At 67.7% G+C, this 55,516-nt stretch carries 55 protein-coding genes (1 of these 55 cut by a window edge); 10 read left to right on the top strand and 45 right to left on the bottom strand.

Annotated elements, in window-relative coordinates:
* Positions 1-367 precede the first annotated feature (367 nt).
* From hslU to ACW4E8_RS27670, 4 genes are all read right to left on the bottom strand, one after another.
* Positions 368-1,699, bottom strand: a complete 1,332-nt coding sequence (gene hslU / locus ACW4E8_RS27655) for an ATP-dependent protease ATPase subunit HslU (RefSeq protein WP_456807424.1) — start codon at positions 1,697-1,699, stop codon at positions 368-370.
* A 64-nt stretch (positions 1,700-1,763) separates the two neighbouring features.
* A complete protein-coding gene (gene hslV, locus ACW4E8_RS27660; protein ID WP_010813287.1) occupies positions 1,764-2,300 on the bottom strand; it encodes an ATP-dependent protease subunit HslV in 537 nt (178 codons plus the stop codon).
* Between the two features lie 228 nt (positions 2,301-2,528).
* Entirely contained in the window at positions 2,529-3,515 is a 987-nt protein-coding gene (locus tag ACW4E8_RS27665) for a tripartite tricarboxylate transporter substrate-binding protein (RefSeq protein WP_456807425.1), read from the bottom strand.
* A 293-nt stretch (positions 3,516-3,808) separates the two neighbouring features.
* The gene (locus ACW4E8_RS27670; RefSeq protein WP_456807426.1) at positions 3,809-4,708 is read right to left on the bottom strand and encodes an alpha/beta fold hydrolase; all 900 of its coding nucleotides are present in this window, start codon (positions 4,706-4,708) and stop codon (positions 3,809-3,811) included.
* Between the two features lie 327 nt (positions 4,709-5,035).
* On the opposite strand from ACW4E8_RS27670, the gene ACW4E8_RS27675 reads away from it, so the two are divergent.
* The 6 genes from ACW4E8_RS27675 (at position 5,036) to ACW4E8_RS27700 (ending at position 11,982) form a co-directional block, all read left to right on the top strand.
* Positions 5,036-5,572: a Fur family transcriptional regulator gene (locus ACW4E8_RS27675; protein ID WP_456807427.1), complete on the top strand. Its 537-nt coding sequence runs from the start codon at positions 5,036-5,038 to the stop codon at positions 5,570-5,572.
* Between the two features lie 30 nt (positions 5,573-5,602).
* Positions 5,603-6,688 (top strand): CobW family GTP-binding protein, encoded by a 1,086-nt coding sequence (locus ACW4E8_RS27680; protein ID WP_456807428.1) that lies wholly within the window; start codon positions 5,603-5,605, stop codon positions 6,686-6,688.
* Positions 6,689-7,300: 612 nt separating this feature from the next.
* A complete protein-coding gene (gene dksA / locus ACW4E8_RS27685) occupies positions 7,301-7,720 on the top strand; it encodes an RNA polymerase-binding protein DksA (protein ID WP_078194821.1) in 420 nt (139 codons plus the stop codon).
* Between the two features lie 232 nt (positions 7,721-7,952).
* Entirely contained in the window at positions 7,953-9,245 is a 1,293-nt protein-coding gene (locus ACW4E8_RS27690) for a GTP-binding protein (RefSeq protein WP_456807429.1), read from the top strand.
* Entirely contained in the window at positions 9,172-9,636 is a 465-nt protein-coding gene (locus tag ACW4E8_RS27695; RefSeq protein ID WP_456807430.1) for a hypothetical protein, read from the top strand. Before ACW4E8_RS27690 ends, ACW4E8_RS27695 begins: the two co-directional genes overlap by 74 nt.
* 159 nt (positions 9,637-9,795) lie before the next feature.
* On the top strand, positions 9,796-11,982 hold the full coding sequence (locus ACW4E8_RS27700; protein ID WP_456807431.1) for a TonB-dependent receptor: 2,187 nt from the start codon (positions 9,796-9,798) through the stop codon (positions 11,980-11,982).
* A gap of 22 nt (positions 11,983-12,004) precedes the next feature.
* Here the strand turns inward: ACW4E8_RS27700 and ACW4E8_RS27705 are convergent, their stop codons facing one another.
* From ACW4E8_RS27705 to ACW4E8_RS27830, 26 genes are all read right to left on the bottom strand, one after another.
* Positions 12,005-12,961, bottom strand: coding sequence for an MBL fold metallo-hydrolase (locus ACW4E8_RS27705; RefSeq protein WP_456807432.1), 957 nt, complete (start codon positions 12,959-12,961; stop codon positions 12,005-12,007).
* Positions 12,931-13,182: a DUF1289 domain-containing protein gene (locus tag ACW4E8_RS27710; RefSeq protein WP_456807433.1), complete on the bottom strand. Its 252-nt coding sequence runs from the start codon at positions 13,180-13,182 to the stop codon at positions 12,931-12,933. Before ACW4E8_RS27710 ends, ACW4E8_RS27705 begins: the two co-directional genes overlap by 31 nt.
* Before the next feature lie 21 nt (positions 13,183-13,203).
* The gene (locus tag ACW4E8_RS27715; RefSeq protein WP_456807434.1) at positions 13,204-13,632 is read right to left on the bottom strand and encodes a thioesterase family protein; all 429 of its coding nucleotides are present in this window, start codon (positions 13,630-13,632) and stop codon (positions 13,204-13,206) included.
* Positions 13,629-14,129, bottom strand: coding sequence for a YbaK/EbsC family protein (locus ACW4E8_RS27720; RefSeq protein WP_456807435.1), 501 nt, complete (start codon positions 14,127-14,129; stop codon positions 13,629-13,631). The genes ACW4E8_RS27715 and ACW4E8_RS27720 overlap by 4 nt, the downstream gene beginning before the upstream one ends.
* Before the next feature lie 41 nt (positions 14,130-14,170).
* A complete protein-coding gene (locus ACW4E8_RS27725) occupies positions 14,171-15,106 on the bottom strand; it encodes a hydroxymethylglutaryl-CoA lyase (protein WP_316152381.1) in 936 nt (311 codons plus the stop codon).
* Between the two features lie 39 nt (positions 15,107-15,145).
* Positions 15,146-16,087 (bottom strand): 2-hydroxyacid dehydrogenase, encoded by a 942-nt coding sequence (locus ACW4E8_RS27730; protein WP_456807436.1) that lies wholly within the window; start codon positions 16,085-16,087, stop codon positions 15,146-15,148.
* A 109-nt stretch (positions 16,088-16,196) separates the two neighbouring features.
* A complete protein-coding gene (locus tag ACW4E8_RS27735) occupies positions 16,197-18,224 on the bottom strand; it encodes an acetyl-CoA carboxylase biotin carboxylase subunit (protein WP_456807437.1) in 2,028 nt (675 codons plus the stop codon).
* A gap of 64 nt (positions 18,225-18,288) precedes the next feature.
* Complete coding sequence (gene bioB, locus ACW4E8_RS27740; RefSeq protein WP_013955268.1) at positions 18,289-19,320, bottom strand: biotin synthase BioB; 1,032 nt, start codon at positions 19,318-19,320, stop codon at positions 18,289-18,291.
* Positions 19,321-19,339: 19 nt separating this feature from the next.
* On the bottom strand, positions 19,340-20,077 hold the full coding sequence (gene bioD, locus ACW4E8_RS27745) for a dethiobiotin synthase (RefSeq protein ID WP_436220613.1): 738 nt from the start codon (positions 20,075-20,077) through the stop codon (positions 19,340-19,342).
* The gene (gene bioF, locus ACW4E8_RS27750; RefSeq protein ID WP_456807438.1) at positions 20,074-21,288 is read right to left on the bottom strand and encodes an 8-amino-7-oxononanoate synthase; all 1,215 of its coding nucleotides are present in this window, start codon (positions 21,286-21,288) and stop codon (positions 20,074-20,076) included. Before bioF ends, bioD begins: the two co-directional genes overlap by 4 nt.
* Positions 21,278-22,690, bottom strand: coding sequence for an adenosylmethionine--8-amino-7-oxononanoate transaminase (gene bioA, locus ACW4E8_RS27755; protein ID WP_456807439.1), 1,413 nt, complete (start codon positions 22,688-22,690; stop codon positions 21,278-21,280). Before bioA ends, bioF begins: the two co-directional genes overlap by 11 nt.
* A gap of 265 nt (positions 22,691-22,955) precedes the next feature.
* Entirely contained in the window at positions 22,956-23,744 is a 789-nt protein-coding gene (locus tag ACW4E8_RS27760; RefSeq protein ID WP_456807440.1) for an enoyl-CoA hydratase/isomerase family protein, read from the bottom strand.
* 38 nt (positions 23,745-23,782) lie between these two features.
* Entirely contained in the window at positions 23,783-24,679 is an 897-nt protein-coding gene (locus ACW4E8_RS27765) for a dienelactone hydrolase family protein (RefSeq protein ID WP_456807441.1), read from the bottom strand.
* A 42-nt stretch (positions 24,680-24,721) separates the two neighbouring features.
* The gene (locus ACW4E8_RS27770; RefSeq protein ID WP_456807442.1) at positions 24,722-26,329 is read right to left on the bottom strand and encodes a carboxyl transferase domain-containing protein; all 1,608 of its coding nucleotides are present in this window, start codon (positions 26,327-26,329) and stop codon (positions 24,722-24,724) included.
* 53 nt (positions 26,330-26,382) lie between these two features.
* Positions 26,383-27,060 (bottom strand): glutathione S-transferase family protein, encoded by a 678-nt coding sequence (locus ACW4E8_RS27775; RefSeq protein WP_456807443.1) that lies wholly within the window; start codon positions 27,058-27,060, stop codon positions 26,383-26,385.
* Entirely contained in the window at positions 27,057-27,497 is a 441-nt protein-coding gene (locus tag ACW4E8_RS27780) for a YchJ family protein (RefSeq protein ID WP_456807444.1), read from the bottom strand. The genes ACW4E8_RS27775 and ACW4E8_RS27780 overlap by 4 nt, the downstream gene beginning before the upstream one ends.
* Positions 27,494-28,180 carry an HAD family hydrolase gene (locus ACW4E8_RS27785; RefSeq protein WP_456807445.1) on the bottom strand — a complete coding sequence of 229 codons (687 nt, stop codon included), beginning with the start codon at positions 28,178-28,180 and terminating at the stop codon, positions 27,494-27,496. Before ACW4E8_RS27785 ends, ACW4E8_RS27780 begins: the two co-directional genes overlap by 4 nt.
* The gene (locus tag ACW4E8_RS27790) at positions 28,177-28,833 is read right to left on the bottom strand and encodes a DsbA family protein (RefSeq protein WP_456807446.1); all 657 of its coding nucleotides are present in this window, start codon (positions 28,831-28,833) and stop codon (positions 28,177-28,179) included. Before ACW4E8_RS27790 ends, ACW4E8_RS27785 begins: the two co-directional genes overlap by 4 nt.
* 94 nt (positions 28,834-28,927) lie before the next feature.
* Positions 28,928-30,058, bottom strand: coding sequence for an acyl-CoA dehydrogenase family protein (locus ACW4E8_RS27795; protein ID WP_058698937.1), 1,131 nt, complete (start codon positions 30,056-30,058; stop codon positions 28,928-28,930).
* A gap of 31 nt (positions 30,059-30,089) precedes the next feature.
* Positions 30,090-30,770, bottom strand: coding sequence for an SDR family oxidoreductase (locus ACW4E8_RS27800; protein WP_013955256.1), 681 nt, complete (start codon positions 30,768-30,770; stop codon positions 30,090-30,092).
* A 93-nt stretch (positions 30,771-30,863) separates the two neighbouring features.
* Positions 30,864-32,042: an acetyl-CoA C-acetyltransferase gene (locus ACW4E8_RS27805; protein ID WP_456807447.1), complete on the bottom strand. Its 1,179-nt coding sequence runs from the start codon at positions 32,040-32,042 to the stop codon at positions 30,864-30,866.
* Between the two features lie 50 nt (positions 32,043-32,092).
* A complete protein-coding gene (gene can / locus ACW4E8_RS27810) occupies positions 32,093-32,764 on the bottom strand; it encodes a carbonate dehydratase (protein ID WP_035820378.1) in 672 nt (223 codons plus the stop codon).
* A complete protein-coding gene (gene aceK / locus ACW4E8_RS27815) occupies positions 32,761-34,602 on the bottom strand; it encodes a bifunctional isocitrate dehydrogenase kinase/phosphatase (RefSeq protein WP_456807448.1) in 1,842 nt (613 codons plus the stop codon). The genes can and aceK overlap by 4 nt, the downstream gene beginning before the upstream one ends.
* A gap of 108 nt (positions 34,603-34,710) precedes the next feature.
* The gene (locus ACW4E8_RS27820) at positions 34,711-35,892 is read right to left on the bottom strand and encodes an isovaleryl-CoA dehydrogenase (RefSeq protein WP_456807449.1); all 1,182 of its coding nucleotides are present in this window, start codon (positions 35,890-35,892) and stop codon (positions 34,711-34,713) included.
* A gap of 63 nt (positions 35,893-35,955) precedes the next feature.
* Complete coding sequence (locus ACW4E8_RS27825) at positions 35,956-36,432, bottom strand: PaaI family thioesterase (RefSeq protein WP_456807450.1); 477 nt, start codon at positions 36,430-36,432, stop codon at positions 35,956-35,958.
* Positions 36,433-36,560: 128 nt separating this feature from the next.
* Positions 36,561-37,025 carry a MerR family transcriptional regulator gene (locus ACW4E8_RS27830; protein WP_456807451.1) on the bottom strand — a complete coding sequence of 155 codons (465 nt, stop codon included), beginning with the start codon at positions 37,023-37,025 and terminating at the stop codon, positions 36,561-36,563.
* A 208-nt stretch (positions 37,026-37,233) separates the two neighbouring features.
* On the opposite strand from ACW4E8_RS27830, the gene ACW4E8_RS27835 reads away from it, so the two are divergent.
* Complete coding sequence (locus tag ACW4E8_RS27835) at positions 37,234-38,310, top strand: MBL fold metallo-hydrolase (RefSeq protein WP_456807452.1); 1,077 nt, start codon at positions 37,234-37,236, stop codon at positions 38,308-38,310.
* A 16-nt stretch (positions 38,311-38,326) separates the two neighbouring features.
* Here the strand turns inward: ACW4E8_RS27835 and ACW4E8_RS27840 are convergent, their stop codons facing one another.
* The 5 genes from ACW4E8_RS27840 to argS form a co-directional block, all read right to left on the bottom strand.
* Positions 38,327-39,160: a helical backbone metal receptor gene (locus tag ACW4E8_RS27840; protein ID WP_456807453.1), complete on the bottom strand. Its 834-nt coding sequence runs from the start codon at positions 39,158-39,160 to the stop codon at positions 38,327-38,329.
* 2 nt (positions 39,161-39,162) lie between these two features.
* Positions 39,163-39,969: an SDR family oxidoreductase gene (locus ACW4E8_RS27845; RefSeq protein ID WP_456807454.1), complete on the bottom strand. Its 807-nt coding sequence runs from the start codon at positions 39,967-39,969 to the stop codon at positions 39,163-39,165.
* Positions 39,970-40,076: 107 nt separating this feature from the next.
* A complete protein-coding gene (locus tag ACW4E8_RS27850) occupies positions 40,077-40,712 on the bottom strand; it encodes a thiol:disulfide interchange protein DsbA/DsbL (protein ID WP_456807455.1) in 636 nt (211 codons plus the stop codon).
* A 166-nt stretch (positions 40,713-40,878) separates the two neighbouring features.
* Positions 40,879-41,580, bottom strand: coding sequence for an SPOR domain-containing protein (locus tag ACW4E8_RS27855; protein WP_456807456.1), 702 nt, complete (start codon positions 41,578-41,580; stop codon positions 40,879-40,881).
* A 116-nt stretch (positions 41,581-41,696) separates the two neighbouring features.
* The gene (gene argS / locus ACW4E8_RS27860; RefSeq protein WP_456807457.1) at positions 41,697-43,484 is read right to left on the bottom strand and encodes an arginine--tRNA ligase; all 1,788 of its coding nucleotides are present in this window, start codon (positions 43,482-43,484) and stop codon (positions 41,697-41,699) included.
* Between the two features lie 266 nt (positions 43,485-43,750).
* Between argS and ACW4E8_RS27865 the strand changes: the two genes are divergently transcribed.
* Positions 43,751-44,074 (top strand): DUF1840 domain-containing protein, encoded by a 324-nt coding sequence (locus ACW4E8_RS27865; RefSeq protein WP_456807458.1) that lies wholly within the window; start codon positions 43,751-43,753, stop codon positions 44,072-44,074.
* 176 nt (positions 44,075-44,250) lie between these two features.
* Here ACW4E8_RS27865 and ACW4E8_RS27870 read toward each other — a convergent pair whose 3' ends face one another.
* Both ACW4E8_RS27870 and ACW4E8_RS27875 read right to left on the bottom strand, forming a co-directional pair.
* Positions 44,251-44,679, bottom strand: a complete 429-nt coding sequence (locus ACW4E8_RS27870) for a DUF883 family protein (protein ID WP_456807459.1) — start codon at positions 44,677-44,679, stop codon at positions 44,251-44,253.
* Between the two features lie 51 nt (positions 44,680-44,730).
* A complete protein-coding gene (locus tag ACW4E8_RS27875; RefSeq protein WP_456807460.1) occupies positions 44,731-44,898 on the bottom strand; it encodes a DUF1328 domain-containing protein in 168 nt (55 codons plus the stop codon).
* Between the two features lie 283 nt (positions 44,899-45,181).
* Between ACW4E8_RS27875 and ACW4E8_RS27880 the strand changes: the two genes are divergently transcribed.
* Positions 45,182-46,585 carry a sensor histidine kinase gene (locus ACW4E8_RS27880; protein WP_456807461.1) on the top strand — a complete coding sequence of 468 codons (1,404 nt, stop codon included), beginning with the start codon at positions 45,182-45,184 and terminating at the stop codon, positions 46,583-46,585.
* A gap of 49 nt (positions 46,586-46,634) precedes the next feature.
* Here the strand turns inward: ACW4E8_RS27880 and ACW4E8_RS27885 are convergent, their stop codons facing one another.
* The 5 genes from ACW4E8_RS27885 to ACW4E8_RS27905 all read right to left on the bottom strand — a co-directional run bounded on the left by ACW4E8_RS27885 (position 46,635) and on the right by ACW4E8_RS27905 (position 52,581).
* The gene (locus ACW4E8_RS27885) at positions 46,635-47,042 is read right to left on the bottom strand and encodes a response regulator (RefSeq protein ID WP_035820351.1); all 408 of its coding nucleotides are present in this window, start codon (positions 47,040-47,042) and stop codon (positions 46,635-46,637) included.
* Between the two features lie 45 nt (positions 47,043-47,087).
* A complete protein-coding gene (locus ACW4E8_RS27890) occupies positions 47,088-47,720 on the bottom strand; it encodes a response regulator (protein WP_010812886.1) in 633 nt (210 codons plus the stop codon).
* Positions 47,721-48,030: 310 nt separating this feature from the next.
* Positions 48,031-48,492: a hypothetical protein gene (locus tag ACW4E8_RS27895; RefSeq protein WP_456807462.1), complete on the bottom strand. Its 462-nt coding sequence runs from the start codon at positions 48,490-48,492 to the stop codon at positions 48,031-48,033.
* Positions 48,493-48,755: 263 nt separating this feature from the next.
* Entirely contained in the window at positions 48,756-51,503 is a 2,748-nt protein-coding gene (gene metH, locus ACW4E8_RS27900; protein WP_456807463.1) for a methionine synthase, read from the bottom strand.
* A 16-nt stretch (positions 51,504-51,519) separates the two neighbouring features.
* Positions 51,520-52,581, bottom strand: a complete 1,062-nt coding sequence (locus ACW4E8_RS27905; protein WP_456807464.1) for a homocysteine S-methyltransferase family protein — start codon at positions 52,579-52,581, stop codon at positions 51,520-51,522.
* A gap of 229 nt (positions 52,582-52,810) precedes the next feature.
* Here ACW4E8_RS27905 and ACW4E8_RS27910 point away from each other — a divergent pair, with 229 nt between their 5' ends.
* Complete coding sequence (locus ACW4E8_RS27910; protein WP_010812890.1) at positions 52,811-53,203, top strand: rhodanese-like domain-containing protein; 393 nt, start codon at positions 52,811-52,813, stop codon at positions 53,201-53,203.
* A 72-nt stretch (positions 53,204-53,275) separates the two neighbouring features.
* Here ACW4E8_RS27910 and ACW4E8_RS27915 read toward each other — a convergent pair whose 3' ends face one another.
* The 3 genes from ACW4E8_RS27915 to ACW4E8_RS27925 form a co-directional block, all read right to left on the bottom strand.
* Complete coding sequence (locus tag ACW4E8_RS27915) at positions 53,276-53,533, bottom strand: BTH_I0359 family protein (protein ID WP_018314386.1); 258 nt, start codon at positions 53,531-53,533, stop codon at positions 53,276-53,278.
* A 225-nt stretch (positions 53,534-53,758) separates the two neighbouring features.
* Positions 53,759-54,601, bottom strand: a complete 843-nt coding sequence (locus ACW4E8_RS27920; protein WP_456807465.1) for an alpha/beta fold hydrolase — start codon at positions 54,599-54,601, stop codon at positions 53,759-53,761.
* 51 nt (positions 54,602-54,652) lie between these two features.
* Positions 54,653-55,516, bottom strand: partial view of a DUF3108 domain-containing protein gene (locus tag ACW4E8_RS27925; RefSeq protein WP_456807466.1) — the 3' portion only. It continues 123 nt past the right edge of the window; 864 of the gene's 987 nt are visible here — the last part of the coding sequence; its start codon lies beyond the right edge, outside the window — the gene reads right to left on this strand; its stop codon occupies positions 54,653-54,655.

A 55,516-nucleotide genomic window follows, 5' to 3' on the forward strand; every position in this document is an offset into this window, starting at 1 on the left:
CTACTATGACCTCTGCTGAGACCCCGCTCCGGCTCGACGCCGTCACCCTTTCAGGCGCAAGGCGGGGCGTCCCCAGGTAAGAACGCACTCCCGCCGGATTTACGCCGCCTCCCCTTGATCACGAGAACTTCGCGGCTTCTTGCCCGCTGGTCCTGGTTGGCACCGCCTTCTATCCGGTTCGTGTTCCTCGGCTCGCAGCTTCGCTCTACGCTTCCTCCCCACGCTCGGTCACCCTCACGCAGTTGCGCTTCGCTTCGTTCGCTGTGATCAACTTACGGTGGGACTTGCACCCACTAGAGTGCGCCCATGCTGGGCGCACAAGAAAAGGGCGCACCGTAGTGCGCCCTGGCATCGTCGCCGCGCTGATTTACAGCACGTAGCGCGACAGGTCCTCATTGCCGGCCAAGTCACCAAGACGCTCGTCAACATACGCCGCATCGATCGTCACAGTCTCGCCCGACGACCTGGTGGCGTGGAAAGACAGGTCCTCCAGCAGCCGCTCCATCACCGTGTACAGGCGCCGCGCGCCGATGTTCTCGACCTTCTCGTTGACCGAGAAGGCGATCTCGGCCAGCCGGCGGATGCCGTCCGGCGCGAACACCAGGCTGACCTCTTCCGTGCTCAGCAGCGCCTGGTACTGCTTGGTCAGGCTCGCGTCGGTCTGCGTCAGGATGGCCTCGAAGTCCTGCACGGACAGCGAATCCAGCTCCACGCGGATCGGGAAGCGGCCCTGCAGCTCGGGAATCAGGTCGCTCGGCTTGGACAGGTGGAACGCCCCCGAGGCAATGAACAGGATGTGGTCCGTCTTGATCATGCCGTACTTGGTGCTCACCGTGGTGCCTTCCACCAGCGGCAGCAGGTCGCGCTGCACGCCCTGGCGCGACACCTCGCCGCCGCCGATCTCGCTGCGGCTGGCGATCTTGTCGATCTCGTCCAGGAACACGATGCCGTTCTGCTCGACGTTGGCGATGGCCTTGTGCTTGAGCTCCTCGTCATTGACCAGCTTGGCGGCCTCTTCGTCGATCAGCAGCTTGAAGGCTTCCTTGACCTTCATCTTGCGGCGCGCCTTCTTGCCCTGGCCGAGGCCGGCAAACATGGTGCGGATCTGCTCGGTCATGTCTTCCATGCCCGGCGGACCCATGATGTCCATGCTCGGCATGCCGGCAGAAAGTTCCAGCTCGATTTCCTTGTCGTCGAGCGAGCCTTCGCGCAGCTTCTTGCGGAACACCTGGCGTGTGTTGGAATCCTTCTCTTCCGGCTGCGAGAAGCCGATGTCGCGCGGCGGCGGCAGCAGCACGTCGAGCAGGCGGTCCTCGGCCGCGTCCTCGGCCTTGGTGCGCACCTTCTTCATCTCGGACTCGCGCGTCTGCTTGATCGCCATCTCGGCCAGGTCGCGCACGATGGTGTCGACATCGCGGCCGACGTAGCCCACCTCGGTGAACTTGGTGGCTTCGATCTTGATGAAGGGCGCGTCGGCCAGCTTGGCCAGGCGGCGCGCGATCTCGGTCTTGCCCACGCCGGTCGGGCCGATCATCAGGATGTTCTTGGGCGTGATTTCCTGGCGCAGGGGCTCGGCCACCTGCTGGCGGCGCCAGCGGTTGCGCAGCGCCACCGCCACGGCCTTCTTGGCCTTGTTCTGGCCGATGATGTGCTTGTCGAGTTCGGAAACGATTTCCGACGGGGTCATGGTGTGCGACATGGTATCCGTTCAGTAGGGCGCGGCAGGCTGGCAGGCCGGAGGGCCGGCTGGGGCCGGCCTTCGCTTATTCCAGCGTCTCGATGACGAAGTTGGTGTTGGTGTAGATGCAGAGCTCGCCGGCGATGGTCAGCGCCTTCTCGACCACGTCCTTGGGCGCCATTTCGGTGTTCTCGACCAGCGCCTTGGCGGCCGACTGCGCATACGCGCCGCCCGAGCCGATCGCGGCGATGCCACCCTCGGGGTCCAGCACGTCGCCGTTGCCGGTGATGACCAGCGTGGTGTCGCGGTCGGCGGTGATCAGCATGGCTTCCAGCCGGCGCAGGGCGCGGTCCGAACGCCAGTCCTTGGCCAGGTCGACCGCGGCGCGGGTCAGGTTGCCCTGGTACTTTTCCAGCTTGGCCTCGAAGCGGTCCAGCAGCGAGAAGGCGTCGGCGGTGCTGCCGGCAAACCCGACCAGGACCTTGCCGTTGTAGATGCGGCGCACCTTGCGCGCGGTGCCCTTCATCACGATATTGCCGAGCGTGACCTGACCATCACCGCCAAGTGCGACCTGATTGCCGCGGCGGACGCTGACGATGGTAGTGCCGTGATACTGTTCCATGGTGGCTTCCGTGAATATGTCAGGACCGTAGTTGGCGACGGCCCCGGCCGGTTTCAAGGCCTATCGCGTGCTCCGGGAAGCGCCGCCCGGTCTGACCCAATATAGGATGCCTGCCGGCAGGCTGCCGGACGTCCCGCCAGAAAACAAAAAGGGCCATGCGCTGCCGCATGGCCCTTGTCCGGCAACGCGCGGGCATGGCCCGCGCGCCTTATGCATCACGCCACTTGATCAGTCGGCATATACGCCGGCCTTCTTGATCACCGGGGTCCACTTGTTGATCTCGGCGGTCAGGAGGGTGCGCAGCGAATCCGGCGTGGCGCGCTGTGCCGGCGCGGCTTCGGCGCCCAGCTCGGCCATCTTGGAGCGGAAGGTCGGGTCGGCCACGGCCTTCTGCAGCGCCGCCGACAGCTTGTCGATCACCGGCTTGGGCGTGCCCTTGGGCGCGTACATGGCGTGCCAGACCTTCACTTCCACGCCCGGCAGGCCTTGCTCGGCCGCCGTCGGGATATCCTTGAACGCTTCCACGCGGCGTGCCTGCATGGCCGCGTACGGCTTGACCGAATTGGCCTTGAGATGGCCGGCGAGATTGGTGGTCTGGTCGCACAGCAGGTTGACCTGGCCGCCCAGGATATCGGTCAGTGCCGGCGCGGCCCCCTTGTACGGCACGGTGGTCAGCTCGGTCTGGATCGAGCTCTGGAACAGCAGGCCGCACAGGTGCGAGGCCGAGCCGATGCCGGCATTGGCCAGCGTCAGCTTGCCGGCGTTGGCCTTGATGTACGGCAGCAGGTCCTTGAAGGTGTTCGGCGGCAGCTGCTTGTTGCCGACCAGGATCATCGGCACGTCGGCGATTTCGCCGACCATCTCGAAGTCCTTGAGCGGATCGAAGCCCAGGTTGCGGTACAGCGCCGGAGCCGTGGCCATGCCGATATGGTGGATCAGCAGGGTGTGGCCGTCGTTCTTGGCCTGGGCCACCTTCTTGGCGCCGATGGTGCCGCCGGCGCCGCCGAGGTTCTCGATGATCATGGTCGCGCCCAGATGCTTGGACATGATCGCGGTCAGCTCGCGCGAGAGCTTGTCGGTCGGACCACCCGCGGCAAACGGCACCACCGCCGACACCGGCTTGCTGCCGGGATATTCCTGGGCGTACGCGCCCGACACCACACCCATTGCGCTGACTGCCAGCGCGGCCGCGACCATCTTTATTACTCGTTTCATGCTCTCTTCTCCTGATTCCCTTTGATACCCGTCTTGCAATGCGTTGCCGCCGGCCCGGCCCCTGCTTGTGCGGGGCGCATCTGGCGCGGTCTCTGTGGCCGCGCTCTTGGACCATGCCGGCTGGCTCGGCTGCCCCGCCGTAAACGGCAAGGGCGGGCCTTGATGTTAGCAACTCCAGACAATATGCAGGTATAGGGGCTAACCCGCCTGCAATCAGCCGCATATGGCGGGAAACGGGGAAGATCTGGCAGAGATCGGCGGCAAAGGCGTGCGTTTGTGACACCCGCTGCGGCCTAGCGGAAGAAACCGAGCATTTCCTCAAGCAGCGGTTCGGCGGCCTCTTCCGGGATGTAGTGCCCGCACGGCAGCGCCTGGCCGCTGATGTCGGTGGCCACCTCCTGCCACAGCGCCAGCGGCTCGAAGCAGCGCGCCACCACGCCGTGCTCGCCCCACAGCACGCGCAGCGGCAGCGCCAGCCGGCGCCCGGCCTCGCGGTCGGCACGGTCGTGCTCCAGGTCGATGGTGGCGGCGGCGCGGTAGTCCTCGCACATGGCATGCACGCGCGCCGGGTCGCGCATCGCCGCGGTATAGGCAGCCATGGCGTCGGGGGCGAAGGGCGTCAGGCCCGCGTGGCGCAGGCCCATCAGCTTCTCGATGTAGAAATCGGGCTCGGCGTTGATCAGCGTCTCGGGGAACGGCGCCGGCTGGATCAGGAAGAACCAGTGCCAGTAGGCGGCGGCAAAGGCCATGCTGGTGCGCTCGTACATCGCCAGCGTGGGCGCGATGTCCAGCAGCATGGCGCGGCTGACCGCCTCCGGATGGTCCATGCACAGCCGGTGCGCGACGCGGGCACCGCGGTCGTGGCCGCACAGCGCAAAGCGCTCGAAACCAAATGCCGCCATCAGCGACACCTGGTCCTGCGCCATGGTGCGCTTGCTGTAGTGCTCGTGGCCAGCATTGCCGGGCGGGGCCGAACTGCTGCCGTAGCCGCGCAGGTCGGTGGCGATCACCGTGAAGTGATCGGCCAGCGCCGGCGCCACCCGGTGCCAGATCAGGTGGCTCTGCGGGTGCCCGTGCAACAGCAGCAGCGGCGGCCCCGAACCGCCGCGCACGCCGGCGATCTCGACCTCCCCGACACGCTGCCGGAAAAGTTCGAAGTTCGGGAACAGCAGCGCGCTGGCGTCATTCAGCATGGGTCGTCTCCGCTCTGGGGTTAAGAACCTATTTCATAATGAAGAAGGGGACGCGTTCAAGCCAGGCGCGGCGCAGGCTAGGCGCGGGCCGCCGGCCTTGGTCATTCCAAGGTCAAGGCCCGCAACAACGCATGCGCCGCGCCTGGCTTGAACCCGAAGGGAAGGCTGCTGCCGGGCCCCTTCTTCATTATGAAATGGGTTCTAAGGGTCGTCCTGTGCCGATCATAGGCGCAAACCGCCCCATCGGCGTGGCTGCGCCGGCTTCGCCATTCGGCCCGCTGACGCAACTGAATTGCATCAACCGGGGGCCTATGGTTAAATCTGCCCATGACCCGTCCCAGTCCGGACCGGCCGGCTGCTGTGCCGGAGCCGGCGATCCCCACCCCTGCGTCCCTGGAAGCCGCCCACGAGCGCCTGCGCCAGCTGGGCGCGCGCGTGACCCAGCCGCGGCTGTGCATCCTGGCCTGCCTGATCGGCAGCGATGAGGCGCTGACGCACCAGGCCGTGATCGACCGCCTGCCCGAACCGGGCGAGACCATCGACCGCGTCACCGTCTACCGCGTGCTGGACTGGCTGGTGGAACAGGGCGTGGCGCAGAAGCGTGCCGGCAACGACCGGGTGTTCCGCTTCAGCCTGGTCGAGCATGAGGCCGCGCGCGCGCAGGAGCACCGCCAGCACAGCCATTTCCACTGCACCCGCTGCGACCGCACCTTCTGCCTGGACGATGCCAGCGCACCGGTGCAGCCGGCCGCGCCGCGCGTGCCCAGCGGCTTTGCCATCGAACATGTCGAACTGACCGTGAACGGCGTCTGCGCCGAGTGCGGCAAGCGTGCGCCCGCCTTGCCTGGCGGCGCTTCGCACTGAACGGCAATCTCTAATACCCGGAGAACAACAATGTCCAAACTGACCCCGGTCACGATCCTGACCGGCTTTCTCGGCAGCGGCAAGACCACCCTGCTCAAGCGCATCCTGAACGAGCCGCACGGCATGAAGATTGCCGTCATCGAGAACGAGTTCGGCGAAGAGAACATCGACCACGAGATCCTGGTGCAGGACGGCCGCGAGCAGATCGTGCAGATGAGCAACGGCTGCATCTGCTGCACCATCCGCGGCGATCTGGTGCAGGCGCTGTCGACATTGCTGACGCGCCGCGACGCCGGCGAGATCAGCTTCGACCGCGTGGTGATCGAGACCACGGGCGTGGCCAACCCGGGCCCGGTGGCGCAGACTTTCTTCATGGACGAGGAAATTGCCTCGCGCTACCTGCTCGACGCGGTGATCACGCTGGTCGACGCCAAGCACGCCCACCTGCAGCTGGACAAGCAGGAAGAGGCGCAGCGCCAGGTTGGCTTTGCCGACGCCATCTTCATCACCAAGTCCGACCTGGTGACCGAAGCCGACGTGGCCGAGCTGCGCCACCGCCTGCTGCACATGAACCCGCGCGCGCCGATCCGCCTGGTCAACTTCGGCGAGGCGCCGATCGACACCATCTTCGACCTGCGCGGCTTCAACCTGAACGCCAAGCTGGAGATCGACCCGGAATTCCTGCGCGCCGACGACCATGAGCACGATCATGACCATGAGCACGGCGAGCATTGCGGCGACGACTGCGGCCATGATCACGGGCACGACCATGCGCACGGCCATGGCCACGCGCACGACCACCACCATCACCACCACCATACCGACCGCATTGCGTCGTTCGTCTTCCGCAGCGACAAGCCCTTCCACTACGGCAAGCTGGAGGAATTCCTGTCCGGCATCCTGGCCGTGTACGGGGAAAAACTGCTGCGCTACAAGGGCGTACTATATATGGACGGTGTGGACCGCAAAGTGGTGTTCCAGGGGGTCCACCAGCTGATGGGCAGCGACATCGGCGCCAAGTGGGATGAAGAGACCCCGGGCACGCGCATGGTGTTCATCGGCGTGGACCTGCCCCGCGACGCCATCCTCAAGGGCCTGGAGAACTGCCTGGCCTGAGTGCACTAGTCGCCCCATCGGCGACGCCCCCTCCAGACACCGCTCCGCGGCCGCCCCCCGTTCGGGGTACCGGGGAAATACCGAAGCGCCAGCCGGTTTTCCCCGTATCTCGGAAAAATTTGTTCAAGTACAATAGGCCGGATTTGATACCGGTGGCGCACCTTTTTCCCGCTGCCGGCATTTGGTCCATCGGATCTGGTGGACTTGCAGGGCGGCGGTTGTCGTCAGCATGAGGCAGGCCGCCGGCAGGTGCGGTCGCAGTGCTTCGTGCGGAGACCGCCTTTTTTCCGCCTGGGGTGCCCCGACGCGCGCCGTCACTGACTGACGCGAGAGAGAGGTGTCCCCATGACAGCCGCAACGAAGACGAAAGAAAGCCGCAGCAAGACAGGTAGTGCCGCGGCAGAGACGCTCAAGGCGCAGCCTGTGAAGGCCGCGCCCGCTCCCCGCGGCAGTACGGCGAACGCCGAAGCGGGCGCAACGAAGGGAGGCCCGCGAAGCAGCAAGACTGCAGCCAGCCAGAGTGAAACAGCCGTGGCGCGCAAGCGCGCGGACAGCGCACCCGAGCGGACCCAGACGCCGCCGGCCGCATCAACAAGAGAATCAGCAGCAACCATGAGCAGCAACAAACTTCTGACTGAAGCTGAAATCCTGAAGATGAGCGACAAGGATTACATGAACGAAGCGCAGCTCGCCTTCTTCAAGCACCGTCTTGAGCAGCTGCGCGACGACATCCTGAAGAACGCTGACCAGACCACGGAACACCTGCGCGAAACGGTCATCGTGCCGGATCCGGCCGACCGTGCCACCATCGAGGAAGAGCATGCGCTGGAACTGCGCACGCGCGACCGCGAGCGCAAGCTGCTGAAGAAGGTGGAGCAGTCGCTGCAGCGCATCGAGTCCGGCGACTACGGCTGGTGCGAGGAAACCGGCGAGCCGATCGGCGTGCCGCGCCTGCTGGCCCGTCCCACGGCCACGCTGTCGCTGGAAGCGCAGCAACGGCGCGAACTGCGCCAGAAGCTGTTCGGCGACTGATGCGCAGCGCGCCGGCACGGCCGGTGCGGCAGGCGTAACGTGACGGCCCGGTTACCCGGGCCGTTTGCTTTGGCGGGACCGCGTCCGCTTTGTCGTGCCGTCGCCACGGCCTACCATTGAGAATCGTCCGGCTGTTGCGGCCCCGGCCTTTCTGGTAAATTCGCAACCTTGTTGCAACAACGCAGCCAGCGCCTGGGCTGCGTAGTCCGTCGTCACTTCCACCTCTCCTGCCATGGCTGATCGCCTGCCCGTCACCGTGCTGTCCGGCTTCCCCGGCGCCGGCAAGACCACGCTGCTGAACCACCTGCTTGCGCACAGCGCGGGCCGGCGCATGGCCGTGCTGGTCTGCGGGCCGCAGGACGGGCAGGCGCTGGCGCCGCTGCCGCCCGGCTGCGAGGCCGCGGTGCTGCCCGCGGGCGACGCACTGCTCGGCGCAGCCGCCCGGCTTGCCGCCGAGGGCCGCTTTGACGCGCTGCTGCTGGAAGCCGACGGCCTGGACGAGCCGCTCGCGATTGCCGAAGGCTTCCTGTTCGAGGCCGAGCATGGCGCCGGGCCCGACGCGGCGGTGCAACCCGACACGCTGGTGACGGTGATCGATGCCGCCACCTTCCTGCGCGACCTCAACGAGGCCGAGTTCCTGGCCGACCGCGGGCTGGCGCAGGCCACGGACGATGACCGGACCGTGGCCGAAGTGCTGGTGGCGCAGGTCGAATGCTGCGACGTGATCGTGCTGAACAAGGCCGACCTCGCCAGCGCCGCGGAACTGGCGCGGCTGCACGCCGTGCTGCAGGCGCTGAACCCGCGTGCCGACATCGTCGAAGCCAGCTTCGGCAAGGTCCCGCCCGAGCGCGTGCAAGGCGCCGGCCGCTTCGACTTTGAAGCCGCCGCGGACGCCCCGGGCTGGCTCGCCGCGCTGCGCGGCGAGGTGCCGGCTGCCAACGCCAGCGGCGTCTCCACGCTGGTCTACCGCCGCCGCCGCCCGTTCCATCCGCAACGCTTCGCCGACCTGATCCATACCGAATGGCTGCGCGAGCACGGCAGCGTGCTGCGCTCCAGGGGACTGTTCTGGCTGGCCAGCCGCATGGACACCGCGGGCGACTGGAACCAGTCCGGCGGCGTCTGCCGCCATGGCGGCGCCGGCGCCTGGTGGGCCGCGCTGGATCCGGCCGAATGGCCGGCCGACACCGCCGAACGCGCCGAAGTCGAAGCCGACATGCAGGTCGACGGCACCCCGGCAGCCTTCGGCGACCGCCGCCAGGAACTGGTGCTGACCGGCCTGGACCTGGACCATGCGGCGCTGCAGGCCCGGCTCGACGCCTGCCTGCTGACCGATGCCGAGATGGCCGCGGGCGCAGAAGCCTGGGCGGCCTACGCAGATCCCTTCCCCGGCTGGGTCGACGACTTCGACGACGACCACGATCATGCCCATGGCCACGACCATGGCGATAGCCATGGCAACGATTGCGGCTGCGGCGATCCCGACCACCACCACGGCAACCACGCCGGCCATCCGCATGCGCACTGACTGGTTCGCCCGCCTGCGCACGCACGGCCCGGGCCTCTGGTCCGCGCTGTGGCTGGCGCTATGCCTGCTGCTGGCGCAGCACGCCGGGCTGACCCACCGCATCGTGCACGGCGGCCTGCTCGCGCCGTCGGCCTCCGTGACAACGGCCGACGCCGACTCGGCCAACGACCCCGAGCCGCACCCGCTGGCGCAGAAATTCAGCGGCCACTCGTGCGTGCTGTTCGATGGCGCCACGGTTGCCGACACCCTGTGCGGCAAGCTGCCGCTGCCGCAGCTTGCCTTTGGCAAACCGGTCAAGCCGGCCAACCTGGCCTGGCGCTGGCCCGACCTGCCCGCGACCCACCCCTTCCAATCACGCGCGCCGCCGGCGCCGGCCATCGCCCTCGCCTGATCCGGGACGCGGCCCTCGCCGCGTACCCTGCCTGACCAATTCCGAGCTGAACGCCTGCCCATTCCGGCTGCGCGGCCACGCCCATCGCGGGTGGCCGGCGCCGTGCCGGGCAGCTGCCGTGCCAGCCGGGCCGATTGCCATTGCCTCGCTCCGCGCGCCATGTCGAAGAATCGTTACACCGCACCAACCAGCGCACCGCGCCTGACCCCGCTGGCGGCCCTTGCCGCTTCCCTTACCGCCACCATGGCCACCGCCTTCGTGGCGCCCGCCGCGCTGGCACAGGCCGCCACGGCACCTGCCGCCGATAGCGCACCCGCCACGGCCACGGCCACCGCGCCAGCCGGTGCCACGCTGCGCGAAGTCGTCGTCACCGCCAACCCGCTCGGCAGCGACCTCAACGACATGGTGGCACCGGTATCGACGCTCAGCGGCGACGCCCTGGCCGTGCGCCAGGGCAGCACGCTGGGCGACACGCTCGACAAGCTGCCCGGGGTCTCGTCCACCTATTTCGGCCCCAATGCCAGCCGGCCGGTGATCCGCGGCCTGGACGGCGACCGCATCAAGGTGCTGCAGAACGGCGGCACCACGGTCGACGCCTCTACGCTGTCCTACGACCACGCAGTGCCGGTGGATCCGCTCGTGGCCGAGCGCATCGAGGTCGTGCGCGGCCCGGCGGCGCTGATGTACGGCGGCAACGCCATCGGCGGCGTGGTCAACGTGATCGACAACCGGATTCCGAAGGAGCCGATCGAAGGCATCGGCGGTGCGGTCGATGCCAGCGCCACCGCGGGCGGCGACCAGGCGCGCAACGCCAGCGCGCTGATCGAGGCCGGCAACGGCAAGTTCGCCGTCCACGCCGACGCCTTCGCGCGCAAGACCAGCGACCTGCGCATCCCCGGCTACGCCCGCAGCGAGCGCCTGCGCACCGCCGATCCGCTGCCCGAAGGCGAGACCGAAGCCTATGGCCGCCTGCCCAACACCAGTGCGCAGCAGGAAGGCGGCGCGATGGGCGGCTCCTACACCTGGGCCGATGGCTTCGTCGGCGCCAACTACAGCGCCTACCGCAATGAGTACGGCACGCCCGCCGAGGACGACGTGCGGCTGAAGATGCGGCAGGACCGCTTTGCGCTGGAAGGCGAGGCGCGCAACCTGGCCGGCAACACCGCCGGCTGGCTCGAATCGGTCAAGGGCAAGTTCAGCTACACCGACTACGAGCACAAGGAAATCGAGGGCGGCGAGACCGGCACGATCTTCAAGAACCGCGGCTGGGATGCGCGCTTCGAGGCCAGGCACGCGAAGATCGGCAACATGACGGGCGTGATTGGCACGCAGTTCGGCCATACCGACTTCTCGGCGCTGGGCGAAGAGGCATTCGTGCCGAGCACCAATACGGATAACGCGGCGCTGTTCGTGTTCGAGGAACTGCCGCTGACCGCTTCCGGCGACCTCAAGCTGAACCTGGGCGGGCGCCTGGACCACAGCAGCATCAAGGCCAGCGCCAACGGCAACGACCGCTTTACCGATGCCAACCGCAGCTTCAACGCCACCAGCGCCTCGGCCGGCCTGCTCTACAAGGTCAACCCGCTGTGGTCGCTGACCAGCAACCTGTCGTACACCGAGCGCGCGCCGACCTTCTACGAGCTGTATGCCAACGGCCCCCACGTGGCCACCGGCGCCTGGGAGCTGGGCGACCCCAATGCCAACAAGGAACGGGCCACGTCTATCGACCTGGGCGTGCGCTTCAAGTCCGGGGCGCACAGCGCCGGCGTGTCGGGCTACTACAGCCGCTTTGCCAACTACCTGGCGCTGAACGCCACCGGCCGCACGCGTGACGAGGCGGGCGACGTGGTCGCCGCCGGCAGCCCGGGTGCGCTGCCGGAGTTCCAGTACCTGGGTGTGCCGGCCACGCTGTACGGCTTCGAGGCGGAAGGCAAGACGCGGCTGTTGCAGAAGATGCTGACCACCAGCGACACGCTGGACTTCGAGGCGCGCGCCGACTACGTGCGCGGCGAGAACCGCGATACCGGCGAACCGCTGCCGCGCCTGGCACCGCTGCGCCTGGGTGGCGCGCTGGTGTATGGCGCGGGCCCGTGGGGGGCGCGCGTGGATGTGACCTACGCCGCCAAGCAGACCCGCGTGCCAACCAACGACACGCCGACCGATGCCTATACGCTGCTGAGCCTGGCGCTGACCTACAAGTTCAAGGTGTCGGGCACGCAGACGCTGGTGTACCTGCGCGGCGACAACCTGACCAACCAGGATGCGCGCAACTCGGCGTCGATCCTGCGGGACATCGCGCCGCTGGCCGGGCGCAGTGTGAAGGTGGGGTTCAGGACGTCGTTCTGAGGATGCAGGCAGGCGTGGTGAATCAATCCCGATTCACCACCCACTCCCCCTCCACTGCCAGCGCCTTCACCCCCGCCAGCGCGCGCACCGTCTGCGCGCAGATCTCGGCCATCTCCAGCCCCGGCATGAACCGCTGGCGGATGCGCACCATCAGCGGCGCGGCTTCCATCCATGCCGCCAGCGCGTCCTGGGCCATGTGCTGCTGCTCCAGCAGCTTGAACTTCACCAGCACCTTGACCGCATGGCTGGCATTGCGCGCCGGGTCGGCGCTCAGGTAGGCCAGGCGCCCTTGGGCGCGTTCGACCGCCGCCGTCACGTCGGTGAACATCCGGCCGTGGCCCGGGATCACCAGCCGCGCGTCCAGTTGCGCGATGCGTTCAAGCACTGCCGCCTGCTCGGCAAAGCCGCTCTCGCCATCCAGCTCGGGGAAGATCACGCCGAAGCCGTTCTCCCACAGCGCATCGCCGGAAACCAGGATGCGCTCGGCCGGCGCGAACAGCATCACCGCGTGCGGGTCATGGCCGGGGGCGGCCACGACTTGCCAGTCGATGCCGCCCAGGCGCAGCGTGTCGCCGTCGTTCAGCACACTGTCGAAGGTGAAGCGGTCGCACTGCTGGCCGGTGGCGTTGTAGCTGAGCGCTTCCGTATCCCACGCGGCAACGGCTGCGGCCTCGGCCGCAGGGATCGCGGTACGCGGCTGCCAGCGCGCCTGCAGCGCGGCATTGCCGCCGCAGTGGTCGGAGTGGAGATGGGTATTGATCACGCGTGCGAGCGGCTGGCCCTGCAAGGCAGCCGCCACCAGCGCCACCGTCTGCGGCGCGTGGGTGACGTAGCCGGTATCGACCAGCACCGTATCGTCGCCCTCCATGAACAGGATATTGTTGGCCGACAGCCAGCCGCGCTCGAACACGCGCATGGTGGCCGGCAACTGCGGGACCGGGCGTTCGCTCAAGGGGATGTCTCCTCGCCTGCCAGCCATGCGGCGCGCCGCGGCAGTTGCGCCCAGATGCGGCGCTTGTCTTCGTCGCCGGCAGACGACCAGCCGGCAATCTCTTCGATGGTGCGCAGGCAGCCCGCGCAGTAGCCGGTGGCCGGATCCATGCGGCAGACGTTGCGGCATGGCGACGGCACCGGCGAGGCCCGCAGCGCGGCGTCGGCCTGCGCGGCCAGCAAGGCAGGCGTGGGGGGCGTGGAGGCCATGGCGTTGCGCTCGCTCGCCACTCAGCCCGCCGCGCGCGCGGCCTTGGCCGCCACTTTCTGGTTGAAGCGGCCGGCGTCGATCAGGTGGCGCTCATGCACGCCCTCGGAGATCTTGTCCTCGCCGTCCCAGGCGCTCAGCTGGAAGCGCAGGCGGCGCCCGTCCACTGCCACCAGTTCGCCCTTGACCGTCACCGTCATGCCCGGCGGCGTCGGCGCCAGGTGCGAGAAGCTGACCAGCGTGCCGAGCGACTGCTCGCGCGGCCAGTCCAGGTGCTCGCGCAGCATCTGCAGGCAGGCGCATTCCATGATGCCGACCATATAGCCGGTGGCCAGCACGTCGGGCATCTCGGGGCAGCCCGGGATATCGTCGTACAGGCGCGGCACGGTGGCCTTGGGCGGCACCGTGTATTGCCAGCTGAAGGTCAGGCCGGGGCGCAGGTCGGGACTCATGCCACGGAGCCTGCCGCGACGTCGGCCACTTCAGCGCCCGTCATCTGCTGCAGCTGGTGCGGCGTCAGGTTGAATACCGCATGGGGATGCCCCGCCGCGGCCCACAAGCTGTCATAGCGGAACAGGTCCTGGTCCAGCAGCATCACCGGCGCCACCGCATGGCCGATCGGGCAGACGCCGCCGATGGCATAGCCGGTCTTCTCGCGCACGAAGCGCGCGTCGGCCTTGCCCAGCGCGCCCACGCGCGCGGCCACCTTGGCCTCGTCGACGCGGTTGCTGCCGCTGGCGATCACCAGCACCGGCGCATCGTCGGCCACGCGCCGGAAGATGATGGACTTGGCGATCTCCGCCACGCGGCAGCCCAGGCCCGCCGCGGCCTCGGCCGAGGTCTTGCCGGTGGCCGGCAGCATCACCACGGGCCGGTCATGGCCGAGTTCGGCCAGCAGGTCGGCCACGCGCTGCGCGGACTCGGGCAGCGCTTCGTCATTCACCGTCATGCGTTCTTCTCCTTGTTCTGTGGCCCGCGCCTAGTTCTCACTTACGCGCAGGCGGGCGCCGCATCGCTGGCGGCGGCCCATTTGGTCAGCAGGGCCCGGCCCACGCGCGAGCTGTTGGCGCGGCCGATTGCCTGCGAGATATAGTCGCCGGTGCGCACCACCGCTTCCAGGTCGATGCCGGTGTGGATGCCCATGCCGTGCAGCATGTACAGCACGTCCTCGGTCGCCACGTTGCCGGTCGCGCCCTTGGCGTACGGGCAGCCGCCCAGCCCCGCCACCGACGCATGGAAGATCGAGATGCCCACTTCCAGGCTGGCCAGGATATTGGACAGCGCCTGCCCGTAGGTATCGTGGAAATGGCCCGACAGGCGGTCCAGCGCAAACTCCGCCGCCGCGGCGCGCATCACTTCCTGCACGCGCACGGGGGTGCCCACGCCGATGGTGTCAGCAATGTCGATCTCGTCGCAGCCAAGTTCGCGCATGCGCCGCACCACGTCGACCACCGCATGCACCGGCACCTCGCCCTGGTACGGGCAGCCCAGCGCGCACGAGATGCTGCCGCGCAGGCGCACGCCCTTCTCCTTCGCTGCGGCGGCCACCGGCGCAAAGCGCGCGATCGACTCGGCGATCGAGCAGTTGATGTTCTTCTGCGAGAACGCCTCGCTGGCGGCGCCGAAGATCACCACCTCGTCGGCACCGGCTTCGATCGCGCCTTCAAATCCCTTCATGTTCGGCGTCAGCGCCGAATACAGCGTGCCGGGCCGGCGCTGGATGCGCGCCATCACGTCGGCACCGTCGGCCATCTGCGGCACCCACTTGGGCGACACGAACGACGCGGCCTCGATATTGACGAAGCCGGCATCGGTCAGCTGGTTGATCAGCGCGACCTTGACCTCGGTCGGCACCATCGCCTTCTCGTTCTGCAAGCCGTCGCGCGGGCCGACTTCAACGATCTTCACATAGTTCGGCATGGTCATGGCTGTCTCCTGTCTTTGGTTCGTCTTGGTCGGGGCCGCTCAGTAGCCCCGCTGCACGTCGACCACGCCCGCGATCGGCTGGCCCGCGCGCAGCGCGCGGATCTTGCCGGCGATCTGCGCGATGCTGTCTTCGCGCAGCGTCAGCGCCGAGATATGCGGCGTGAGAGTGATGCGCGGCTCCTGCCAGAACGGGTGTTCCGCCGGCAACGGCTCGGTGCGGTACACATCCAGCGTGGCACCTGCAACCTGCCCCGACTGCACCGCGGCAAGCAGGTCTTCCTCAACCAGGTGCTGCCCGCGCGCGACGTTGATCACATATGCGCCCTGCGCCAGCCGCGCGAACAGGCCGGCGTTGAGGATGTTCTCGGTCTGCGGCGTCAGCGGCAGCACATTGACCAGCACGCGCAGGCCATCCAGGAACGGCGCCTGCCCGGCATCGCCATAGAAGCCGCTCACGCCTTCGATGGCGCGCGCGGTACGGCTCCAGCCACGCACCGGGAAGCCGAAGCCCGCCAGCGTGCGGGCGATATGCGTGCCGAGCGTGCCCACCCCCATCACGCCGATAGTGAAGTCCGCGCGGCGATGCGGCTTCAGGAACTTCCAGTTGCCGGCGCGCTGCTGGGCCTCGTAGGCGTCCATCTTGCGGAAATAGCGCAGCACGGCGTGGGTGACGTACTCGGCCATCTGCGCAGCCATGCCGGCATCGTCGAGCCGCACGATCGGCACGCCGGCGGGCAAGGCGTCAGGGGCTTCATCGCGCAGGCGCAGGATGCCGTCGACGCCGGCGCCCAGGTTGAACACCGCCTTCAGGTCGGTACGGCCACGCAGCATCTCCACCGGCGGACGCCAGACCACGGCGTAGTCGGCCGGTTCGCCACGGCTGTCCTCCCACGTCACACATTGCGCTTCGGGCAGTGCCTCGGCGAAGCCTGCGATCCAGGGGTCGTAGCGGCCGTCGGGGACGTACAACTGCAACTTCATTTTGTCTCCAGGGGGATTCTGGTGGGGTTAAAGGCGTATTTTGGCAGAGGAATGGGCGTGGGGTTGGTTGGGGCAACGGTGACCGTGCCCCTGCCACCCCTATCGCGCATCAAGTCCCTGACGTCCCCTCGAACGCCAGAAGCTGCGCCCCCTCCACAACCTGCTCCCCCACCCCGTAAAGCACCTCACTCACCACCCCATCCACCGGTGCGCTGATGGTGTGCTCCATCTTCATGGCCTCCATCACCAGCAACGGCGTGCCGCGCGTGACGGTGCTGCCAGCCTCGACCATCACGGCAATGACCTTCCCGGGCATCGGCGCGGTGAGCTTGCCGCCTTCGCTTTCGGCCTCGCCGGCATGGGCCAATGGATCGAGCCAGGCCAGGCTCACATGCCGCCCGGCATAGAAGACGTGGAAGGTCTCGCCATCCGCATGCACCTGCCCGTGCGCGCGCCGGGTGCCAAGGTTGATGCGGATATCGTCGGCCTGGCAGGTGCAGGCAAAGGGCGCCGCCTGGTCCGCATAGATCAGCGTGCTGCCGCGCTCATTGGTGCTCAGCGTCACCTCCAGCACCTGCTCGCCATAGCCGAAGCGCAGCGTGCGCGACACGCCGCCGTTCAGCCGCCACGCGCCGCCATGGGTCCACGGCGAATGCTGGTCGGCGGCGTCGATGCGGCGCTCGCGGGCCTCGCGGTCGAACAGCGCCGCCACCGCCAGCGCGATCACTTCCAGGCCGACCGGCGCCGGCGGCGGGAACAAGACCTTCTCGTTGCGCTCGATCAGACCGGTGTCGAGATCGGCGGTGCGGAACGCCTGGGACGACACCAACCGCTGCAGGAAAGCCACGTTGGTCGACAGCCCCACCACGTGGTAGGCCGCCAGCGCCTGGCGCATGCGCGCCAGCGCCTCGTCGCGGTCCTTGCCCCAGACGATCAGCTTGGCGATCATCGGGTCGTAGAACGGGCTGATGGTGTCGCCCTCGCGCACGCCGGCATCGATGCGGATACCCGCCGGGCCGTGTGCGTCCTCACCGCGCATGAACTGCACCGCCGGCGGCGTGCGCAGGAAGCGCAGCGTGCCGGTGGAAGGCAGGAACTGCTTGTCGGGGTTCTCGGCGTAGATACGCGCTTCCAGCGCATGGCCGTCGATGCGCAGCTGGTCCTGCGTGAGCGGCAGCGCTTCACCAGCGGCGACGCGCAGCTGCCATTCGACCAGGTCCTGCCCGGTGATCATTTCGGTGACGGGGTGCTCGACCTGCAGGCGCGTGTTCATCTCCATGAAGTAGAAGGAACCGTCCTGGTTGGCGATGAACTCGACCGTGCCGGCGCCGACATAGCCGACCGCCTTGGCCGCGGCGACGGCCGCTTCACCCATGGCGCGGCGGCGCTCCTCGGTCATGCCCGGCGCGGGGGCTTCTTCCAGCACCTTCTGGTGGCGGCGCTGCACCGAGCAGTCGCGCTCGAACAGGTAGACGCAGTTGCCGTGGGTATCGGCAAACACCTGGATCTCGATATGGCGAGGGCGCGTCAGGTACTTCTCCACCAGCACCTTGTCATCGCCAAAGCTGGCGCTGGCCTCGCGCTTGACCGAGGCCAGCGCGGCCTCGAAGCCGTCGCCCGACTCAACCACGCGCATGCCCTTGCCGCCGCCGCCCGCGCTGGCCTTGAGCAGCACCGGGTAGCCGATGCGGTCGGCCTCGCGGCGCAGCAGCGCCGGATCCTGGTCCTCGCCGTGGTAGCCGGGCACCAGCGGCACCGAAGCCCTTTCCATCAGCTGCTTGGCCGCGCTCTTGCTGCCCATCGCGTTGATGGCCGACGCCGGCGGGCCGATAAAGACCAGCCCCGCCGCGGCGCAGGCCTCGGCAAAGGCTTCGTTCTCGGACAGGAAGCCGTAGCCCGGGTGGATGGCCTGGGCGCCGGTCTCCTTCGCCATCTCGATGATGTGGTCGGCGCGCAGGTAGCTGTCGCGCGCGGCCGCGCCGCCGATATGCACGGCCTCGTCGCAGAAGGCGACGTGGCGCGCGTCGGCGTCGGCATCCGAGTACACCGCAACGGTTCGGATGCCGAGCCGGCGGCAGGTGGCGGCCACGCGGCAGGCGATTTCACCGCGGTTGGCGATCAGGATCTTGTTGAACATGGCTCCTCCTAGTTTTTCGACAGGACGGCGAGCCAGCTGATTACCGGTGGGCTTCCTTACCTCGTCATCCTGCGTAGCCCTCTGCGCGGATGTCGAGGCGGGCCAGCAGGGCGCGATCGCGGTCGGCCTGCGGGTTGCCGGTGGTCAGCAGCTTTTCGCCGTAGAAAATGGAATTGGCGCCGGCCATGAAGCACAGCGCCTGCAACGCTTCGTCCATGGCCTCGCGGCCGGCGGACAGGCGCACCATGGCGCGCGGCATGGTGATGCGTGCCACGGCAATGGTGCGGACGAACTCGAACGGGTCCAGCGCCTCGGTGCCCGCCAGCGGCGTGCCCTCGACCTGGACCAGGTTGTTGATGGGCACCGACTCCGGATACGGGTCCATATTGGCCAGCTGCGCGATCAGGCCGGCGCGCGCTTCGCGCGCCTCGCCCATGCCCACGATGCCGCCGCAGCAGACATTGATGCCGGCGTCGCGCACATGGCCGATGGTGTCCAGCCGGTCCTGGTAGGTGCGCGTGGTGATGATCTTGCCGTAGAACTCCGGCGAGGTATCCAGGTTATGGTTGTAGTAGTCCAGCCCCGCGTCCTTGAGCTGCTGCGCCTGCTCGGCCTTGAGCATGCCCAGCGTGACGCAGGTCTCCAGGCCCATCGCCTTCACCTCGCGCACCATGTCCATCACCGGCTCCAGGTGGCGGTCCTTGGGGCTGCGCCAGGCGGCGCCCATGCAGAAGCGGGTGGCGCCATTGGCCTTGGCCGCGCGCGCGGCGTCCAGCACTTCGTCCAGCGCCATCAGCTTCTCGGCCTTCACGCCGGCATCGTGGTGCGCGCTCTGCGGGCAGTAGCCGCAATCCTCTTCGCAGCCGCCGGTCTTGATCGACAGCAGCGTGGACAGCTGCACGGTATTGGCGTCGAAGTGCTCGCGGTGCACTTGCTGGGCGCGGAACAACAGGTCGTTGAACGGCAGCGCGAACAGCGCGGCAACGTCATCGACGCGCCACGCGGCGTCATCGGGCAGTGCGTGCGAGCGCGCGCTCTGGCGCAGGGAATCGACGGAAACGGTAGTAACGGTGGTAGCGGTGTGAGCTTGAGTCATGATCGATGCGAATTCTGGTTCAGGCAGCAAGGCCGGCGGCCTCGGCTTGGTATTGGGTGGCGGCGGCGAACAGCGGCGCAAGGTCGAGCCGGCCAGCGGCAGCGGCGGGCGCCAGTTGCCAGGGCAATTCACCGAGGCAAGGCGCGTCCAGCGACGCGTGCAGCGTGGCGATGTTCTCGTCGGCCAGCAGCATGTCCGGGTCGACCCGGTTGGCGATCCAGCCCGCCAGCGGCAGGCCGCGCGCGCGGATGGCTTCGGCGGTCAGCACGGCGTGGTTCAGGCAGCCGAGCCGGATGCCGACCACCATCACCACCGGTACCGCCAGCATCACCGCCAGGTCGGCGGTGTTCCAGCGCACCGCGCCTGCGTCGAGCGGCACGTTGAAACCGCCCACGCCCTCCACCACCACCGCATCCGCCTGGCGGCGCAGCGCGTCGAAGGCGGTGCGGATCGGCGCGCGCGTGATGCGCACGCCCTCGTGCGCGGCGGCCAGGTGCGGCGAGCACGGGGTGCGCAGCAGGAACGGGCAGGTCTGGCCCAGCGGCACCGCCACCGAGCTGGCGGCGCGCAGTTGCGCCACGTCGTCGTTGTGCCAATGGCCGTCGCGCCACTCACTGCCGCTGGCCACGGGCTTCATGCCCGCGGTGCGGTAGCCGGCGGCATGGAGCGCATGCAGCAGCGTGGCGCTGGCGTGGGTCTTGCCGATGCCGGTATCGGTGCCGGTGACAAAGCAGGCAAAAGGCGCGCGCGTACTCATGCGGCCTCCCGCTGCGCCACGGCGGCGCTCAGGGCATCCAGCAGGCGCCGCACATCGTCTTCGGTGTGCGCAGCTGACAGCGTGATGCGCAGCCGCGCGGTGCCCTCGGGCACGGTCGGCGGCCGGATCGCGCCGACCCGGATGCCATCCGCCTCCAGCGTGGCCGACAGCGCCAGCGCGGCGCCGTTGTCGCCGACGATCAGCGGCTGGATCGCGGTCTCGCTGTCGCCCAGCGTCCAGCCCGCGATGGCAGCCAGCTGGGCCAGCCCCTCGCGCAGCATGCCGATGCAGCGCGTCAGTTGCGCCCGGCGTTGCCTGCCCTCTTCTCCTTCGAGGATCGCCAGGCTGGCCAGCAGCGCATGCGCGACCGCCGGCGGCGCGGCCGTGGTGTAGATATAGGGCCGCGCGGTGTTGACCAGGTGTTCGATGATGGTCTCGTGCGCGGCGACAAAGGCACCCGCCACGCCGGCGGCCTTGCCGAGCGTGCCGACATAGATCAGCCGCTCGGACGACAGTCCCAGCGCTTCCAGCACGCCGTGGCCCTGCTCGCCCAGCACGCCGAAGCCGTGGGCGTCATCGACGATGATCCAGGCGTCATGGCGCTCGGCCAGTTCCAGCAGCTTGCGCAGCGGCGCGACATTGCCGTCCATGCTGAACACGCTGTCGGTCACGATCAGCTTGCGCTCGCTGGTGCTGGCCGCCAGCAGCGCTTCCAGCGCGGCGGTGTCGCAATGCGGGTAGCGCTGCACGTCGGCGCGCGCGAGCCGCGCCCCATCGATCAGCGAGGCATGATTGAGCGACTCACAGAACAGCGTGGCGCCCGCCGTGCCCAGCGCGGTCAGCACCGCCATGTTGGCCATGTAGCCGGTGCAGAAATACAGCGTGCGCGCGTGCGGGATATGCGGGGCGAGCCAGCGCGCCAGTTCCGCTTCCAGCTGCGTGTGCGCCAGCGAATGCCCGCTGACCAGGTGCGAAGCACCGCTGCCCGCGCCATAGCGCTGCGCGCCTTCCACCAGCGCGGCGATCACGTCCGGGTGGTTGGCCAGCCCCATGTAGTCGTTGCTGCAGAAGGTCAGCAGCGATTCCGGCTCGGACCCGTCCTCGCCCACGGCCTGGTGCGGCGCGCAGGCAGTGTGGGCAACGCGGCGGCGGCGCGTCAGGGCCAGCGCGTGGCGCTGTTCGGCGGCCTGCTTCAGTTGTTCAAGCAGCATGGCGCACCTCCCCGCTCGTGGTCACATCGGTGGTCACGTCGTCGAGCGTGGCCAGCATCTGCTCGCCCAGCCAGCGTGCCTGCGCGGCATCGAAGACGTAGGGCGGCATCACGTACAGCGTATTGCCGATCGGTCGCACCAGCAGCTCGCGCTCGCGCGCGGCGTGATGGAAGCGCGCGGCAAAGTCGGCGCCGGCGACGTCATCGCGCACATCGGCGGCCCAGATCAGCCCGCGCTGGCGCTCGTGCCGCAGGCGCGCGTCGGCGGCCAGCGCGGCCATGCCGTCGGCGAGCCAGTGCGCGCGCTCGCGGTTGCGCGCGAGCACGTCGTCCTGCGCGAACAGGTCCAGCGTGGCCAGCGCGGCGCGGCAGGCCAGCGGGTTGCCGGTGTAGGAGTGCGAATGCAGGAAGCTGCGGGCCAGCTCGTCGGCGACGAAGGCGCGCTGGATCTCCGGGCGCGACAGCACCAGCGACAGCGGCAGGTAGCCGCCGCTGATGCCCTTGGACAGGCACAGGAAGTCGGGCCACAGGTGCGCGGGCAGCGGCGCCTCCCCGGCGCGCGACTGTTCCCACGCGAAGAAGGTGCCGGTGCGCCCGCAGCCCACCGCGATCTCGTCGGCGATCAGGTGGATCCGGTAGCGGTCGCACAGTGCGCGCGCGCCATCCAGGTACGACGGGTCGTACATCGCCATGCCGGCGGCGCCCTGCACCAGCGGCTCGACGATCAGCGCGGCGATCTGGCCGGCGCGCTCGCGCAGCAGGGTTTCCAGCTCCGCCAGGGCGCGGGCAGCCACGTCCGCAGCGCTCTCGCCGGGTGCGGCCTGGCGTGCATCGGGCGACATCACCACGTGTGCGCGGCGGATCAGCGGATCGTAGGCATCGCGGAAGACTTCCACGTCGGTCACCGCGAGCGCGCCCACGGTCTCGCCGTGGTAGCCGTGGCGCAGGCAGACGAACTCGCGCTTGGCCGGCAGGCCGGTATTGCGCCAGTAGTGGAAGCTCATCTTCAGCGCGATCTCGACCGCCGAGGCGCCGTCGGAAGCGTAGAAGACATTGCCGAGCGCGCCGCCGGTCAGCGCCGACAGGCGCTCGGCCAGCTCCACCGCCGGGGCGTGGGTGCAGCCGGCGAGCATCACGTGCTCAAGCGTTTCCAGCTGGCTGGCCAGCGCGGCGTTGATGCGCGGGTTGGCGTGGCCGAACAGGTTGACCCACCAGGAGCTGGTGGCGTCGAAATAGCGGCGGCCGTCGGCATCATGCAGCCACGGGCCAACGCCCCGCACGATCGCCAGCGGCACGGCGTCGTCGTCGGGGCGCAGCCGCGTGCACGGATGCCAGACGGCGTTGCGGCTGCGCTGGCCGAGTGCCTGCGCGTCGCTGCCTGGGGAAAGGGACAGGTGATCCAAGGTAGCCCTCCTTTGTTGACCGTCCGCGCGCGCGCAGCTGCCGGCAAGGCCGGGCAGTGCAACGGTGGCGGACAGGTTGGGGAGGGTCATGTTAGGAATGTCTTCTCGGGCTTGGCAACGAAGGCGATATTTTTGCGTTAGCGGTGCTTTGGCCGGATTTGCCGCACGTTATCAGGGTGAAGCGCTGTTCTTGTCGCTAGCGTGCCGCGATCTCCACGCAACCTGCCGGCAGTCTTTTTTTGCTGCGGCAGGCCGGACGTGTGACTCAAGCGGGGCGCCACGACGGCGAGCGCTTCTCCAGGAACGACTTCACCCCTTCACGCCCCTCTTCCGACGCCCGGATCCTTGCAATCCGGTCCGCGGTATCGGCCAGCAAATCGTTGTCGATCACGCGCCCGGCGATGTCCTGCACCAGCCGCTTGCCTTCGCGCACGGCGTTCGGGCTGTTGGCCACCAGCGCGGTCGCCAGTTCGGCGACCTTGGCGTCCAGGGCCTCGGCCGGCACCACCGTATGCACAAAGCCCAGCCGCAGCGCCTCGGCTGCATCGAAACGCTCGGCGGTGATGAAGTAGCGGCGCGCGGCCTGCTCGCCCAGCGCGCGGATCACATACGGGCTGATGGTGGCGGGCAGCAGGCCCAGGCGCGCCTCGGACAGGCAGAAGTGCGCGTGCTCGGCGGCCACCGCGATATCGCACGCGGCCACCAGGCCCATGCCGCCGGCGTAGGTGTCGCCCTGGATGCGCGCGATCACCGGGCGCGGGCACGACCAGATGGTGTGCAGCATCTGCGCCAGGGTCAGCGCATCGGCGCGATTCTGGTCGTCCGAATAGCCCGCCATCTTCTTCATCCAGTTCAGGTCGGCGCCGGCGCAGAAGGCCGGGCCGTTGCCGGCCAGCACGATGGCGCGCACCTCGTCCATGTCGCCCAGCGCGCGGAAGGCGCCGGTCAGCTCGGCGATCACGGTCTCGTTGAAGGCGTTGCGCACATCGGGCCGGTTCAGCGTGACGGTGGCGACGTGGCTGGCGATATTGACGGTCAGGGCGGTGAATTCCATGGTTCGCTCCGTTGGCGGATAGGGTTGTCTGGTGCGGTTCAGGTGCCGGCGTCGAACGGCAGCCCCAGCGAGCGGAAGAAGTTGCCGACTTCAGGCAACCACACCGGGATGCCTTCGCGCGCGCTGAAGACGCGATGCGAGTCGTTGCCGAACTCGCCCACGTCCACCAGCCGTGACCTGGCCGCGGGACCGGTGGCGCGCGCCTTGAAGGCGTTGAACATGCGGCCGGGCAAGGGCACTGGCCAGTAGCTGTCGTTGTCGCCGTACACCCACAGCGACGGGTAGCGCGCCAGGCTGCCGTAGCCGGCAAAGGCATCGACCAGGCGCTCTTCCCAGTCCGGGCAGTTCAGGTTGCGCAGCCCGCCCGCAAAGTTGACCACGCCCAGCACCCCCGGATAGCCGATGGTGCTGAACGCCATCGTGGTCAGGCCCCCATGCGACTGGCCGATCACCACAATGCGCTCCATGTCCACATAGGGCTGCGTGGCCATGAAGTCGAGCGTGGCGACGACATCGTCGGCCTGCATCATGCCGTTGGTCTCGATGTCGCAGCTGCCGCCCACATAGGCGCCCCCCGAGCGCGCAAAACCCTGCCGCATCGGCAGCACCACGGCGTAGCCGCGGCGCAGGAATTCCACGCTCTGCGCCGGAAAGCGCGCGCGCCCCTGCATGGCGGGCCGGCCCGGCGCCTTGCCGTGGTTGATCACCACCAGCGGGAACGGCCCGTCGCCAGCCGGCTTGAATACCGTGGCTTCCAGGTCGATGCGCGACGGGATCGCCGCCTTGGGCAGCATCACCACCTGCTCCTGGAAGCGCATGCGCGGCGCAGGATTGCCGTTGCCGTTCGCGGTCTGCGCATGCCCGGACAGCGGCGCCAGCAAGGCAAACGCCGTGACCAGGGCTAGGCTGCAAAGCAGGCGGGCGACGCTGCGCATGGGGTGGAAGGCGGTAATGGGGCAGTAGTGGCTTGGCCGGAATTACATGCGGAACACGCCGAACTTCATTTCGTCGATCGGTGCATTCAGGCTGGCGGAAAGACCCAGGCCCAGCACGGTGCGGGTCTGCGCCGGGTCGATCACGCCGTCGTCCCACAACCGCGCGCTGGCGTAGTACGGATGGCCCTGGTGCTCGTACTGGTCGCGGATCGGCTGCTTGAAGGCTTCTTCCTCTTCGGCGCTCCACTTGCCGCCCTTGCCCTCGATGCCGTCGCGGCGCACCGTGGCCAGCACGCTGGCGGCCTGCTCGCCGCCCATCACCGAGATGCGCGCGTTCGGCCACATCCACAGGAAGCGCGGCGAATAGGCGCGCCCGCACATGCCGTAGTTGCCGGCGCCGAACGAGCCGCCGATGATCACCGTGAACTTGGGCACCTGCGCGGTGGCCACGGCGGTCACCATCTTGGCGCCGTTGCGGGCGATGCCTTCGTTCTCGTACTTGCGGCCCACCATGAAGCCGGTGATGTTCTGCAGGAACACCAGCGGGATCTTGCGCTGGCAGCACAGCTCGATAAAGTGCGCGCCCTTCAGTGCGGATTCGGAGAACAGGATGCCGTTGTTGGCGACGATGCCGACCGGGTAGCCCCAGATGCGCGCGAAGCCGCACACCAGCGTGGTGCCGTAGCGCGCCTTGAACTCGTCGAACTCGGAACCGTCGACCAGGCGCGCGATCACCTCGCGCACGTCGTAGGGCTTGCGCGTGTCGGTGGGGATCACGCCGTACAGTTCTTCAACCGGATAGAGCGGCTCCACCGGCTCGTGCAGGCGGATCTGGTCCGGCTTGCGGCGGTTCAGGTGCTGCACGATATTGCGCGCCAGCGACAGCGCGTGGTGGTCGTTCTGCGCGAAGTAGTCGGCCACGCCCGAGAGACGCGTGTGCACGTCGGCGCCGCCGAGGTCTTCGGCGCTGACCTCCTCACCGGTGGCCGCCTTCACCAGCGGCGGGCCGCCCAGGAAGATGGTGCCCTGGTTCTTGACGATGATGGACTCGTCGCTCATCGCCGGCACATAGGCGCCGCCGGCTGTGCACGATCCCATCACTACCGCGATCTGCGGGATGCCCTGCTTGGACAGGTTGGCCTGGTTGTAGAAGATGCGGCCGAAGTGGTCGCGGTCGGGGAACACGTCGTCCTGGTTGGGCAGGTTGGCGCCGCCGGAATCCACCAGATAGATGCACGGCAGGTTGTTCTCCTCGGCGATCTCCTGCGCGCGCACATGCTTCTTGACCGTGATCGGGTAGTAGGTGCCGCCCTTGACGGTGGCGTCATTGCAGACGATCACGCACTCCTGCCCGGCCACGCGGCCGATGCCGGTGATGATGCCCGCGCCCGGCGCGGCGTTGTCGTACATGTCGTACGCGGCCAGCTGCGACAGCTCCAGGAACGGCGTGCCCGGATCCAGCAGCTGCTGCACGCGCTCGCGCGGCAGCAGCTTGCCGCGCGACAGGTGCTTGTTGCGCGCGTCTTCGCCGCCGCCTTCGGCCAGCTTCGCGATCCTGGTCTTGAGGTCGGCCACCAGGGCCTGCATCGATTCGGCGTTGGCCTTGAAGGATTCGGAGCGGGCGTTGAGTTTGGTTTCCAGGGTGGGCATCTGTGTCTCTTCCTGCTTGATATTGGTTTTTGCCGTCCTGCCAGTGGCCGGGCTCAGCCTGCGTGCCGGGGCAGCGGGTGCCCCGGCATCAGGTCGTAGGGATGCTTCCAGCCCGGCAGCGCACGGATGCGCTCGGCCCAGGCGTGGATATGCGGATACTCCTTGCGCCAGTGCACGCCGATCTCGTCGTCGAAGAAGACGTAGCCCGCCAGCGAGAAGTCCGCGATGGTGGCGCGCTCGCCCAGCAGGAACGCTCGCCCGGCCAGGTGCGCGTTGAGCACGTTCCACGCGCCTTCGCAGCGCGCACGGAAGAACTCCAGCACGGCCGGGTCCGGCGACCTGGCAAAGTTGCGCATGAAGCGGTAGGTGGCGGTGTAGGAGGTGAACTTGTGGTTGTCGAACAGCAGCCAGCGCAGCACCTCGGCGCGCTCGGCCTCATCGCGCGGGCCGTGGGCATCGAGGCGCGTGGCCAGCGTTTCCAGGATGGCACCGGACTGCGACAGGCGCTGGCCGCCGAACTCCAGCACCGGCACCTCGCCCATCACGTTGATGGCCCGGTATTCCGGCGTACGAGTCTCGCCGTTGAAGAAGTCGACGAAGCGCGGCTGCCACAGCTGCTGGCCGCGCTGCACGCCGACGGTTTCCAGCAGCAGCGCCACCTTGTAGGCATTGCCGGACTGGGCAAAGCAATACAGCAGGTACTCAGGCTCGTTCCGCTTCTCGATGCTCATGGTGCCTCCCCGATCATGTCCCCATCCACATAAAGCCAGCGCGGCGCCTCGCCGGGCGCGCGCGCTTCGCAGACAAAGCGGCTGCGCTCATGCAGCCGCCAGGCGCGCCCGCCTACCTTGTAGCGCGCCACGAATTCCACTTCGGCATGCGTGTCGTCCTGCTGCGCATGCGCCTTCACCGTGAGCCCGAGCCAGCGTGTGGCGGTATCCGGCAACAGGTCGGCCGGGCAGGTCGATGCATGCCAGGTCTGCCGCAGCCATTCCATGTCGTTCAGCACATAGGCGCTGTAGCGCGAGCGCATCAGCGCCTCGGCATTGGGCGGCAGCGCCTCGCCACGATGGAAGCGGCCGCAGCAGGCGGCATAGTCCGCGCTGCCGCACGGGCACGGCACCGGTCCGGCCTTGGGCAGGCGGCCTGCCGTTGTCCGCCCTGTCATCCCACCAGCTCCGGCAGGTCGCGCATATCGGTGAAGATGGTGCCCGCGCCGGCCTCGCGCAGCAGCGCGGCATCGTTGCGCTCGGCGTAGCCGAACACCGTCATGCCGGCGGCCACGCCCGCGGTCACGCCGGTCGGGCTGTCTTCCACCACGGCGCAGCGCGCCGGCTCCACACCCATGGTGCGCGCTGCCAGCAGGTACACATCGGGCGCGGGCTTGCTGCGCGCCACTTCGGTGGCAGAGAAGATGTGCTCGCGCGCATCCTGCTGGAACAGCTCAACCAGGCCGGTCCTGGTCAGTTGCAGCTTGACCTTGACGCGGTCCGCACCCGATGCCACGCACACCGGCATGCCGGTGGCGGCGATCTTGCCAATCGCCTCGCGCACGTGCGCCACCGCGGCGACTTCCGCTTCCAGCACCGCGTTGCGGCGGACCAGCCAGGTCGACAGCCAGTTCTCGGGCAGCGGCGCGCCGCGCATGCGCGCGATCATGTCCAGCTCCTCGCGCACGGCGCGGCCGAGGAACAGGCGCGTGGAGTCTTCCAGAGAGATCTCGATGCCAAGCTCGTTCAGCATCTGGTTGAGCACGCGGTTGACGATGGGCTCGCTGTCGACGAGCACGCCGTCGCAGTCGAAGATTACGCAATCGAATCGGCCGGAATGGCCACGGGTTGCTGCAGTCATGCGGGTTTCTTTTCCTTGGTGTCCAGGCTCGGCACGGCCCTGAGTTCAGTCTGGCGGCGGCTCTTCAGGTGGGCCTCGACCTGGTCGAAGCGGTCGAAGCCCCAGAACGGCTCGCCGTCGATGATGACGAAGGGCGAGCCGAACACGCCCTTGGCCATCGCCACGTCGATCTCCGCCTTGAGCTGGTCCTTGATCTGGTAGCTGGTGGCGCCGGCATCCAGCGCCTGCACGTCCACGCCCAGCGGCTCGGCCAGCTTCATGATCTCGGCCGGCTCGGCGATGTTGATGTCGTCGACGAACAGCGCGCGGTACACCGACTTGGCAAAGGCAGTGGCAATGTCGTCGCCGTGGTGGTTCTGCAGCCACAGCATGGCGCGCGCTGCGTGCGTGGTGGGCAGCGGGAAATGCGTGGGGCGCTTGTATTCGATGCCGTGGAAGCGCGCAGTGCGCTCGAAGTCGCGCCACGAATAGTCGCCCTTGAGCGGCAGCTGCGGCAGCGGCGAGGCGCCGGTGGTCTTGAACACCACGCCCAGCAGGATGGGATTCCAGGCGACAATGCGCCCGTACTTCTGCGCCAGGTCGTCGATGCGGGTACTGGCAAAGTAGCCGTAAGGCGAAGAGAAATCAAAGTAGAAGTCGATCGCTGCGCTCATGTCGGGGCCCTTCTTGTTGTGGTTGCCGGTGCTGGAATCAGGGAGGCGCGCCGCCTTCGCGGCACGCACCCCATCGTACGCGCATAGCTGTGCCCTAGGCCAGCGCGCGCGCGATCAGGATCTTCTGGATATCGCTGGTGCCCTCGTAGATCTGGCATACGCGCACGTCGCGGTAGATGCGCTCCACCGGGAAGTCGCTGACGTAGCCGTAGCCGCCGAACACCTGGATCGCATCCGAGCACACCCGCTCGGCCATCTCGCTGGCAAAGAGCTTGGCCATGGCCGCTTCCTTCAGGCAGGGGCGGCCGGCGTCGCGCAGCGCGGCGGCGTGCCACACCATCTGGCGCGCCACGTCGATGCGGGTGGCCATCTCGGCCAGGCGGAACTGCACCGCCTGGTGCTGGAACAGCGGCTGGCCGAAGCTCTCGCGCTCCTTGGCATAGGCCAGCGCGGCCTCGAACGCGGCGCGCGCCATGCCGATGCTCTGCGAGGCGATGCCGATGCGCCCGCCTTCCAGGCCCGACAGCGCCATCTTGTAGCCGCCACCCTCGTCGCCCAGCAGGTTGGCCGCCGGCACGCGGCAGTCCTCGAACAGGATCTGCGCGGTGTCCGACGAGTGCTGGCCGAGCTTGTCCTCCAGCCGCGCCACCACGTAACCCGGGGTCGAAGTCGGCACGATAAAGGCGCTGATGCCGCGCTTGCCGGCAGCCTTGTCGGTCACGGCCAGCACGATCGCCACGTCGGCGTTCTGGCCGCTGGTGATGAACTGCTTGACGCCGTTGAGCACGTAGTGGTCGCCGTCGCGTACCGCGGTGGTGCGCAGTGCGGACGCATCCGAGCCCACGTGTGGCTCGGTCAGGCAGAACGCGCCCAGCATCTCGCCGCGCGCCAGCGGCACCAGCCACTGCTGCTTCTGCGCCTCGCTGGCGAACGACATCAGCATGCTGCACACCGGGCAGTTGTTGACGCTGATGACGGTAGAGGTGCCGCCATCGCCGGCCGCGATCTCTTCCAGGATCAGCGCCAGCGACAGGTAGTCCAGTCCGGCGCCGCCGTATTCCTCCGGCACCGCCACGCCATAGGCGCCCAGCGCCGCCAGTTCGCGGTGCACGTCCTTGGGGAAGGTCTTGTCGCGGTCCCACTGCGCGGCCTGCGGCGCGATCACTTCCTGCGCGAACTGGCGCACGGCGTCGCGGATCATTTCCTGTTCGGGGGTCAGCAGCATGTCGGTTCGGTGATGAGGTGTGCGGGCGCGCTTACCAGGGGATGGGCGTGCCGTCGTAGTTGTGGAAGGTGCCGTTGTCGCGCCGCTTGACGCCGGCCAGCACCTGGCGCATGCCCTTGACGCTCTGCTGCACGGTCAGGTCGGCTTCCTGGCCGCCCATGTCGGTCTTGACCCAGCCCGGGTGCAGCGCGACGCAGGTGGCGTGGCGCGCATCCAGCGAGACCGCGCGCAGCGCCGCATTGGCGCCGGCCTTGCTGACGCGGTACAGCCAGCTGGTGCTGTGCTCCATCGCTGTAATGCTGCCCATGCGCGAAGACAGCACCGCCAGCACCCCGCCGTGGCCAGACTGGCCGGCTTCGACGTAGGGCAGCAGCAGCGGCAGCGCCATCATCGGGCCGAGCACATTGACATGCATCACCTGGTCGAATTCCTGCGGCGTGACCGGCTGCGCGCCTTCGGTGCGGGGCCCCAGCACGCCGGCGTTGTAGATCGCCACGTCTAGGGCTTCGCCGTCGAGCTTCCAGCCCAGGCCCGCGACCGCGCCGGCATCGGACAGGTCGACCTGGTGGGCTTCGGCACCCAGCGCCTGCAGCGCGCCGACGCCTTCGGGCGTACGCGCCGCCGCAATGACGCGCCAGCCGTCGGCACGGTACTGGCGCACGAATTCAAGGCCGATGCCGCGCGAGGCACCGAGGATCAGGACGGTTGGCAAGGCTGTGCTCCTTTGACTGGCTACTTAGGTTCAGCGAACTGCCTGGGTCTTGCGCCCCTCCCCTTTTATGAGGGAGAGGGGCGCAGAACTACGTCAGAGAATCTCAATACCCACCGCGGTTGCCTCGCCACCGCCAATGCACAGGCTCGCCACACCGCGCTTGCCGCCGGTCTTGCGCAGCGCGCCGATCAGCGTGGTCATGATGCGCGCGCCCGAGGCGCCGATCGGGTGGCCCAGCGCGCAGGCGCCGCCGTGGATATTGACCTTGTCGCGCGGGATCTTGAGGTCGTGCATGGCCGCCATCGGCACCACGGCGAAGGCCTCGTTGATCTCGAACAAGTCGACGCTGTCGGTGGTCCAGTCCAGCTTGCGGTACAGCTTGGCGATGGCCTCGACCGGCGCGGTGGTGAACCAGCCCGGCGCCTGCGCGTGGGTGGTGTGGCCGAGCATGCGTGCGATCGGCTGCAGGCCCAGCTGCTTCGCGGTGGAGGCGCGCATCATCACCAGCGCCGAGGCGCCGTCGTTGATCGACGACGACGAGGCCGCCGTGATGGTGCCGTCCTTGGCAAAGGCGGGCTTGAGCGAGGGAATCTTGTCGAGCTTGATGCGGCGCGGGCCTTCGTCCGTGTCGATCACGGTGTCGCCGCCCTTGCCTGACACGGTCACCGGCGCGATCTCCCAGCGGAAGTCTCCGTTCTCGGTGGCCTGCTGCGCGCGGCGCACGCTTTCCATTGCGAATTCGTCCTGCTGCTCGCGCGTAAAGCCGTACTTGGCGGCGCAGTCCTCGCCGAAGGTGCCCATGGAGCGGCCCTTGTCATACGCGTCTTCCAGGCCGTCCAGCATCATGTGGTCGTAGATCATGCCGTGGCCGATGCGGTAGCCGCCGCGGCCCTTCGGCACCAGGTACGGCGCATTGGTCATGCTCTCCATGCCGCCGGCAATGGCGATATCGAACGAGCCCGCGATCAGCCCGTCGTAAACGGTCATGGCCGCGCGCATGCCCGAGCCGCACATCTTGTTGACGGTGGTGCAGCCCACGCCCAGCGGCAGGCCCGCGCCCAGCGCGGCCTGGCGCGCCGGGGCCTGGCCCTGGCCGGCCGGCAGCACGCAGCCGAACACCACTTCTTCCACCTGCTCGGGCTTCAGGCCGGCGCGCTCGACGGCGGCGCGGATGGCCACGGCGCCCAGCTGCGGCGCGGTGACGCTGGCGAATTCGCCCTGGAACGCAGCCATCGGCGTGCGGGCGGCTGAAACGATGACGATCTCTTCCATGTCGGGTCTCCTGGATCGGTGTATGAAGAAGCGGTTTGGGGTGCGTCCGGTCAGCGGATCGACGCCTGCGGCGGATCGCCGTACTGGCGGTAGGCCGCGGCCAGCTGCTCGTGCAATTCGTCGTTGCTGCTGGCGGCCATGCCCAGGTCGCGCAGCAGGCCGTCGGACACGCCGTAGACCCAGCCATGCACGGTCACGGCCTGGCCGCGGGTCCAGGCGTCCTGGAGCACGGTGGTCTGGCAGACGTTGTTGACCTGCTCGATCACATTGAGTTCGCACAGCCGGGTATGGGCGTCGTCTTCGCGCAGCAGCGTGCCGAGATAGGCCTCGTGCTTGTCGGCCACGTCGCGCACATGGCGCAGCCAGTTGTCGGCCAGGCCGATGCGCTCGCGCTTGAGCGCGACCTTGACGCCGCCGCAGCCGTAGTGACCCACCACGGTGATATGGCGCACCTTGAGCACCTCTACCGCGAACTGGATCACCGCCAGCGCGTTCAGGTCGCTGTGCGCGATCACGTTGGCGATATTGCGGTGGACAAACACCTCGCCCGGGGCCAGGCCCAGAATCTGGTTGGCCGGCACGCGCGAATCGGAGCAGCCGATCCACAGGTACTCGGGCGCCTGCTGGTTGGCCAGGCGCATGAAGAAGGTCGGGTCTTCCGCATTGACGCGGTCGACCCACTCGCGGTTGTTGCGGAACAGCTGGGCAATGGCGTCAGTCATGCGACCCTCCTTGCAGGACCAGGATCGGGAACGGCAGCGGCACCTTGCGCGCTGCCAGCTTCGCCGTAGCGGTGAATGAATCGCTCTGAACTGTGATAGGCAAAGAAGTCATGAACATGTCCGGCCAGCAGCCGGTCCTTGTGGCTCTGCCACATGGCAGGGTCGAAAAAGTCCGCATGGTGGCGCAGGAACGCCGCGCGCACGCGCGTATCGCCCAGCAGGAAGGTGCGGAAGGTCTCGGGAAAGAAATCGTGCGGACGCACCGTGTACCAGACCTCGCCCGACATCTCCTCTTCCTCGTTGCGCGGCTGCGGCACGTGGCGGATGTTGCAGTCGGTCAGGTACTCGATCTCGTCGTAGTCGTAGAACACCACGCGCCCGTGGCGCGTGACGCCGAAGTTCTTGTACAGCATATCGCCCGGGAAGATGTTCGCGGCGATCAGTTCCTTGACGGCGTTGCCGTATTCGATCACGCCGTGTTCGACCTGCGCGTCGGAGCCCTCCTGCAGGTAGATGTTCAGCGGTGTCATGCGGCGCTCGATATAGACGTGGCGCACCACGATCTCTTCGCCGCCGTGCTTGCCGCGCTGGTACTCGATCATCGACGGCGCGTGCTGCTCGAACTCGCGCACCAGCGCATCGTCGAAGCGCGAGCGCGGGAAGGCCACGTCGGAGTACTCCAGCGTATCCGCCATGCGGCCCACGCGGTCGTGCTGCTTGACCAGCTGGTACTTGGACTTGACCAGCTCGCGCGTGGTTTCCTTGGGCGCCGGGAAAAAGTCCTTGATGACCTTGAACACGTACGGGTACGACGGCAGCGTGAACACCAGCATCACCAGCCCGCGGATGCCGGGCGCGACGATGAACTTGTCCGACGAATGCTGCAGGTGGTGCAGGAAGTCACGGTAGAACAGGTTCTTGCCCTGCTTCTGCAGGCCCAGCGAGGTATAGATCTCGGCGCGCGGCTTGCGCGGCATGATGTCGCGCAGGAAGGTCACGTAGGCCGACGGAATCTCCATGTCGACCATGAAGTAAGAGTGCGTGAACGAGAACAGGATCAGCAGCTGTTCCTTCTTCAGCAGCACCGTGTCCAGCATCAGCTGGCCGCCGGGGCCGTGCACGATCGGGATCGCCAGCGGGAAGGTGCGGTCGCCGTTCAGGATGCGGCCGATGATGAAGGCCGACTTGTTGCGGAAGAACAGCGACGACAGCGTATGGATCTGGAAATTCGGCGCGATGCGCAGGTCGCCGAAATGCTCGCTGACCGCGCGCACCACATAGCCGATGTCGCGCTGCAGGTCCTCGAACGGGCGCTCCAGCTGGAAGTTGTGCACGATGCGCTCGAAGCACGCCGCCATGCCGTCGCGGTTGCCGGGGTAGTAGGCGCGGAAGGTCGGGCGCGTGGGCGATTCCTCGTTCTCGATGTACTCGGTCGAGATCGCCGGGCGCACGAAGATGAAATCGTTGTTGAAGTACGAGCGGTGCAGGATGCGCGTGCAGACCGAGTTGAAGAAGGTCTCGGCCAGCTCGGGCTGGTGGTGGTTGGTCAAGAGGCCGATGTAGTGCAGCTTGATCTGCTGCCAGATCTCGTCCTCGATGTTCTCGGCGTCGTACTCGTCTTCCAGGATCACGCTCGATTCGCGCACGCGCTCGTTGTAGAACGCAATGCGGTCGCGCTGGATCTGCTGCAGCCCGTGCCAGTCGCCGGCCTCGAACTTGAGCTTGGCCTGGTGGCTGACCTCGCGGAACAGGCGGTAATGCTTGTCGAACCCGTCGAGCATCGTTCTCGCCACATCGAAGGCAATCTGCGAGGAGAGCAGTTTGGGGAAGTGGGACATGGGTCGACGGGGGCCGGGGGCAGTACTGCGAGAGGTCTTGCGACGGGTACTGAGATTGTAATGGGGTTCGGGCGGGGGCTCCGGGTGATTTCGGCGCCCCCTTGCGCTTTACATGGTCTCCGCGAACAGCTCGCGGCCGATCAGCATGCGGCGGATTTCCGAGGTGCCGGCGCCGATCTCATACAGCTTGGCGTCGCGCCACAGGCGGCCGGCCGGGTATTCATTGATATAGCCGTTGCCGCCCAGGATCTGCACGGTCTCGCCCGCCATCCAGGTGGCCTTCTCGGCGGTGTACAGGATCACCGCGGCGCAGTCCTTGCGCACCTGGCGCACGTGGCCGCTGCCCAGCGCGTCCAGGTTCTTGCCGACCGTGTACAGGTAGCTGCGCGCGGCCTGCAGCGTGGTGTACATATCGGCCACCTTGCCCTGGATCAGCTGGAATTCGCCGATGCTCTGGCCGAATTGCTTGCGGTCGTGGATATACGGGGTGACCACGTCCATGCACGCCTGCATGATGCCGACCGGGCCGCCGGACAGCACCGCGCGCTCATAGTCCAGCCCGCTCATCAGCACCTTGGCGCCGCCGTTCTCGGCGCCCAGGATGTTCTCCGCCGGCACTTCCACGTCCTGGAACACCAGTTCGCCGGTGTGCGAGCCGCGCATGCCCAGCTTGTCCAGCTTCTGCGCCACCGAGAAGCCCTTCATGCCCTTTTCGACGATAAAGGCAGTCATGCCGCGCGCGCCCAGCTCGGGCTCGGTCTTGGCGTAAACCACCAGCACGTCGCAGTCCGGGCCGTTGGTGATCCACATCTTGGTGCCGTTGAGCACGTAGCGGTCGCCCTTGAACTCCGCGCGCAGCTTCATGCTGACCACGTCGGAGCCGGCATTGGGCTCGCTCATCGCCAGCGCGCCGATCCATTCGCCCGAGACCAGCTTGGGCAGGTATTTGGCCTTCTGCGCCGGCGTGCCGTTGCGGTGGATCTGGTTCACGCACAGGTTGGAGTGCGCGCCATACGACAGGCCGACCGAGGCCGAGGCGCGGCTGATTTCCTCCATCGCGATCATGTGCGCCAGGTAGCCCATGTTGGCGCCGCCGTATTCCTCGGCCACGGTGATGCCCAGCACGCCCAGGTCACCCATCTTCTTCCAGGCGTCCATCGGGAACTGGTCGGTGCGGTCGATCTCGGCGGCGCGCGGGGCCAGTTCGGCCTGGGCCCAGTCGCGCACGGCGCTGCGCAGCATCTCGATGTCTTCGCCCAGATCGAATTTCAGGCCTGGCAGTTCGGTCATGATGGTCTCCTGTTGGAATCGGTATGTGTGTCGGGTTCCGGATGGATGGCCGGATCCGTCAGTTCAGACGTGGCCCAGTGTCTTGACCACGCACAGCGTCATCAGCATGGTGGCCACCTGCTTGCGGCGGCCGTCCTGCTCGACATAGACATCGCCCTGCGCCACGATCAGCGTGCGCCCGGGCTTGAGGACCCGCCCCACCGCCACCAGGTGTTCGCCCTGGGCGGGGGACAGCAGGTTGATCTTGTACTCGGCGGTCAGGCCCGCCTCATCTTCGCCCACCATCGTCAGCGCGGCGTAGCCGCAGGCGCTGTCTGCCAGCGCACCCACCGCGCCGCCGTGGAAGAAGCCGTGCTGCTGGGTCACGCCGTCGGACCACGGCATGGCCAGCTCGACCTCGCCGCGGTCCACCCGCCGCAGGGTCGCGCCAAAGGTGGTCATCAGCCCCTGGCGGGAAAAGCTGGTGGCGATGGCGTCGGCGCGCGCGGCGGACAGCGATCCTGGTTCAGCGGGTACGGCACTGGCGTTGGATGACGTCATGGCGGAGTTCCGGTGTGAAAACGTTGGGTCGCCGGGCAGCCACGGGCTGCGCGCGCTGTCCGGGTATTCTATTGACGTTTACGTAAACGTCAATCCCATCCGGCACGGATGCCGGTGGAAGTGGCGCTTCAGGCAGCGGTGGTCCGGGCCGGCGCATCGCCGCCTTCCGTGGCCGACTGCTGCTTGCCGGTCTGCGCGGCCAGCAAGGCCTTGCAGTGCCGCTCATGCTGGTCGATCTCGGCCAGTTGTGCCTGCAGGTCTTCCATCTGCCGCTCCAGCGTGCGCCGGTGCGCCGCCAGCGAGTGCAGGAAGCGCTCCAGTTGCGGGGCGGTGTCGCGCGGTGACTCGTAGAGATCAAGGATCTCGCGGATCTCATTGAGAGTAAGCCCCAACCTCTTGCCGCGCAGCGTCAGCTTCAGCCGGGTCCGCTCACGGCCGTTGTAGACACGCTTGCGCCCGCCCGGCCCTTCGCGCTCCGGCGACAGCAGGCCCTGGTCCTCGTAGAAGCGGATGGCCCGGGGCGTGATGTCGAATTCACGCGCAAGGTCGGTGATGGTGTAGGTGGCGGAAGCCGCCGCTGGCGTCGCTGACATAGCCTGCCCAAAGAAAGTGAACGGTCGTTCGTTGTGAAGTCAAGTTTTCGCTTAAGATGGAAACGAGCCGTATGATTGACGTTTACGTTAGCGTCAACCAGGACGGCTGGCAACCGGTGCTTTCACGCCCCAGGTCTTTCGGGCCGGGCGTGGCGGCAGAACGAGAAAGCCCGCGCCCCGGCGCCAGGCTTCGACCACGAGACTCCTCATGAACGCACTCGAACACCAGCTCCAATACCCGTTCGGCGACACCATGCCCGAGCCCGGCTCCAAGCAGGAAGTCGCCCCCGGCGTCTACTGGCTGCGCATGCCGCTGCCGTTCGCGCTCGACCATATCAACCTGTGGCTGCTGCGCGACCGCCTGGACGGCCGCGACGGCTGGACCATCATCGACTGCGGCATCACCAACGACATCATCAAGGGCCACTGGGAAACCATCTTCGCCAATGAGCTGGAAGGGCTGCCGGTGGTGCGCGTGCTGGTGACGCACAGCCACCCCGACCACGTCGGCCTGGCGCACTGGCTGTGCAAGCGCTTCGGCGTACGGCTGTGGATGAGCCTGGGCGACTACATGAGCGCGCGCGTGATGGGCAGCGGCACCGGTGCCGGCTCCAGCGCGGGCGGCGACGCCGCCGCCGCGCACTTCGCGCTGCACGGCCTGACCGATGCCGACAGCCAGGAAAAGCTGCGCGCGCGCAAGACCTACTACCCGTCGCTGGTGCCGGACCTGCCGGCGCAGTACCGCCGCATGATGGAAGGCGACACGGTGCGGATCGGCACCGATGCGGCGACCTCGGCCTGGCGCGTGATCACCGGCTTCGGCCATTCGCCCGAGCACGTGGCGCTGTACAACGCAGCCACCAATGTGCTGATCTCCGGCGACATGGTGCTGCCGCGCATCTCGACCAATGTCAGCGTGTTCGACATGGAGCCCGAAGGCAATTCGCTGCAGCTCTACCTGGATTCGCTCGGCAAGTACGAACCGCTGCCGCAGGACGTGCTGATCCTGCCCTCGCATGGCCGCCCCTTCCGCAACCTGCATACCCGCGTCAACCAGTTGCGCGAGCACCACGTCGACCGCCTCGCCGAAACGCTCGAAGCCTGCGGCGAGAAGGCCTGCAGCGCGCACGACATCGTCAGCGTGATCTTCAAGCGCCAGTTCGACATCCACCAGATGACCTTCGCCATGGGCGAGTCGCTGGCCCACCTGCACTGCCTGTGGCACCGCGGCGAACTGGTGCGGGAAACCGGCGACGACGGCGTGATCCGCTTCCGCGCGGCCTGACTGCCGTAGTTGGCGCCTAGTTGGCGGCCGCCAGGGCCGCCAGGTAGCGCACCCCGTCGATGGCGCGGCTGCCGTACCAGGACAGCATCTCGCCATCGACCAGCAGCACCGGCTTGCCAAGCTGGCGCTCGAGCGCGTCGGCGTGGTCTTCGGTGAAGCGGTAGGGCTCGGTCGACAGCAGCACCAGGTCGAGCTCGCGCACCAGCGCGTCGCTCCAGCGGAAGGTGGGATAGCGCTCGCCGGGCGCGTTGGGGCGGCTGCAATCGCCGTCGGCGCAGGCCTGCAACGCAGCCCCGCTGTCCGGCCAGGTTTGCCAGTTGGCCAATGCCAGCATGCGGCTGATATAGGTGTCGCGCGACACCGTCATCCACGGGTCCTGCCAGATCGCATACAGCACGCGGCGCGCCGGCCACGGGTGCACGCGGATCGCATCCAGCTGCACCTGCAGCGCCGTGCACAGCGCCTCGGCCTCGGCGTGGCAGCCGAAGATGCCGCCCAGCAGCTGGTACAGCCCGAGGTTGTCTTCCGGCGCGCACGGATGGGTGACGATCACATTGGGCACGAACGCGCGGATCTCGTCCACGGTCTCGCGCCGGTTCTCATCGATATTGACCACCACGTGCGTGGGCGCCAGCTCGCGCAGCCGCGCCACGTTGACGTCCTTGGTGCCGCCCACCTTGGGGAGCGCGCGCACGGCCGGTTCCGGGTGGATGCAGAAGCCGGTGCGCGCCACCATCTGCCGGGCCATCCCGAGCGCGAACAGCAACTCCGTCACCGACGGCACCAGCGACGCGATCCGCACCACCCCGCTGGCGGCGGCATGCTGCTGGCCGATGGCGTCGCGCCACATGGTCAGGGCTCCTGCGGCGGGTCGGCGCGCCGCGGCTTGCGCGGCGCGCCCGCGGCCAGCGCATCGTAGAGCCAGCGCGGCATCACGTGCAGCAGCGCCGCCACCACGCCCATCGGCCACGGGATTACGCGGAACCGCCGGCCTGCCGCGATTACCCGCACGGCCTTGCGCGCGAACACGTCGGCATCGGTCAGGAACGGCATGCGGTACGGGTTGTGCGCGGTCATCGGCGTGCGGATATAGCCGGGCGCGATCGTGACCACGCGGATGCCGTGCGCGCGCTGCTCCAGCCGCAGGCTTTCCAGCAGCTTGATCACCGCCGACTTGGACGCGCTGTAGGCACCCGCGCCCGGCAGGCCGCGCACGCCGGCGACGCTGGCAATGCCGACCAGCGTGCCGCGGCGCCCGAAGTGGCCGGGCTCGCGCGCCTGCATCGCATGCATGAACGGCTGGAAGGTGGTCAGCACGCCGAACCAGTTGGTATCCATCACCTGGCGGAAGGCGTCGAGGTCCTCGCGCTCGCTGGCGACGGTGCCGACCGAGACCCCGGCATTGGCGATCACCACGTCCGGACAGCCGAAATGGCCGAGGAAGTCTTCAGCGGCGCGCGCCATGGCGTCGGCATCGCGCACATCAGCGCCGTAGACGCGCACCGCGCCCGGGTTGGGCAGCGTGGAGACAAACTCGCGCAGCGCATCCTCGCGGCGCGCCACCAGCCCGAGGATGGCGCCCTGCGACGCGTATTCGCGCGCGAGCGCCTGGCCCAGGCCGCTGGAGGCGCCGGTTAGGAAGACTTTGAGGGGACGCATGAGGGCAGGGTTGCAGTCTGAAATAAAAAACGGCTGGTACAGGATACCAGCCGTTTGGCTTGCCACAGGTCTTGGATAACCCTCGGCTTGCGAAGGTCGCCAGCAGATTACATCTTCTTCGCCTTCACCTGCTCCACCAGGTAATCCATGGTCTGGATGGCGCCCTGCTTGTTGCCGGCAATCGACGGCGAGGTCACGTACTTGCCCTGCACTACCACGGTCGGCACGCCGTCGATCTTGTAGGCGTCGGCGATCTTGTTGGCGCGCTGCGAGTTGGTGGTCACCGTGAACGAGTTGTAGGCATCCAGGAAGGCCTTGCGGTCCACGCCGTTCTTGGCCATGAAGTCGGCGATCTCATTGGGGTCCGTCATGCGCTTGCGGTCCACGTGGATGGCGTTGAAGACCTTGGTGTGCATGGCGTCGAACTTGCCGATGGCTTCCAGCGCATAGAAGATCTTGGTGTGCGGCAGCAGGTCGTCACGGAACGCGACCGGCACGCGCTTGAAGACCACGTTGTTGCCCTGCTTCTTGACCCAGGCTTCCAGATCCGGCTCGAAATCGTAGCAGTGCGGGCAGCCGTACCAGAAGAACTCGGTCACCTCGATCTTGCCCGCGGCGACCGGCTGGGCCGCCTTCAGGACCTGGTATTCCTTGCCCTCGGCGGGCGCTGCCCGGGACGGGGCGGACATCAGCAGGCCGCCCACGGCGGCGAACATGGCGAACAGTGCGGCGAGTTTTTTCATCTTGGTGCGGCCTTGCGGTTTGGACGATGAGCGTATGACAGCGGCGGCGGCGTCCGGTTCAGCGGAACGCCGGCCGCTTCTGGTGACAACGTGTTGCGGCGGTTACCGGCGATGACTGCCAGTGCCGCCGGCACGACCGGAATAACGCCTGACCCTGCGGTCCGGCTTACTGCTTGGTGAAGCGGATCACCGAGGACTCGAAGCCGGACGACTGCAGCCGGTCGCGTGCCTTGTTCATGTCTTCGATGCGGTTGAACGGCCCCAGGCGCACCCGGTACATCTTGACGCCGTTGACGTCGCGTTCGGTGATCCGGGCTTCGAAGCCCTGCATCGCCAGGTTGGCCTTCTGGCGGTCGGCGTCGTCCGACGAGCGGAACGCGCCCACCTGCAGCAGGTAGCCCACCTTGTTGGCATCGGCCTGGGCGATCTCGGCGATCGGGTCGGCCACCGGCTTCTCGGCCGGCTTGCTGGCGACGGGCTTGTCAGCCGGCTTCTCCGCGGGCTTTTCCACCGGCTTCTCGGCCGGGCGGGCCGCCGCCGGGGGCTGGCCGTTCTGCTTCGGTTCCGGCTCGGGCGCCTGGCCGACCGGCTTGGCCGGGGTCTTGCTCCACAGCGGCTTGTTGGGGTCGCTCGGGCCCTCGTCGGCGCGCTGGGCCGGCGGCGGCAGCTGGCTGGTGACATTGCCCGGCTCGCTCGGGCGCGGGGCACTCTTCTGCTGGAACGGGGTCGGCGACTTGGTGATGTACAGGGCGACCACCACGGCGATGGCCAGCCCGACGATCAGCCCGAGCACCAGGCCCAGGAACGTACCGCCGCGTTGCTGGTTGCGGCGGACATGGCGCGACTCGCGCTTGCGTTGCTGTTGCATGAAGTCCTCTTCGGTGATGCCGGGATTATAGGGCCAGCGCCGCCAACGGCAGCACTGGCATCGTCCCCGGGGCCGGACGGCCCCGTGCGTCCCGCGCGGGGACGCCGGACGCCTGCTTACATGCGGCGCGGGGCGGACACGCCGATCACCGCCAGGCCGTTGCACAGCACCTGGCGCGTGGCGGCCAGCAGCGCCAGCCGGGCGCGCTTGACGGCCTCGTCGTCCACCAGCACGCGGTCGGCGTTGTAGAAGGCGTGGAAGTCGCCGGCCAGGTCGCGCAGGTAGAAGGCCACCGCATGCGGCGCCAGCTCGGCGGCGGCGGCCGACAGCATGTCCGGGAACTCGGCCAGGCGCTGTCCCAGCGCCTGCGCCTGGGCGCTGGCTTCGGGGCCGGTCACGGCGGACAGGTCGGCGCCGGCCAGCTCGGCCAGGCGGGCTTCCCAGTCCGCGCCGCCCCACGACTCGAAGATCGAGCAGATGCGGGCGTGGGCGTACTGCACGTAGTACACCGGGTTCTCGTCGTTCTGCTTGAGCGCCAGGTCGACGTCGAACACGAACTCGGTATCGGCCTTGCGCGACAGCAGGAAGAAGCGCACCGCGTCGCGCCCGCGCGTGAAGTGCCCGGGCCAGTCGGCCACGCCTGCTTCCAGGCAGCCGCGGATGGTCTCGTCGCCGCCGTTGGACCATTCGATCAGGTCGCGCACGGTGACATACGAGCCGGCGCGCTTGGAGATCTTGACCTCCTCGCCGTTCTTCATCACGGTGACCATCTTGTGCAGCACGTAGTCGGGGTAGCCCTGCGGGATGCCCATGTCCAGGCCCTGCAGGCCGGCGCGCACGCGCGCGATGGTGCCGTGGTGGTCGCTGCCCTGCACGTTGATGACCTTGGTGAAGCCGCGCTCCCACTTGGTGGTGTGGTAGGCCACGTCCGGCACGAAGTACGTATAGGTGCCGTCGCCCTTCTTCATCACGCGGTCCTTGTCGTCACCGTCGTCGGTGGTGCGCAGCCACAGCGCGCCCTCGCTCTCGTAGGTCTTGCCCTTGCCGACCAGCGACTGCACCGCGGCTTCGACGCGGCCGTCGCTGTACAGCGACGACTCCAGGTAATAGCGGTCGAACTTGACGCCGAAGGCCTGCAGGTCGATGTCCTGCTCGTTGCGCAGGTAGGTGACGGCAAACTTGCGGATCGAGTCGATGTCCTCGACGTTGCCCGAGGCGGTCACGGGCTCGCCGTCCGAGGCGCTGACAGTCTTGCCGGCCAGGAAGTCGGCGGCGATGTCGGCGATGTAGTCGCCGTTGTAGGCGGCCTCGGGCCAGCTGGCATCGCCCGGCTTGAGGCCGCGCGCGCGCGCCTGCACCGACAGCGCCAGGGTCTGGATCTGCACGCCGGCGTCGTTGTAGTAGAACTCGCGGTGCACGTGGAAGCCCTGCCACGACAGCAGGTTGGCCAGCGCGTCGCCCAGCGCCGCCTGGCGGCCGTGGCCGACGTGCAGCGGGCCGGTCGGGTTGGCCGAGACGAACTCCACCAGCACCTGGCCGTGCACGCCGCGCTCGCGCGCGCCGTAGTGGTCGCCCTCGGCCAGCACCGCGCGCAGCACGTCGGCCTTGGCGGCCGGGGTCAGGCGCAGGTTGATGAAGCCGGGGCCGGCAATCTCCATGGCCTGGACCAGGCCCTGCGCGCGCGCGTCGGCCTGCACGGCATCGACGATGCGCTGGGCCAGCTCGCGCGGATTGCTCTTGAGCGCGCGTGCGACCTGCATGGCGACGTTGCAGGCAAGGTCGCCGTGGGCGGCCACCTTGGGCCGCTCGAAGGTGACGGCGGGCAGGGTGGCATCGGCCGGGGCGAGCGCGCGCACCGCATCAGTGAACGCGGCGGCAAGATTGGAGGTCTGAACAGGCAGCATGGATGTCGGAAGCCCTGTGGGCTAGGTATTCAGGCACCGCCTTGGGCGGCGCCGTCGCCCGGAAGGCGGCAAGTGACGGCAAAGGAACAGTGAACGCCGCGCCGCGCCGCGTGACAGGCATTGGAATCGGGAACGCCGAATTTTATCAGGTGCTATGCTGACATCATGCGCGAGGATGGCCCCGGGCCACAATCCGGGGCCAAAATCAGCGAGACTTCCCGCCCCCCGGGAACGCCCCCCGCCTCTCCGTGAAAGGAAAACACATCATGCTGATCACCTTCAAATCCCACGCCGCGCAGGACCTGATCATGATGAAGGATCTGGCGATGACGCTGCTGGGCATCATCGGCAAGCGCCTCGGGGAACGAGGGGTGATCACCGTTGAAGAGCTTCCAACCGCGATCCACAAGCTGGAAGCCGCGGTCAATGATGCCCGCAAGACCCATCCCGCCAGCTCGGCCGTCGAAGCGGACACCGGCAAGGACGAAGACGAGGAAGAACCCCTGCACCTGGGCCAGCGCGCCTACCCGTTTCTGGACATGCTGCGCGCCTCGCAGCGTGAGGGGACCAACGTGATGTGGGGCGTGTGACGGGAACAGACACCCGGTTGCGTGCGGCACGGATCGCCGCGCGCCCAAAAAAACGCCCGGCACCGCAGTGGGCTGCCGGGCTTCCGGACGAGGATTCCGGAAAGGGGGAATCCCTTGCAGGACCCGCCCGGCGTGCCAGGCGGATCCCGGTATCGGTCTGGTGGCTGGGGGCGGGCCTAATCCTCCTCTGAATGGCGCCGGCCATTGGCCAGCAGCAGCCCGATCAGCGCCCCCACGGCCGCCGCGATCGCCACCGCCTTCAGCGGCGACTCGGCCACGCGGTGCTGGGCGTGTTCTACCGCACCATCCATGCGCTCGCGGGCGCGCATCATGCCGTCGGTGGTCTGGGCGCGCAGCCGATGCGCCATGTCGGTGGCCCGCTCGCGCAGGCGCTGCCCGGCGCGCACGCTCTCGGCAGAGCCCTCGCGCGCCAGCACTTCGATGGTGTGCTCCAGCTGGGCGATCAGCGCCTTGACCTCGCCGGATACCGGCGCTGCCGCATCGCGCGTGTCGCGCGCGGCATGCCTGATATGGCGGATGGCACTGTCGGCACTGTCGGACAGGTGGTTCAGTTCCTTCCGGACTTTCGGGTTCTGCGTCAGCATACGGTCTCCTCAGTTTCGGTCGGCGGTGGGAAAAACGGCTCGCGGCCGGTGTCATCGCCCCCTGCGGACCAGGCCCATCACCGCGGCGACCAGCGCCACGACCAGGAAGATGAAGAACAGGATCTTGGCGATTTCCACGGCGCCGGCGGCAATCCCGCCGAAGCCGAAGATCGCGGCGATCAGGGCGATGACGAAAAATGCGAGTGCATATTGCAGCATGGCTAGGCTCCCGAAGCAATCGGGCCACGCCAGGCGCACTGGCTGGGCCCATGTGAGGGCTTGCGCCAAGCGGTGCAAGCTCATAGCCTCATCGTAGAAAGCCAGCCCGCGCACCAATACTGACAGCGAGCCGATTCCGCTGTCAGCCGAGTCCTACAAGCACCCGGACAACGCCCGCGCGGGCGCAGCTTCAAGGTTGACCCATGGCGATCGATGTGATTCCATGGGCGCTCCCTGGCGCTGCGGCGGGCGAGCGGCGCGCCTTCACTACAGGAAATGCCCCATGTTCAAGCAGTCCTTCCTACCCCACACGCTGCTGCTGGCGGGCGGCATCCTGCTGACGCTGGCGGTGCTGGTGGCGTCGGAAACCGGCAATATCCGCCTGCGCGAAAGCTATACCGACGTGATCCGCTCGCAGCGCGTGCAGACCGAGCTGGCCGCGCTCAACGGCGAGCTGGTCAATGCCGAGGCCGGCCAGCGCGGCTTCCTGCTGACCGGCAAGGAAAGCTACCTGGAGCCGTACTACAAGGCACTGCCCCGCATTGCCGAACTGATGGCGCAGATCCGCGCCGCCTATGCCAACGATCCCGAAGGCCTGAAGCAGTTCGGCGACACCTCCAAGCTGATCAACAGCAAGCTCAACGAGATGGCGCTGACGCTGGTCTACGGCAAGCGCGACCTGGAAGTGGCGCTGGACCTGATCCGCACCGACTACGGCAAGCAGACCATGGACAACGCGCGCCGCGGCCTGGACCAGCTGCAGGCGCGCGAGGCCGGCACGGTATCGCACCGGCTGGAAGGCGCCGAGAACGACGTGCAGCTGTCGCGCTACGGCATCGGCCTGCTCACCGCCATCAACATCATCCTGATGATGGCGGTGGGCGTGGGCCACGCCAAGCGCCTGTCGATGGCCGAGGCGGTGCGCACCCAGCTGGAAGAGGAAAGCGTGCGGCTGGACCGCAAGGTGCGCGCACGCACGCGTCAGCTGTCGGCGCTGGCCGCCCACCTGCAGCGCGTGACCGAGGATGAGAAGACACGCCTGGCGCGCGAGCTGCACGACGAGCTGGGCGCCATCCTGACCGCGATCAAGCTGGACTTGCACTGGGTGCGCCGCAAGGTGCAGGAGGACCATCCGGTGGCAGCCGAGCGGCTCACGCGCGTGATGCTGCACGTGGACCAGGGCATCCAGATCAAGCGCCGCCTGATCGAAGACCTGCGCCCCACGGTGCTGCTGAACCTGGGCCTGCGCGCGGCGATCTGCCAGCTGGTCGAGGAAGTGGGCGCGCGCAATGACTGGGAGACCGATGTCAGCGTGCCGGAAGACCTGCCGCCTCTGCGCGACGAGGCCGCGATCGCGCTGTACCGGATCGTGCAGGAATCGCTGACCAATGCCAGCAAGTACTCTGAAGCCAGGCACATCGATGTCAGCCTGGCCTGCCAGGACAACCTGCTGACGCTGACCGTGCGCGACGACGGCAAGGGCCTGCCGGCGGACTTCGACGCCGGCAGCACCGCCGGCCACCACGGGCTGCTGGGCATGGAGCAGCGCGTCACCGCGCTGGGCGGCAGCATGCAGATCGATTCCTCGGCGCAGGCGGGCGTGCGCATCCGCATCGAGGTGCCGCTGACGGACGCAGTGCTGGCGCCGGCAGAGGAGCCGGAAAACCAGGAGCCGGCGCGCGCCTGACGCGCACCGGCAGACAGGGAATGATGAGGGAACGATGTGCTGGCCCGGCTCAGGGCGCCGGCGCCGCGTGCTCCTCGATCACGCGGAACACCTGCTCAAGCTCAAGCGACTTGTCGAAGAAGTAGTCCGCGCCGGCCTCGGCGCACTGGCGGCGGTACATGCTGACCTGGGCGTGGTTGGTGTAGACGATGCGCACCGCGCCGGTGCCGTTGCGCTGCATCGCGCGCAGCACATTGATGCCGTTGCCCTGGCGCAGCTGCAGGTCGACGATGACCACATCGTACTTGCCGGCGGCGAGCAGCCGCAGGGCCATGGCTTCGGTATCGGCCCAGTCCACGTTCTCGATGAACGGGAAATCCTTCAGGTATTCGAGCAGCATGCCTCGCAGGACCGCCGAGTCTTCAATCAGCAGTATGCTCAGCGCCCGGTAGGAAGTGTTCGAAGCCTGCTCCGACATGTTATGTATTGCTGGTCCTCGTCCGGTGCGGCCCATCGCGGGCTGTTATTCGACCAGGCCGTTCTTGATGGCGTAATAGGTCAGGTCAGCGTTGGTCTTCATGCCCATTTTCTCGAGAATGCGGGAACGATAGGTACTGACGGTCTTGACGCTGAGAAACAGTTCGTCGGCAATCACTGACACCGACTGCCCCCGCGACAGCTTGCAGAAGATCTGGAACTCGCGCTCCGACAGCATCTGGTGCACCGGCTGCTCGGTCGGCTTGTCGAGCCCGCCGATCAGCAGGTCGGCCACGGTGGCGCTCACGTAGCGGCGGCCCTGGGCCACCGTGCGGATGGCCTTGACCAGGTCGTCCGGGGCGCTTTCCTTGGTCAGGTAGCCAGAAGCGCCGGCACGGATCAGGTTGATCGCGTACTGGTCTTCCGGGTAGGTGGACAGGATCAGGACCGGCAATTCGGGCTTGCGCTGACGGATCAGCTTGAGCACGTCGATGCCGTTGCGGTCGGGCATCGAGATGTCCAGCACCAGGACATCGAACTCGGCATCGCGCAACTGCGCCATGACCTGGTCGCCGCTTCCGGCCTCGCCTGTCACCTGGATGTCGGGCTCTTCGGAAAGGAACTGGCGCAGCCCGGCACGCACAATCTCGTGATCGTCAGCGATCAGGATGCGGATCATGTGGGCTCCACTGGGTTGAACAGACCGGCACATGCCCGGTGCAGTCGGGTGCAGGCGGAACCGCTTGCGTTGATGTCATTGTAGTGCCGGGCGCGGGCGCGGGCTGTCGGTGTCAGGCTGACATGAGCCGGGGCCAGCGCCCACAAGGCACACTGATCGCGCACAAACGCAAAGCGGGACGGATGCGATCCGTCCCGCTTTGCTGCGGCGCGTCAGGGCTGAAACACCCTGGAGGGCCCTGGCGCCGCCGGCGCCGGTAAAAGGCTGGGCTAGTAGCTGGTTGCCAGTGACTGTGGACTAGCGCGCCAGCTTACTGCGCCTTGGCACCCGCTGCGGCACCGGCGCTCACATCCACGCTCGCGTCAGCCTTCGACTTCTTGCCCGACTTGGTGGCGTGCTTGCCGTGCTTGGCCTTGGTGCCGGCGTCTGCCGCGGCGCCGCCGGTGGCATCGGCAGCGGTGCCGGCACTCTTGTCGACCGCCGCGCCGGCGGTGGACAAGCCCTTGTCAGCCGCCGAACCTGCTGCCGACAGGCCCTTGCTGGTCGCCGCGCCCGCCGTCGACAGACCCTTTTCGGCCGCGCCTGCGGCACCCGTGGCGGCGCTGCCGGCAGTGTTCAGGCCGCCCTGCGCTGCAGCGGCGGGAGAGGGTGTGGTCACCGATGCGCCGACATCGGCCTTCGTGCCAACGGAAACGCCGGTGCCTTGGGCCATGGCCAGCGAGGAAGCGGCAGCGATCGACAGAGCGGACAGGGAGAGCAGCAGTTTCTTCATGGACAGACTCCTTTCAGGATGCCCCACGGCGAAACATTCGCCGCGGTGATCACGCTGGTGATTGCGTGTATCGAGCCCTCAGTCTAGGGAGCCGGACTGCGCCGGTCTGTGAGGAGTTGAAAGGCTCTGTAAGGAGTTGTGAGGCGCCTGGCACGTCGCCCTGTCACGGCTTTGCAGGCCGCTTGCAGCGGTTTTCCCTGTTGCATCAATGGGCTGGCGGCGGGGCGATGCCGCCGCCCCCGCCGCCCTGCCGTCGCACCCGGTTACAGGTTGGGCGCCAGCGCGCGCTCCATCGTGGCTCGGTCTTCGTGGCGGCGCGCCGCCATGTCGTCGAGCTGGTCCTGGCCGATCTTGCCGATGGTGAAGTAGGTCGAGTCGGGATGCGCCAGGTAGAAGCCACTGACCGATGCGGCCGGCGTCATCGCCAGCGACTCGGTGATGCCCATGCCGATCTCGGCCGCGTCGAGGAATTCGAACATCGGGCCCTTGACCGTGTGCTCCGGGCAGGCCGGATAGCCGGGCGCCGGGCGGATGCCGCGGTACGACTCGGCGATCAGCTGCTCGTTGGTGAGCTGCTCGCCCGCGTCATAGCCCCACAGGCCTTTGCGCACGCGTTCGTGCAGGCATTCGGCGAAGCCTTCGGCCAGGCGGTCGGCCAGGGCCTTGAGCATGATCGCGCTGTAGTCGTCGAGGTCGGCTTCGAACTGGGCCTCCTTCTTCTCCACGCCCAGGCCCGCGGTGACCGCAAACAGGCCGACGTAGTCGGCGATGCCGCTCTCCCTGGGCGCGACAAAGTCCGCCAGGCAGCGGTTGGGGCGGCGCACGCCGCCCACCACCGGGCGCTCGCTCTGCTGGCGCAGGTTGTGCCAGGTCAGCGCGACCTTGCTGCGGGTCTCGTCGGTGTAGATCTCGATATCGTCATCGTTGACGGTATTGGCCGGCAGCAGCGCGATCACGCCGTTGGCGGTCAGCCAGCGGCCCTGGATCAGGCGCGACAGCATGGCCTTGCCGTCCGAGAACACGCGGCGCGCGGATTCGCCGACGATCTCGTCGTTGAGGATGTCGGGGAATTTGCCGGCCAGGTCCCAGGTCTGGAAAAACGGGCCCCAGTCGATGTAGTTGGCCAGTTCCGCCAGGTCGTAGTTGCGGAACACGCGCCGGCCGATGAACTTGGGCTTGGGCGGCACGTAGGTGCTCCAGTCGATCGGGGTCTTGTTGGCGCGCGCCTGCGCCAGCGTCACCATCGGCGTGGCCTTCTTGTTGGCGTGCTGGGTGCGGATGCGGTCGTAGTCAGACTTCAGTTCGCCCAGATACTTTGCCGCGCCTTCATCCGACAGCAGGCTCGACGCCACGCTCACCGAGCGCGAGGCGTCCGGCACGTACACCACCGGGCCTTCGTAGTTGGGCGCGATCTTGACCGCGGTATGCACGCGCGAAGTGGTCGCGCCGCCGATCAGCAGCGGGATCTTCTTCACGCGGAAGTAGTCGTCGCGCTGCATTTCCGAGGCGACGTAGGCCATCTCTTCGAGCGACGGCGTGATCAGGCCCGACAGGCCGACGATGTCCGCGCCCTCGACCTTGGCTTTGGCCAGGATCTCGTTGCACGGGACCATCACGCCCATGTTGACCACTTCGAAGTTATTGCACTGGAGCACCACCGACACGATGTTCTTGCCGATGTCGTGCACGTCGCCCTTCACGGTGGCGATCACGATCTTGCCGCGCGCCTTGACCTCGCCGCCGGCCTCGGCCAGCAGGCGCTTCTCTTCCTCGATGTAGGGCAGCAGGTGTGCCACCGCCTGCTTCATCACGCGCGCGCTCTTGACCACCTGCGGCAGGAACATCTTGCCCGCGCCGAACAGGTCGCCGACGATGTTCATGCCGTCCATCAGCGGGCCTTCGATCACCTCGATCGGGCGGCCGCCGCGCGCCTCGACCTGCTGGCGGACCTCTTCGGTGTCTTCGACGATGAAGGTGGTGATGCCATGCACCAGTGCGTGCGCCAGGCGCTCGCCCACCGGCACCGGCTGCTCGGGCGTGCCGCGCCAGGCGAGGTTTTCTTCCTTCCTGGCGCCGCCGCCCTTGAAGCGGTCGGCGATTTCCAGCAGGCGGTCGGTGGAATCTTCGCGGCGGTTCAGGACCACGTCTTCCACGCGCTCGCGCAGCTCGGGGTCAAGCTGGTCATACACGCCGAGCTGGCCGGCGTTGACGATGCCCATGTCCATGCCCGCGCCAATGGCGTGGTACAGGAACACGGTATGGATCGCCTCGCGCACCGAGTCGTTGCCGCGGAACGAGAACGAGACGTTGGACACGCCGCCGCTGACCTTGGCGTACGGCAGGTTCTGCTTGATCCAGCGCGTGGCCTCGATGAAGTCGACCGCGTAGTTGTTGTGCTCTTCGATGCCGGTCGCGACCGCGAAGATGTTCGGGTCGAAGATGATGTCTTCCGGCGGGAAGCCCACTTCCTTGACCAGGATGTCGTAGCTGCGCTTGCAGATCTCGGTCTTGCGCTGGAAGGTGTCGGCCTGGCCTTTCTCATCGAAGGCCATCACCACCGAGGCGGCGCCATAGCGGCGGATCAGCGCGGCGTGGTGGCGGAACTGCTCCTCGCCCTCCTTGAGCGAGATCGAGTTGACCACCGGCTTGCCCTGCACGCACTGCAGGCCGGCCTCGATCACTTCCCACTTGGACGAGTCGATCATGATCGGCACGCGCGCAATGTCCGGCTCGGAGGCGATCAGGTTCAGGAAGCGAACCATGGCGGCCTTCGAGTCCAGCATGGCCTCGTCCATGTTGATGTCGATGATCTGCGCGCCGTTCTCGACCTGCTGGCGGGCCACCACCAGCGCCTCGTCGAACTGGCCGTTCAGGATCATGCGCGCGAAGGCCTTGGAGCCGGTCACGTTGGTGCGCTCGCCGACGTTGACGAACAGCGTGTCGTCGTCGATGGTGAAGGGCTCGAGGCCGGACAGGCGCATCGGGCGCGGGGGCAGTTGGTTGTCGCTCATGTTGTCAGGCTCCGGCTCAGGCGGCGTCGCGGTACTGGCCGGGCCAGGTGCGGGGTTTCTTGTCGGCCACGCGCTCGGCGATGGCGGCGATATGCTCGGGGGTGGTGCCGCAGCAGCCGCCCACCAGGTTCACCAGGCCGGAAGCGGCGAATTCCTCGACCAGCGATGAAGTGACTTCGGGCGTTTCGTCAAACCCGGTATCGCTCATCGGATTGGGCAGGCCCGCGTTCGGATAGCAGGAGACAGCGGCATCGCACACCTTCGCCAGTTCGGCGATATACGGACGCATCAGCGTCGCGCCTAGCGCGCAGTTCAGACCGATCGTGATCGGCCGGGCGTGGCGCAGGCTGTTCCAGAACGCTTCCACGGTCTGGCCCGACAGGATCCGGCCCGAGGCATCGGTCACCGTGCCGGAGATCATCACCGGCAGGCGTTCGCCGGTGTCCTCGAACAGCTGGTCGATGGCGAACAGCGCCGCCTTGGCATTGAGCGTGTCGAAGATGGTCTCGACCAGGAACACGTCGGCGCCGCCTTCCAGCAGGCCCTTGCCCTGTTCGTAGTAGGAATCGCGCAGCTCTTCGAAGCTCACGTTGCGCGCGCCCGGGTCGTTCACGTCGGGCGAGATGCTGGCGGTCTTGGGTGTCGGGCCGAAGGCGCCCGCGACAAAGCGCGGCTTCTCCGGCGTGCTGTACTTGTCGCAGGCGGCACGCGCCAGGCGCGCGGCCTCGACGTTCATCTCGTACGCCAGGTCCGCCATCTTGTAGTCTTCCTGCGCCACGCCCGTGGCACCGAAGGTGTTGGTCTCGATCAGGTCGGCGCCGGCGGCCAGGTACTGCTCATGGATCTCGCTGATGACCTGCGGGCGCGTCAGCAGCAGCAGTTCGTTATTGCCCTTGACGTCCACCTTGTGTTCCGCGAAGCGTGCGCCGCGGTAGTCCGCCTCGGTCAGCTTGTAGCGCTGGATCATGGTGCCCATGGCGCCATCCAGGATCAGGATGCGTTCTTGCAGCAGCCGGGGCAACTCGGCAGCCCGGGTGTAGGGGCGCGGCGCGGCCGCGGTGGATTCAGGGGCACTCATGGCGGGGACTCTGGAAAGGCGGGCCTGCGGCGTATCCATGGCTGGATCGGCGCCGGGCCGCTGCTGTGGCCGATGCTGGCCAAAGAGGGACGATTTTATCAGGTGTATCAAGGCCTTGCGGCTGCCCGCGGTGGTCCGCGGTTGCCTCTTCGGCCCGGTGGCGCCTACACTGAGAGACGTAACCGTCACCGCCGCGGGGCGCCTCGCGCGGCCCCCTTCCTTGCCCGACATGCAACATCTCTCCCCCGCCGACGCCCAGGACCTGCTGGCGCAATCGCCCGAGACGCTTTTTATCGACTGCCGCAGCGAGATGGAATACCTGTTCGTCGGCCATCCCAAGGGCGCGCACAACGTCCCCTGGAACGATGGCCCGGACTGGGAGGTCAACCCGCATTTCGTGCAGATGGTGAAGAAACTGGCGGGCCAGGCGTCGGCGCGGCCGGTGCTGCTGATCTGCCGCAGCGGCAACCGCTCGTCGGCGGCGGCGCGGGCACTGGAAGGCGCGGGCTTCTCCAACGTCCAGTTCGTGCTCCACGGCTTCGAGGGCGACCTCGATGCGCAGCGCCACCGCAACACGGTCAATGGCTGGCGCCATGACGGGCTGCCGTGGGAACAGTACTGAGCGCGGCCCGCAGCGCCCGCCACCAACAAAAACGCCCGCCGAAGCGGGCGTGATCGTTCCAGGCAAAGCCGCTCAGTGCATCACTAGCGGGTGCGTCATCACATTGTCGAACTTGCCGAGAAAATCGTCGACTTCCTCCACGGATGGCTCGCTTTCAATCAGGCGTTTGACGTCGGCGCGGAAGCTCTCGGCCAGGTGGCCGCCGAGGAAGATTTCGCGCTTCAGGTTCTTGTCGACGATTTCATAGCCACCGAACTCAAGCGGCGCCTGATCGACATCCGCACCAAATTCCACGATGCAGTAGTTGTCGCTGTTGTAGATCATTTGCATGGCACACCTCCTGGGCGTCATGGATGGGCGGCATGCCCTTGTGGTTCTTGCCTCAGTTGATGCCTTGAGGGGGCGCCGCGGCTTTACCTCCAAACTTGGGGTGACCGGCGGGAAATCAAGTTATTGGTGCGGGTCACCTCGTTGCCACGATTTTCTGCCTTACATAGATTGGGCATCGGCCAATGCAACAAGTTTCTTGAGCCTTCCACATCAGTGTGTTGCTTGTCACGGAACGTCGCACTGCCCCCCGCATGCGGCATTCCCAAGAAAGGCGTCCAGCGCGGCGTGGAAGCGCTCGGGCTGCTCCACGTGCACCAGGTGCGCCGCTTGCGGCACGACCTCGAGCCTGGCACCGGGGATGGCCGCGGCAATGCTCTGTGCCATCGCCACGGTTGCGCCCTGGTCCTGCTCGCCCGCTACTACCAGCGTAGGACAATGAATGCGGGAAAGCGCGCCGGCGAGGTCAAAAGCCATGATCGCCTCGGCCACACCCACGTATCCACGTACCGGCGTCGCCACCAGCCTGTCGCGAATGCGCGACACCTGGTCGCGATGCGCCTCATGGAAGGCCGGCGTCAGCCAGCGCCCGAGGGTGGCATCGGCCATGCCGGCCATGCCATGGGCCTCGGCCTGGCCGATGCGGTTGTGCCACATCGGGTGCGCCTCCATCGGGGTCTGGCTGTTGGTGGCCACCAGCGCCAGCGACAACAGCCGCTCGGGGTGGCGCAGCCCCATGGTCTGCCCGATCATGCCGCCCACGGAAATCCCGCAGAAGTGCGCCTGGGGGATCTGCAGCGCGTCCATCACCGCGACCACGTCGTCGGCCAGCCGCGTCATGGTGTAGGGCCCGAGCGGGGCGTCGCTGGCGCCGTGGCCGCGCATGTCAGGGCGCACCACGCGATAGCGGCCCGCCAGGTGCTGCGCGGTGGCATCCCACAGCGTGTGGTCGGCAGCCAGGGCGTGGGCCAGGATCACCCAGGGCCCGTCCGCCCCGTCCACGCGCACGTGCAGGTCGGCGCCTTCGGCGTGGATGCGTTGGGTTTCGGCGGGTGGCGTGGCAACGGTCATGGCTGGGCTCCTATCGGTCAGGTGATGCGTCGGGAGGCGCGCGCCGCGGTCCTACTGCCCTTCCTTGCCGCGGTACACCAGGTCGATCTGGGTGCCGTCGGGCTCGGTCTGGCGCAGGCGCACCGGCATCCAGCCCAGCGACTGCGCCAGCCACAGCTCGACGCGGCGCCGGTCATTGGCACGGCGCTGCAGCCGCACAAAGTGCTTTGCGCGTATCACGCCGTGGCCGGTGTCGATCTCGTCCTCTCCAACATACTGCACTTGCATGGGTTCCACATCCCGCGTGTCGGCCACAAGGAACGCTTCCGTCACTCCTGGGGTGGTATATCGCTGGGGATTGCCGCGCACCAGCCCCACCAGCTGCAGGAATACGCTGAAGCGGTCCTGCGCGCCGGGCGGGAACGGCGCCTGCGTGCCCGAGGCAAGCACCGCGGTGCCGGCCGCGGCATCGAAACGCGAGGTCTCGGTCTTGTTGCGGCGGCGTTCTTCGTAGCGTTCCGGCAACAGTCCCTGCACGGCCATCGCGCCGCCGCTCTGGAAGGCAAAGCGGAACCACAACACGCGGGTTTCGACCGCCAGCCGGTAGCGGCTGCCGTCCTGCTCCCAGCGGATCAGGCCGTCGGGGTTCTGCACGCCGTTGACGAAGCTGGCGTAGTGCATCGTCGCCGACGGCGGTGGGTCATAGCGCACGCCATCGACGCCGCCCTGCGGGCCGCCGGATGGCGCGGCGGCAGGCGCGGCAGGCTTGGCCGCGCTGCCTTCGCCGCCGGTGCCCGAAGCCATCTCGGCCGGGCCCTGCGGGCTGGTGGCGAGCGGGGGAGCGGGTGCTTCCTGCGGCGCGGGTTCCGGGGCCGGCCTGGGCTGCGGGCGCAGGCGCGGCACTGGCCGCGGCGTGGGCGGGGCTGGCGGCCTGGG

It is taken from the genome of Cupriavidus sp. CP313 (assembly GCF_054072015.1).

Excerpts from the sequence above, each read along its gene's own strand:
- bioD (WP_436220613.1), bottom strand. The coding sequence starts at position 20,077 with ATGAGTACGCGCGCGCCTTTTGCCTGCTTTGTCACCGGCACCGATACC.
- ACW4E8_RS27705 (WP_456807432.1), bottom strand. The coding sequence starts at position 12,961 with ATGGCTGGCAGGCGAGGAGACATCCCCTTGAGCGAACGCCCGGTCCCG.
- ACW4E8_RS27895 (WP_456807462.1), bottom strand. The coding sequence starts at position 48,492 with ATGAAGAAACTGCTGCTCTCCCTGTCCGCTCTGTCGATCGCTGCCGCT.
- ACW4E8_RS27695 (WP_456807430.1), top strand. The coding sequence starts at position 9,172 with ATGGCAACGATTGCGGCTGCGGCGATCCCGACCACCACCACGGCAACC.
- ACW4E8_RS27780 (WP_456807444.1), bottom strand. The coding sequence starts at position 27,497 with ATGACAGGGCGGACAACGGCAGGCCGCCTGCCCAAGGCCGGACCGGTG.
- ACW4E8_RS27770 (WP_456807442.1), bottom strand. The coding sequence starts at position 26,329 with ATGCCCACCCTGGAAACCAAACTCAACGCCCGCTCCGAATCCTTCAAG.
- ACW4E8_RS27840 (WP_456807453.1), bottom strand. The coding sequence starts at position 39,160 with ATGTGGCGCGACGCCATCGGCCAGCAGCATGCCGCCGCCAGCGGGGTG.
- can (WP_035820378.1), bottom strand. The coding sequence starts at position 32,764 with ATGACTGACGCCATTGCCCAGCTGTTCCGCAACAACCGCGAGTGGGTC.
- ACW4E8_RS27875 (WP_456807460.1), bottom strand. The coding sequence starts at position 44,898 with ATGCTGCAATATGCACTCGCATTTTTCGTCATCGCCCTGATCGCCGCG.
- ACW4E8_RS27785 (WP_456807445.1), bottom strand. The coding sequence starts at position 28,180 with ATGACTGCAGCAACCCGTGGCCATTCCGGCCGATTCGATTGCGTAATC.
- ACW4E8_RS27825 (WP_456807450.1), bottom strand. The coding sequence starts at position 36,432 with ATGACGTCATCCAACGCCAGTGCCGTACCCGCTGAACCAGGATCGCTG.
- ACW4E8_RS27760 (WP_456807440.1), bottom strand. The coding sequence starts at position 23,744 with ATGGAATTCACCGCCCTGACCGTCAATATCGCCAGCCACGTCGCCACC.
- ACW4E8_RS27665 (WP_456807425.1), bottom strand. The coding sequence starts at position 3,515 with ATGAAACGAGTAATAAAGATGGTCGCGGCCGCGCTGGCAGTCAGCGCA.
- ACW4E8_RS27775 (WP_456807443.1), bottom strand. The coding sequence starts at position 27,060 with ATGAGCATCGAGAAGCGGAACGAGCCTGAGTACCTGCTGTATTGCTTT.
- bioF (WP_456807438.1), bottom strand. The coding sequence starts at position 21,288 with ATGCTGCTTGAACAACTGAAGCAGGCCGCCGAACAGCGCCACGCGCTG.
- aceK (WP_456807448.1), bottom strand. The coding sequence starts at position 34,602 with ATGTCCCACTTCCCCAAACTGCTCTCCTCGCAGATTGCCTTCGATGTG.
- ACW4E8_RS27710 (WP_456807433.1), bottom strand. The coding sequence starts at position 13,182 with ATGGCCTCCACGCCCCCCACGCCTGCCTTGCTGGCCGCGCAGGCCGAC.
- ACW4E8_RS27885 (WP_035820351.1), bottom strand. The coding sequence starts at position 47,042 with ATGTCGGAGCAGGCTTCGAACACTTCCTACCGGGCGCTGAGCATACTG.
- metH (WP_456807463.1), bottom strand. The coding sequence starts at position 51,503 with ATGAGCGACAACCAACTGCCCCCGCGCCCGATGCGCCTGTCCGGCCTC.
- ACW4E8_RS27715 (WP_456807434.1), bottom strand. The coding sequence starts at position 13,632 with ATGAGTCCCGACCTGCGCCCCGGCCTGACCTTCAGCTGGCAATACACG.
- ACW4E8_RS27735 (WP_456807437.1), bottom strand. The coding sequence starts at position 18,224 with ATGTTCAACAAGATCCTGATCGCCAACCGCGGTGAAATCGCCTGCCGC.
- ACW4E8_RS27910 (WP_010812890.1), top strand. The coding sequence starts at position 52,811 with ATGCAACATCTCTCCCCCGCCGACGCCCAGGACCTGCTGGCGCAATCG.
- ACW4E8_RS27915 (WP_018314386.1), bottom strand. The coding sequence starts at position 53,533 with ATGCAAATGATCTACAACAGCGACAACTACTGCATCGTGGAATTTGGT.
- ACW4E8_RS27700 (WP_456807431.1), top strand. The coding sequence starts at position 9,796 with ATGTCGAAGAATCGTTACACCGCACCAACCAGCGCACCGCGCCTGACC.
- ACW4E8_RS27850 (WP_456807455.1), bottom strand. The coding sequence starts at position 40,712 with ATGAAAAAACTCGCCGCACTGTTCGCCATGTTCGCCGCCGTGGGCGGC.
- ACW4E8_RS27765 (WP_456807441.1), bottom strand. The coding sequence starts at position 24,679 with ATGCGCAGCGTCGCCCGCCTGCTTTGCAGCCTAGCCCTGGTCACGGCG.
- bioB (WP_013955268.1), bottom strand. The coding sequence starts at position 19,320 with ATGACTCAAGCTCACACCGCTACCACCGTTACTACCGTTTCCGTCGAT.
- ACW4E8_RS27835 (WP_456807452.1), top strand. The coding sequence starts at position 37,234 with ATGAACGCACTCGAACACCAGCTCCAATACCCGTTCGGCGACACCATG.
- ACW4E8_RS27725 (WP_316152381.1), bottom strand. The coding sequence starts at position 15,106 with ATGACCATGCCGAACTATGTGAAGATCGTTGAAGTCGGCCCGCGCGAC.
- dksA (WP_078194821.1), top strand. The coding sequence starts at position 7,301 with ATGAGCAGCAACAAACTTCTGACTGAAGCTGAAATCCTGAAGATGAGC.
- ACW4E8_RS27845 (WP_456807454.1), bottom strand. The coding sequence starts at position 39,969 with ATGCGTCCCCTCAAAGTCTTCCTAACCGGCGCCTCCAGCGGCCTGGGC.
- ACW4E8_RS27920 (WP_456807465.1), bottom strand. The coding sequence starts at position 54,601 with ATGACCGTTGCCACGCCACCCGCCGAAACCCAACGCATCCACGCCGAA.
- ACW4E8_RS27675 (WP_456807427.1), top strand. The coding sequence starts at position 5,036 with ATGACCCGTCCCAGTCCGGACCGGCCGGCTGCTGTGCCGGAGCCGGCG.
- ACW4E8_RS27905 (WP_456807464.1), bottom strand. The coding sequence starts at position 52,581 with ATGAGTGCCCCTGAATCCACCGCGGCCGCGCCGCGCCCCTACACCCGG.
- ACW4E8_RS27890 (WP_010812886.1), bottom strand. The coding sequence starts at position 47,720 with ATGATCCGCATCCTGATCGCTGACGATCACGAGATTGTGCGTGCCGGG.
- ACW4E8_RS27820 (WP_456807449.1), bottom strand. The coding sequence starts at position 35,892 with ATGACCGAACTGCCAGGCCTGAAATTCGATCTGGGCGAAGACATCGAG.
- ACW4E8_RS27805 (WP_456807447.1), bottom strand. The coding sequence starts at position 32,042 with ATGGAAGAGATCGTCATCGTTTCAGCCGCCCGCACGCCGATGGCTGCG.
- ACW4E8_RS27795 (WP_058698937.1), bottom strand. The coding sequence starts at position 30,058 with ATGCTGCTGACCCCCGAACAGGAAATGATCCGCGACGCCGTGCGCCAG.
- ACW4E8_RS27790 (WP_456807446.1), bottom strand. The coding sequence starts at position 28,833 with ATGAGCGCAGCGATCGACTTCTACTTTGATTTCTCTTCGCCTTACGGC.
- hslV (WP_010813287.1), bottom strand. The coding sequence starts at position 2,300 with ATGGAACAGTATCACGGCACTACCATCGTCAGCGTCCGCCGCGGCAAT.
- ACW4E8_RS27830 (WP_456807451.1), bottom strand. The coding sequence starts at position 37,025 with ATGTCAGCGACGCCAGCGGCGGCTTCCGCCACCTACACCATCACCGAC.
- ACW4E8_RS27870 (WP_456807459.1), bottom strand. The coding sequence starts at position 44,679 with ATGCTGACGCAGAACCCGAAAGTCCGGAAGGAACTGAACCACCTGTCC.
- ACW4E8_RS27880 (WP_456807461.1), top strand. The coding sequence starts at position 45,182 with ATGTTCAAGCAGTCCTTCCTACCCCACACGCTGCTGCTGGCGGGCGGC.
- argS (WP_456807457.1), bottom strand. The coding sequence starts at position 43,484 with ATGCTGCCTGTTCAGACCTCCAATCTTGCCGCCGCGTTCACTGATGCG.
- ACW4E8_RS27855 (WP_456807456.1), bottom strand. The coding sequence starts at position 41,580 with ATGCAACAGCAACGCAAGCGCGAGTCGCGCCATGTCCGCCGCAACCAG.
- ACW4E8_RS27670 (WP_456807426.1), bottom strand. The coding sequence starts at position 4,708 with ATGCTGAATGACGCCAGCGCGCTGCTGTTCCCGAACTTCGAACTTTTC.
- ACW4E8_RS27730 (WP_456807436.1), bottom strand. The coding sequence starts at position 16,087 with ATGAAGTTGCAGTTGTACGTCCCCGACGGCCGCTACGACCCCTGGATC.
- ACW4E8_RS27720 (WP_456807435.1), bottom strand. The coding sequence starts at position 14,129 with ATGACGGTGAATGACGAAGCGCTGCCCGAGTCCGCGCAGCGCGTGGCC.
- ACW4E8_RS27690 (WP_456807429.1), top strand. The coding sequence starts at position 7,953 with ATGGCTGATCGCCTGCCCGTCACCGTGCTGTCCGGCTTCCCCGGCGCC.
- hslU (WP_456807424.1), bottom strand. The coding sequence starts at position 1,699 with ATGTCGCACACCATGACCCCGTCGGAAATCGTTTCCGAACTCGACAAG.
- ACW4E8_RS27680 (WP_456807428.1), top strand. The coding sequence starts at position 5,603 with ATGTCCAAACTGACCCCGGTCACGATCCTGACCGGCTTTCTCGGCAGC.
- ACW4E8_RS27865 (WP_456807458.1), top strand. The coding sequence starts at position 43,751 with ATGCTGATCACCTTCAAATCCCACGCCGCGCAGGACCTGATCATGATG.